This is a genomic window from Streptomyces sp. NBC_00237, assembly GCF_026342435.1.
Lineage (GTDB): Bacteria > Actinomycetota > Actinomycetes > Streptomycetales > Streptomycetaceae > Streptomyces.
The window spans coordinates 3164768-3215132 of the sequence record NZ_JAPEMT010000001.1 but is presented as its reverse complement, the minus strand read 5'-3'; the positions used below and the strand labels follow the sequence as shown (position 1 = coordinate 3215132).

The window sequence follows — 50365 nt, the reverse complement described above, 5'->3', positions numbered from 1 at the left end:
CTATCAGTGCTTTTCCGTCTCCCTGACCACTCATTCCGCGACATACGGAAATAGAGATCCGGGATAGGATCAACGTTATAGAGGCGCTGCCGACACACGGTTCACAAGAAGTGTGAGTACGTGTTGGGGTCAGGCAGGAGTACGACAGTACATGGCACCGGTTGTTGAGGCAAATCGTTTCCGGTGCACCCCTAGGTCCGCCAACTGGCACCTCTCATGCGGAACCGGGACTTCTTATGACTTACGCTGCTGAAGCAGGTATGCCGTCCAGGACAGGTAGTGACGGCACCGCACAAACTCCGCCCCTGGGAGGCCCCCATGACCAGCGTGACGTCCCCTCTTGAAGGTCGCGCCATCGGACTCGCCGCAGTCCCCGACCCCGTGTTCTCCGGAGCGATGGTCGGTCCCGGTACAGCTATTGACCCCGTGCGCGAGCCGTCCGCGGCCGTAGCGCCGGTGGACGGCGTCGTTGTTTCCCTGCACCCGCACGCGTTCGTCGTCGTCGACTCCGAGGGTCACGGCGTACTGACCCACCTCGGCATCGACACCGTGCAGCTGAACGGCGAAGGCTTCGAGCTGCTCGTCAACAAGGGTGACACCGTGACGCGCGGCCAGGAGGTCGTGCGTTGGAACCCGGCCGCCGTCGAGGCCGCCGGCAAGTCGCCGATCTGCCCGGTCGTGGCGCTCGAAGCCACTGCCGACGCCCTCGCGGACGTCCAGGAGAGCGGCGACGTGAAGTCCGGCGACGCCCTCTTCACCTGGAAGTAGAACGTCGGCGCCGTCCGTGATGACGGCGGGTAGTACATCCACCGCGACGGCAGGTCCGTCGCAACTAGCGGAGACGGTGAAATGGAGACAACGCTGCGAGGCGTCGGCGTGAGCCACGGTGTGGCGATCGGCGAAGTTCGGCACATGGGTACGGCGGTCCTGGAGCCGCCGGCCAAGCAGATTCCCGCGGAGGAGGCCGAGCGCGAACAGGGGCGTGCTCGCCAGGCCGTGGAAGCTGTGGCGGCCGACCTCATTGCGCGTGGCAATCTGGCGGGCGGTGAGGCCCAGGCGGTGCTCGAAGCACAGGCACTGATGGCCCAGGACCCCGAGCTGATGGCCGACGTGGACCGTCGGATCGCCGTCGGCAGCACTGCCGAGCGCGGTGTGTACGACGCGTTCGCCGCGTACCGTGCGCTGCTCGCCGGTGCGGGCGAGTACCTGGCCGGTCGCGTGGCCGACCTGGACGACGTGCGGAATCGTATCGTCGCCCGTCTGCTGGGCGTTCCGATGCCGGGTGTCCCGGACAGCGACGAGCCGTACGTGCTGATCGCGCGGGACCTCGCTCCTGCGGACACCGCTCTGCTCGACCCGGCCCTGGTGCTCGGCTTCGTGACCGAAGAGGGCGGGCCGACCAGCCACAGCGCGATCCTCGCGCGTGCGCTGGGTGTGCCTGCCGTGGTGGCGCTGCCGGGCGCCGGTGAGCTGGCCGAGGGCACGGTCGTGGCCGTCGACGGCAGCACGGGCGACATCTTCGTCGAGCCGAGCGCCGAGAAGCGGGCCGAGCTGGAGGCCGCCGCGGCCGCGCGCAAGGCGGCGCTGTCCGCGTCGACCGGGCCCGGTGCGACGTCCGACGGGCACAAGGTGCCGCTGCTCGCCAACATCGGTGGACCGGCGGACGTGCCGGCTGCGGTGGAGGCGGGTGCGGAGGGCGTCGGCCTGTTCCGGACCGAGTTCCTGTTCCTGGACGACAGCAAGCACGCGCCGTCGGAGGAGTCGCAGGTCGAGGCGTACCGCACGGTGCTGGAGGCATTCCCCGAGGGGCGTGTGGTCGTGCGTGTGCTGGACGCCGGTGCGGACAAGCCGCTCGACTTCCTGACGCCGGCCGAGGAGCCGAACCCGGCTCTCGGCGTGCGCGGTCTGCGTTCGCTGCTGGACCACCCGGAGGTGCTGCGGACGCAGCTGACCGCGCTGGCCAAGGCCGCCGAGGGTCTGCCCGTGTACCTGGAGGTCATGGCGCCGATGGTCGCGGACCGTACGGACGCCAAGGCGTTCGCGGACGCGTGCCGTGAGGCGGGGCTCCAGGCGAAGTTCGGCGCGATGGTGGAGATTCCGTCCGCCGCGCTGCGGGCGCGTTCGATCCTGCAGGAGGTCGAGTTCCTTTCGCTGGGGACGAACGACCTGGCGCAGTACACCTTCGCCGCCGACCGTCAGGTCGGTGCGGTGTCGCGTCTGCAGGACCCGTGGCAGCCCGCGCTTCTCGACCTGGTGGCCGCTTCGGCCGATGCCGCCAAGGCCGAGGGCAAGAGCTGTGGTGTGTGTGGCGAGGCTGCGGCCGACCCGCTGCTGGCCTGTGTGCTGACCGGTCTGGGTGTCACCTCCCTTTCCATGGGCGCGAAGGCCATTCCGTACGTGCGCGCGACGCTGGCGAAGTACACGCTGGCGCAGTGCGAGCGGGCGGCTGCCGCGGCGCGTGCCGTGGACACCGCCGAGGAGGCCCGCGTGGCCGCGCAGGCGGTGCTGTCCGGGGAGTGACCCGACAGCGGTGACGCGGGGTTGAGGTCCGTGGGGCTGCCGGTTCGTACCGGTGGCCCCACGGACCTTTTCTACGGGTGGCGGTTGGTGTGGGGGTCGTCCAGGGCATATCCCGCGCAGTAGTCGACGCCGGGTTCCGGGGAAACGGGTTCGCCCGTCATGGCGTCCGTGCAGTAGGCGCTGAAGACTTCGGCCTCGGTCAGGGCGGTCAGGCCGCCCCGGTCGAGCCGCCAGCCGTGGACGCGGTCGGATTCACCGTCGCGCGTGGTGCGCAGGACGACTCCGCCGGGGCTTTCGAGTGCGATTCCCGCGGCGAGGACCGTCACGAATTCGGCTCCCTCGTCGTCGCTGAGTTCGGGGATGCCGTCCGGTCCTGCTTCGGCGTGCAGGACCGAGAGGAGTTGTTCACTCTCTGCCGGGACGCTGCACACCAGGTGGTGGGTGCCTCGGCCGGCGCCCTTGAGCAGGGCGACGAGGAGGTGCGAGGAGCGTTCGAAGGCTTCGCGGCCGATGTCCTCGCCGCAGTCGGCGCAGTTGCCGAGGTCGGCCAGGAGGAGGGTCGCGCAGTCCCAGGTGGCCTGGCGGAGCGCTTCGTCCACGAGGACGGGGATGAGCCTGTCGAGGGGTTCGCCCGTGTAGGGGACGCAGACGCCGCGGGCTGCTGCGTGCGCGGTGAAGCGGGCGCGGGTCTCCGGGCGGTCGGGGTCGAGCCTCGTCGTCGTACAGAAGTCCGCGAATTCTTCCGGGTCGAAGAGCGTGACCGTGGTGTGGATGCCTTCGGCGGACAGGGTCTTCAGCAGGTGGTCGACCTGCCGGAGGTATGCCTTGTGGTCGTCGAAGGTGAAGGTGCGGTACGCCCTCATGGCTTCGAAGTCCTCGGCGTCGGTCAACAGGCCCACGGTGCTGGGGACTTCGCGCCGCAGGATGCGGCGCGTGGACGTGGTGGACCGGGCGGACCTGGTGGGTCGGTTTTGGTTCTTGGCGTGCTCCATTGCTCCCCCTGAGCTCGGTCGATCATTGCTCACTCACAGTAACCGGGGGCACTGACAATGGCTTTCGGTGAGGCGGCCGCGGGGCGGATGGCCTCGGACTTCGCGGGGGTGCTGGGCGAGTCCGAGGCCACGTACGGGCGGTGAACCGGAGGGTTCCGCTTCTCGTCAGCGGCGGGTGCGGGCGAGGTTCTCGTAGAAGTGGAGGAGCTCGATGTTGTCGACCGAGCCGGGGTTGACCGCCTTGGCGAGGGGGGTGCCGCCGAGGAGGCGCTTGACGGGCACCTCGATGCGCTTGCCGGTGAGGGTGTGCGGGATGGCGGGGACTTCGATGACCTCGTCGGGGACGTGGCGCGGGGAGAGGGAGGTACGGATGGTGGTCTTGATGCGGGTGAGCAGGTCCTCGTCCAGGACGGCGCCTTCGGCGAGGTGGACGAAGAGGGGCATCCAGTAGCCGCCGTCGGGCTCTTCGAGGCCGATGACGAGGGATTCGCGGATTTCCGGCAGGCGTTCTACGGCCTCGTAGATGTCGGCGGAACCCATGCGGACGCCGCCTCGGTTGAGGGTGGAGTCCGAGCGGCCGTGGATGATCACGGAGTGATGCTCGGTGATGGTGATCCAGTCGCCGTGCCGCCAGACGCCGGGGTAGGTGTCGAAGTAGCTGTCGTGGTAGCGGGAGCCGTCGGGGTCGTTCCAGAAGTGGATCGGCATGGACGGCATGGGGTTGGTGACGACGAGTTCGCCGACTTCGCCAGTGAGGGGCTTGCCATGGGGGTCCCATGCCTGGAGGTCGGTGCCGAGGCAGGCGGCCTGGAGTTCGCCGATGTGCACCGGGAGGGTGGGGACGGCTCCGGCGAAGCAGCTGCAGACGTCCGTGCCGCCGCTGACGGAGGCGATCCAGAGGTCGTGGTCCTGTGCGGCGAATTCGTCGTGGAGCCAGCGGAAGCCGTCGGGCGGGAGCGGGGAGCCGGTGGTGGCGACGCACTTGACGCGGGTGAGGTCGTGGTCGGCGGCGGGGTGGACGCCCGCCTTCCGGCAGGCCATGACGTAGGCGGCGGACGTGCCGAAGAGGGTGGCGCCGGTCCTTTCGGCGACGGCCCACTGGGCTCCGGTGTCGGGGAAGCCGGGGCTGCCGTCGTAGAGAACGATCGTGGTGCCGGTGAGCAGGCCGGAGACGAGGAAGTTCCACATCATCCAGCCGGTGGAGGTGTACCAGAAGAAGCGGTCGTCGGGGCCGAGGTCGCAGTGCAGGCCGAGCTGCTTGAAGTGTTCGAGCAGGATGCCGCCCTGGGACTGGACGATCGCCTTGGGGAGTCCGGTGGTGCCGGAGGAGTAGAGGACCCACAGAGGGTGGTCGAAGGGAACTTGCTCGAAGACCGGCTCGTTGTCACTCTCAGTGAGGGAAGACCATGTGAGCGTGCCGGAGGGAGCAGGGGTGTCGAGCAGGGGGATGTGGACGACCGCGCGGAGGGTGGGGAGTTCGCGGCGGAGTTCGGCGACGGTTTCGGTGCGGTCGTGGGTCTTGCCGCCGTAGCGGTAGCCGTCGACGGCGAAGAGGACGACGGGTTCGACCTGCTGGAAGCGGTCGAGGACGCTGCGGGCGCCGAAGTCGGGGGCGCAGGAGGTCCATACGGCGCCGACGGCGGCGGTGGCGAGGAGGGCGGTGACGGCTTGGGGGATGTTGGGAAGGTAGCCGCTGACGCGGTCGCCGGGCTGGACGCCGAGGTTGCGGAGTTCGGCCGCCAGGGAGCCGACCTGACGGCGCAGCTCGGCCCAGCTGACGGGCCGGGGGGTCTGGGACTCGTCGACGTGCAGCAGGGCGGGGTCGTCGGCGCGGGCCGGGTCCTCGGCGGTGCGCAGGGCGTGCTCGGCGTAGTTGAGGGTGGCGCCGGGGAACCACTGGGCGCCCGGCATGGTGCGGTCGCCGATGACGGTCTCGTACGGGGTGGAGAAGCGGATGTCGAACCAGTCGGCGACGGCCTTCCAGAACGTGTCGAGTTCGGTGACCGACCAGCGGTGGAGGGCGTCGTAGCCGCCTTCGGCGGGAGCGCCGTGGTGGTCGGCGGCCCATGCCTGGAAGCGGGTGACCGCGGCCTCGGCGATGCGGTCGGGACCCGGCTGCCAGAGGGGCTCGGGCTGGGAGGCGGTGTGCGTCGCTGAGGTCATGGGTGGCTCCCGGGTTCTGCGGTTCTGCTCTGCTGCGGGTGGGCTGGGCAGTCGGTCGAGTGGGGTCGGTGGGGACGATGCCATGTGATCGACTTCCGCACCAGGGTGGGGCGGGGCGAGGTCGTGGTGCGGGTGCGGAGCGAGGGGGGCGCGGGGCGGGTGAACGGGAGTTGAACGGGGCCCGATGAGGCGACGGCGAGTGGGAGGGTGAGGGGCATGGACGGTCGTGACCTGATGCGCTCGGTACGGATGATCGGTTCGGCGCGGGGGCTGAGGGCCCTGCGGCACGCGTGGCGGGGGCGGCGGGTGGATGCGTGGGCGCTGCCGGTGAGAGGGGTGGAGCGGGCGCGGATGCCGGGGCTCGCGCTGGACGCGCGGGCGTTGCCGGGGGGTGGGGTCGTCCGGTTCGCGCGGTCCGAGCTGCGGATTCTGGTCGCGGCGGGTGGGGCGGTGTTCTGGGGGTGGGACGGGGCCGGGCCGGAGCCCTCGTACGCGTTGGCGGGGTTGTGCCCCGATCCGGACGGGCGGGTGGTGCTGGAGCCGGACACCGGGGGTGGGTGGCGGGTGGTGTCGGAGCGGGTGACGGTGGCGGTGTCGCGGCACGGCGGGATCGAGGTGAGGACGCCGGGTGGGGTGGTGTTGAGGAGGGAGTTGCCGCCGAGGTGGTGGGAGGGGGTTCCTCGGGGCGGGGCCGGGGGTCCTGAGGAGGTGGTGGTGCACAGATGGGTGCAGAGGGCGGAGGTGGGGGCGGATGCGCGGTTCTTCGGGTTGGGGGGAAGGAGTGGGGGGCCGAGGCTGCGCGACGGGACGTACCGGTTGTGGAACACCGATCCGGGTGGGCGGTTCGGGCCGGGGGACGATCCGCTGTATCTGACGATGCCGGTGCAGTTCGTGGTGGCGGACGCGGGGACGCATCTGGCGTTCTACGACAACTCGTGGGACGGGCAGGTCGTGTTGCGGGAGGGCGAGGAGGGGGGTGGCTCGGGCCACGACCGGGCGGGGTGCAGCGAAGTGCGGATGACGGGCGGGCCCCTGCGGTGCTGGGTGGTGGTGGGGACGCCCGCGCGGGTGCTGCACGGGTGGACCGCGCTCACCGGGCGGCCCGCGCTGCCTCCGTCGTGGGCGCTGGGGCCGCAGCACGCGCGGTGGGGGTTCGGGAGCGCGGCGGAGGTGCGGCGGGTGGTCGCCGGGTACCGGGAGCGGGGGCTGCCGTTGGCCGCCGTACATCTGGACATCGATCACTACGACCGGCACCGGGTGTTCACCGTGGACCGGGAGGCGTTTCCTGATCTTCCGGGGCTGGCGCGGGAGTTGCGGGAGGGCGGGGTGCGGTTGGTCTCGATCGTGGACCCGGCGGTGAGGGCCGAGACGGGGAACGCCGTGTACGACTCCGGGGTCGCGGCCGGGGCGTTCGTGAAGGACGCGCGGGGGCGGGAGGTGCGGGGCGAGGTGTGGCCCGGGGAGTGCGTGTTTCCGGACTTCACCGATCCGGGGGTGCGCGCGTGGTGGGGGGAGTGGTACGCGGAGCGGCTGGCGCAGGGGTTCTCCGGGGTGTGGCACGACATGAACGAACCGGTGGTGTTCTCTCCGTTCGGGGACGCGACGCTGCCCCGGTCGGCGCGGCATGCCCTGGAGGGGCGGGGCGGCGATCACCGGGAAGCGCACAACGTGTACGCGCTGGAGATGGCGCGGGCCGGGTACGAGGGGTTGCGGCGGTTGCGGCCGCAGGAGCGGCCGTTCTTGTTCTCCCGGTCCGGGTGGGCGGGGATGCAGCGGTACGGGGGGACCTGGTCGGGGGATGTGAGCAGTGGGTGGCCGGGGTTGCGGGCCTCGCTGTCGCTGGTGCTGGGGCTGGGGTTGTGCGGAGTTCCGTACGCGGGTCCGGATGTGGGTGGGTTTGACGGGCGGCCGGACGAAGAGCTGTATCTGCGGTGGTTCCAGTTGGGGGCGTATCTGCCGTTGTTCCGGACGCATTCGGCGATTGACGCGGGGCGGCGGGAGCCCTGGGAGTTCGGGCCGCGGGTGCTGGAGGCGGCGCGGGTGGCACTCGTGGAGCGGGAGCGGCTCGGGCCGTACTTCATGACGCTGGCGCATCTGGCGCGGCTCACCGGTGCGCCGTACGTGCGGCCGGTGTGGTGGGGGGCGCCCGGGGACCGGGCGTTGCGGGACTGTGAGGACGCCTTCTTGCTGGGGGACGCGTTGTTGGTGGCTCCCGTGCTGGAGCCGGGGGCGGATCAAAGAGCCGTGCGGCTGCCGAGGGGGCGGTGGTACGACACCGTGACGGGCGAGGCGCATGAGGGACCGGGGCAGGTGTTGGTGGATGCGCCCGGAGTCGGTGGGATGGGTGGTGCGGGTGGGGCGCGGATCGCGGTGCTCGCGCGGGCCGGGGCGGTGATTCCCGTACGGGGCGAAGGGGGTGAGCTGGTGTTGGAGGTGTGGGCTCCGGCGGTGGGGCGCACGGGGAGCGGGCTGTTGGTGCGGGACGTGGGCGAGGGGTGGGGGGAGCCGAGGGTGGAGCGGTTCACGTCGCGGGTGCGGGAGGGGCGGGTCGGGGTCGAGCGGGAGGGAGGTGGGGAGGTCGGGGTCCCGGTGCGGGTGCGGGGGCTCTAGGAGGAAGCCGGGCGGGGAGGCTCAGGCGGAGTGGCGGTACTTGCCCGTGAACCAGGAGTGGGCGGCTTGGGTGTGGAGGGGGAAGGCCAGCGGGGCGGGGCCGTGGAGGAGGTGCCAGCCGGTGGTTTCCGGGGTGGGGGCCGGGGGCGGGAGTTCCGTCAGGTCGCGGGTGGGGAGAAGACCGAAGAGGAGGAGGTGGTCGGTCGGGGAGCTCAGGGCATCGGCGAGGCGGACGTCGGAGGGCGGGGCCGCGATGCCGGTTTCCTCGTGGAGTTCGCGGACGACCGCCCGGCGCCAGTCCTCGCCGTGGTCGATGAAGCCGCCGGGGAGGGCCACGTCGCCGCGTCCCGGGTCGATGGTGCGGGTGATGACGACGAGGCCCGTGCCCTGTTCGGAACGTACGGGGAGCAACGCGACTGCCACGGGGAGCGGGTTGCGGTACGCCGTCCGACCGCATGCGGCGCAGTTGCGGGGCCAGGTCGCGGTGTCCGCGTAGGGGGTACCGCAGTGGGAGCAGTGGGAGTGGGTCACGCGCCGACTGTAGGGCGTCACGGGGTTTCCGGGGCAGTCCCCGAGTGGTAGAGCGGGCGCATGAGACGACGCTTCGGTTCCGCACTCGGTGGCTTCGGTGCCACCGCCCTCGCGCTTCTGTCCGTTGCTGCCGGCCCCTCCCCCGCCCCGCCGGAGGCCAGGGCTCCGGCGGCGTTCGTATCGCTGCGGTCCGTCGATCCGACGATCCTTCAGGACATGCGGTACGCCACCTCCCACAACTTCCTGGGCGAGCGGGTGCGCGGGTATCGGCAGCCCGTCTGTCTGCTGACCAGACCTGCCGCCGAGGCACTGCGCACGGCCCAGCGGGGGCTGCTGCGCCAGGGGTTCTCGCTCAAGGTGTACGACTGCTACCGGCCGCAGCGCGCCGTCGACCACTTCGTACGGTGGGCGAAGGACCTCGACGACACGGCCATGAAGCGGGAGTTCTATCCCAGGGTCGACAAGTCGAGGCTGTTCGCGGACGGGTACATCGCTGAGAAGTCGGGGCACAGCAGGGGCAGCACGGTCGATCTGACGATCGTGAGGCTGCCCGCCCGGGCCACGCGCCCGTACGTGCCCGGGGAGCGGCTGGTGCCGTGCTTCGCGTCACAGCGTGAGCGTTTCCCGGACAACTCCGTCGACATGGGGACCGGTTACGACTGCTTCGACACGCTGTCGCACACGGACGACCCGCGCGTCACGGGCGTACAGAAGGCGAACCGGAAGATGTTGAAGGACGCCCTCTCGGCGCAGGGTTTCGCCAACCTGCCCGAGGAGTGGTGGCACTTCACGCACAAGCCCGAGCTCTTCCCCGGCACCTTCTTCGACTTCCCGGTGTCGAAGCGGCCCCTGGACAACCGCTGACGACACGAGAGCGGGCTGCCAGGACCACCCCCGTCGGCCCCGGCGACCCGCTCTCTCTCCTACCGGACGTCGAATCGCGGTGTCCGGTTCTCCGTATCCGCACCCGGTTCCGGTACTTCCGCGCCCGGTTCCGTTCTGCCCGCACCCGGTTACGTTCCGCCCGCGCCCGGTTCCGCGTTTCCCGTGCTGCGCATACCGTGCCGTCATGCAGCAGACAACCGAGCACGCCTTCGGCTCGTACGAAGAGTTCTGGCCCTATTACGTCGCCATGCACTCCCGCGCCGCCACCCGCTGGGTCCACCTCACCGGCACGCTCACGGGCCTCGCCGTCTCCGTGTACGGCCTGGCCCGCGGACGGCGGCGGTACGCGCTGGCGCTGCCGCTCATCGGGTACGGGACGGCCTGGCCCGCCCACTTCCTGATCGAGAAGAACAACCCGGCCACCTTCGGCCACCCCGCCTGGTCCCTGCGCGGCGACGCACAGATGATCGGCATGATGCTGGCGGGGCGTGACGCCGAGCTCGCCGAGACCGCGCAGAAGTGGCTCGCCGAAAACCGCTGAGGACCTGCTGAGAAACTGCCGAGGAACTGCTGGACCGTCCAACAGCCGTTGCTGTCCGGCTTCTTGACGCTCCATCATGGCCGGTGAACACTTCCCGGTGTCAGTCGGCGTCGCCGTACCACCGGCCCCGGCGTGTGCGGTGCTCCGCCGCGCCGCGCCCTCCCCCACCGGCGGCCCCGACCGGCCCGGCGGCACGCTCGGCACGGACCTCGGGTGGGGGAACGGGAACCCCCTGCCTCCGGATCCGCGGCACCGCCGCCGGGTACGCGCCCTGAACCTCAAGGACCCGGGGTCAGACCCGGGCGACGCCGAGGAGCCGCCGTTCATGACCAACTGGAGCAACTGGGAGATCTTCCGCGGTGAGTTGATCGGCACCGCGATCCTCATCCTCTTCGGCGCGGGCGTGTGCGCCGCCGTCACCCTGCGGTTCTCCAAGGCGAGGGCCTCGGGCTGGGTGGTCATCGCGTTCGGCTGGGGGTTCGGCGTGCTGGCCGGGGCGTACACCGCGGCGCCGCTGTCCGGCGGGCACCTCAACCCGGCGGTGACCCTCGGCATCGCCATCGACAGCGGCAAGTGGGACCAGACCTGGGTGTACGTGCTCGGGCAGATGGCCGGTGCGATGATCGGCGCCGTGCTCGCCTGGCTGGTCTACTACGCGCAGTTCGGCGCCAACAGGGACACGGCGGAGGCCACTCCCACCCTGGGCATCTTCTCGACCATCCCGGAGATCCGGAACCCGGTCGCCAACGTCATGACCGAGGCCATCGCGACGTTCGCGCTGGTCCTGCCCGTCCTGGCGTTCGGCGGGACCAAGGGACTCGGTCTGTCCGGAACGCAGACGCTGATCGTCGCGTTCCTGGTCGTCGGCATCGGTCTGTCCCTGGGCGGGCCGACGGGGTACGCCATCAACCCGGCCCGTGACCTCGGCCCCCGGCTCGTCCACGCCCTCCTGCCGATTCCCCACAAGGGGACGTCCGACTGGGGCTACGCGTGGGTGCCGATCCTGGGGCCGCTCGTCGGTGGTGCGCTGGGCGGGCTCGTCCACCACCTGGCCTTCTGACCCACCTCCAGCCTTCTGATTGAGCGAGGGGACCTCATGACCGACAGCAGCGAGAAGTTCGTCGCGGCGATCGACCAGGGCACCACGTCCAGCCGCTGCATCATCTTCGACCACGGCGGGGCGATCGTCGCCGTCGACCAGCGCGAGCACCGCCAGATCTTCCCGAAGCCGGGCTGGGTGGAGCACGACGCCACCGAGATCTGGTCGAAGGTCCAGGCGGTCGTCGCGGGAGCGCTCGCCAAGGCCGGTATGCGCGCCGACCAGTTGAGCGCGCTCGGCATCACCAACCAGCGCGAGACGACGGTGCTCTGGGACCGGGCGACCGGCAAGCCCGTGCACAACGCGATCGTCTGGCAGGACACCCGTACCTCCGCCCTGTGCACCGAACTGGGCGGCCCGGACGGACAGGACCGGTTCCGGGACAAGACCGGGCTGCCGCTGGCCAGTTACTTCTCCGGGCCGAAGGCCGCCTGGCTGCTCGACAACGTACCCGGGCTGCGGACCCGGGCCGAGCGGGGCGAGATAGCCTTCGGCACGATCGACTCGTGGCTGATCTGGAACCTCACGGGCGGCACGCGGGGCGGTGTCCACGTCACGGACGTCACCAACGCGGGCCGCACGATGCTGATGAACCTCCAGACCCTCCAGTGGGACCCGGAGATCCTCTCCGCGATGCGGGTGCCCGAGGCCGTGCTGCCGGAGATCAAATCGTCCGCCGAGGTGTACGGGAGGGCCGTCGGCCAGCTCGCGGGCGTCCCGGTGGCCTCCGCGCTCGGTGACCAGCAGGCGGCGGTGTTCGGGCAGGCGTGCTACGACACGGGGACGGCCAAGAACACGTACGGGACGGGCAGCTTCCTGCTCCTCAACACCGGGAACCGGCCGGTCCCGTCGAAGAACGGGCTGCTCACGACCATGGGGTACAAGATCGGGAGCGACGCGCCGGTCTACTGCCTGGAGGGCTCGATCGCGATCACGGGCGCGCTGGTGCAGTGGTTCCGCGACCAGCTCGGCATCATCCGCAGCGCGGACGAGATCGAGCCGCTCGCCGCAAGCGTGGCGGACAACGGCGGGGCGTACATCGTCCCGGCCTTCTCCGGCCTGTACGCGCCCTACTGGCGTGCGGACGCGCGCGGGGTGGTCACCGGGCTGACCCGGTACGTCACCAAGGCGCACCTGGCGCGGGCGGTGCTGGAGGCGACGAGCTGGCAGACGCGTGAGGTCGTCGACGCGATGTACCAGGACTCGGGCGTACGGATCACCACGCTGAAGGTCGACGGCGGGATGACCGGGAACAATCTGCTGATGCAGCATCAGGCGGACGTCCTGGACGTGCCGGTGATCAGGCCGAAGGTGTCGGAGACGACGTGCCTGGGCGCCGCGTACGCCGCCGGTCTCGCGACCGGGGTGTGGTCGGACCTGGACGAGCTGAAGGCGCACTGGCAGCGCGATGTGGAGTGGACGCCCCGCATGGGTGCGCCGGAGCGCGACCGCGAGTACCGGAACTGGCGCAAGGCGGTGGAGCGCAGCTTCGGCTGGCAGGAGGACGGGCAGGAGTAACCGGGTCTACGATCGTCCTCGCGTCGCGTTGTGCCGTACACGCCGGCGAGGCACCGCGACGCGCGGGAGGGGCAACGGCCGCGGTCCGCACCTCAGTCGGCGGGGGTGCGGGCCGCTTCGCGGACCGCCTTCCCTCTGGTGCGCGTACGGTCCTTGCGCGGTGCGCGCACGTCACCGCGAGCTGCCGCCCGCTATGAGGTGGCGGCGGAGGCGGCCGCCCTGCGGCGGTCCGCCGACACCTCCAGGGCGTGTTCCACGACACTGATCAGCACGTCCTTCGCCGACTCCCTGTCCCGGGCGTCGCACAGCATCACCGGCACCCCCGGGTCGAGGTCGAGGGCCGCCGCGACGCTCTCGGCGGGGTGCTGGGGCGCTCCGTCGAAGCAGTTGACCGCGACGGTGAACGGAATCTCCCGGCGCTCGAAGTAGTCGACCGCCGCGAAGCAGTCCTCCAGGCGGCGGGTGTCCGCGAGCACCACGGCTCCGAGGGCGCCCTGCGCCAGTTCGTCCCACAGGAACCAGAAGCGGTCCTGTCCCGGTGTCCCGAACAGGTAGAGCACGAGGTCCTCGCGCAGGGTGATGCGGCCGAAGTCCATGGCGACGGTGGTGGTCGTCTTGGACTCGACGCCGTGGGTGTCGTCCACGGGCCGCCCCGCCTCGCTGAGGGTCTCCTCGGTGCGCAGGGGTCGGATCTCGCTGACCGCGCCGACCAGGGTGGTCTTGCCCACCCCGAATCCGCCGGCGACGAGAATCTTGAGCGTCACCGGCTCCACGGGCCGCTGCTTGCGGCTGGAACGCCCGAAGACCATGTGTGGGTTCTCCCGATCTTGCTGTGACTCGTACTCGCTGTGGCTCAGAGCGCTCGGTGTGCTCGGTGTACCCGGTGTGCTCTGAGGCGGCTCAGAGTGCTCTGAGGCCGTCGATCACTTCGCGCAGCAGGCTCTCGTCCGGCAGCTCCGCAGGCTCCACCGGGCGGGTGACGTGGACGAGTTGCTCCTCGACCAGGTCACCGACCAGGACGCGTACGACGCCGACCGGCAGGTCGAGGGTGGCGGCCAGTTCGGCGATCGACTGCGGACTCTCCTGGCACAGCTGCACGATCTCGACGTGCTCCGGGGCGAGCGTGTGATCGCCGTCCGGGTCGTCGGCCGAGGGTTCCGGGATGACGATCGCGATCAGGTCGAGCCGGTGCCGGGTGGCACTGCTGGTGCGTCCCCGGGTCATGGCGTACGGGCGTACGACGGGACCGGCGTCGGCGTCGAAGAAGTGCGCGTCCTGCTGCCGTGCGCCGGGTACCGCGCGCCCGCGGGCGGCGGCCTCGCGCTCCTGGGCCCGGTGGACGCCGGGGGCCTGGGTGCCCGGGCCCCGCCTGCCCGCGTCCGGCCTGCCCGCGTCCTGGGTGCCTGCGTCGTTCATCCCGGCTCCGCTCACCCGTTGGCGGGCAGGCCGGTCCGGGGGGCGGTCCCCAGGTGGGCGCCGACGCGCTTGACCATGAGCGTCATCTCGTACGCGACCTGGCCGACGTCGGAGTCGGCGTCGGAGAGGACGGCGAGGCAGCTGCCGTCGCCCGCCGCCGTGACGAACAGGAACGCGTCGTCCAGCTCCACGACGGTCTGGCGGACCCTCCCGGCCTCGAAGTGGCTGCCGACGCCCTTGGCGAGGCTGTGGAAGCCGGAGGCGACGGCGGCAAGGTGCTCGCCGTCCTCCCGGGTGAGGCTCTGGGAAGCGCCGGTGGGCAGTCCGTCGCTGGACAGGACCAGGGCTTTGCGGATGGCCCGGACCCGGTCGACGAGGTCGTCCAGGAGCCAGTTGAGCTCGCCGGAACCCCGGCCCGAGGCATTGTGTGCTGCGGCGTTCGGTGCGGTCATCGACCGTCTCCCTCTGCTGTCGTTCCTGTTGCTGTCTCGGGCTGGTCGGGTGTGATCGGTTCCGGCACCGGCGATCGCGTCACCGGCGCGGGTGCCACCCGTCCGGCCGGTTCGGCCTCGTTCTGGCGGCGGCCGCGCTGCCAGCCGCGCTGGAGCGAGGCCATCCGGCTGCGCACTTCCTCGGCGTCGCGCTCCGGCTCGGGTTCGGCGGCCGGGTGGGCGTTCTCGGCGGTGCGGGGCGCCTCGGCCTCCTTCTTCAGCTGGGGGGCGAGGCTGGCCTGGCGCACCCGGCGCGGAAGGGCGCCGGGGGCGGTCTCCTCGGGGGCGGCGTCCGCCCCGACCGGGCCCGATGGCTGCTCGGTGCGCGGTCCGACACGGCGGCCGTGTTCGGCGACCAGGGAAGGCTTGCGGCGGGGCAGCGGCACGGGCGCGTCCGGGCGGACCGAAGCGGTGCCGTCCTCGGAGGCGTCGGGGGCCTGTTGGTGCTGCACCCGGGCGGCGTCGGCGACCCGGGTGCGGGGGGTGCCGCGCAGGGGGACGGGGCCGCCCTTGCGTCCGCCGCCGCTCTTGGGGAGGTCCGCAGCGCCGCGGAGGTCGGTCGAACCACGGAGGTCGGTCGAACCACGGAGATCGCCCGTACTGCGGCCGCGCGGCTTGTTCGGGCCGCCACGGGACTTGTCGGGGCCGCCGCGGGGCTTGTCCGGACCGCCGCGCGACGTGTCCAGGCCACGGGCCCGGAAGATCCCGCCGCGTTCGCTCTCGGTGTCCTCCAGGTCGCCGAGGAGGCCGCCGGGGGAGGAGCCGAGGGACGGTGCGGGTTCCAGGCCCAGGGTGCCGAGCGGGGCCTCCAGTTCGACGGGGCCGTCGAGCACGGGCTGTCCGGGGCGGGCCCCGGGGACGCGGCCGACCGAGGTGAGGTTCTGGCGGCGGCCCGCACCCGTGGGGGCGGGTTCGTCGGCGCGGGCACGGTCAGGCGCGCGTTCGACGCTGAACCCGGCGCCCTCCGTGTCGGGGGCCTCGGTGAGGAGGGCCGCCGGGATGAACACGACCGCGGTGGTGCCTCCGTACGGGGACTGCTGGAGGGAGACCCGGACGTTCTGCCGCTGGGCGAGGCGGCTGACCACGAACAGGCCGAGCCGGTCGGTGTCGGACAGTTCGAACTCGGGGGTCTCCGCGAGCCGGAGGTTCGCGTCGAGGAGGAGGTCGGCGGCCATGCCGAGGCCGCGGTCGTGGATCTCCAGGGTGAAGCCGTTGGCGACGCGCTCGCCGAGCACCTGTACGGCGGTGTGCGGGGGCGAGAACACCGTGGCGTTCTCCAGGAGTTCGGCGATGAGGTGGGTGAGGTCGGCGACGGCGGGCCCGCCGACGCCGATCCTCGGCAGCCGTCGTACCTCGATGCGCTCGTAGTCCTCGACCTCGGCGACGGCCGCCCGTACGACGTCCATCAGCTGTACGGGCTTGCGCCACTGCCGGGACGGGGCGGCCCCGGAGAGGATCACCAGGCCCTCGGCGTGGCGGCGCATGCGCGTGGTGAGGTGGTCGAGGCGGAACAGGTCGGCGAGTTCGTCGGTGTCCTCGGTGCGGCGCTCCATGGTGTCCAGGAGGGTCAGCTGGCGGTGCAGCAGGACCTGGTTGCGGCGGGCGAGGTTGACGAAGACCTCGGAGACGCCGCGCCGCATGTCGGCCTGGCGTACGGCGGATTCGACGGCGGCCCGCTGGAGCGTGTTGAGAGCAAGGCCGACCTGGCCCATCTCGTCCTTCTCGTACGACAGGCGCGGAGCCTCGGTCTCGATGTCGACGGTCTCGCCCGCGGCGAGGCGGCGCATGACGGCGGGCAGGCGTACGCCGGATGCCTCGTGGGCCTCTTTGCGGAGCCGGTTGAGGTCGCGGACCAGGGAGCGGCCGATGCGTACGGAGACCACGACGGAGATGATCAGGGCGAGGAAGCCGAGGACGCCTGCCGCGCCCGCTTTGAGGAGCACGTCGAAGGCGACCGGCTCGACCCGGTCCTGGTAGTTGTCGCTGGCCTCGCTGGCACGGCGGGCGAGGCTCTCCAGGACGGGCGGTGCGGCGTCGTCCCAGGACTGGCCGCTGACGGCGGTGGGCCGCTTGGTGGCGCCCTGCTGGAGGAGCTTCTTCTCGGCGATGCGCAGGGGGGCCGTGTCGGGGCCCTCCCACAGGGCGTCGTACGCCTGGCGCTCGGAGGCGGGGAGCTGCTCCAGGCTGGTGGTGTAGAGGATGTCGCGGCCCGCGATCAGCCCGGTGAGCGTGCGCGTCTCTTCCGGGGTGATCTGCCCGGCGACGAGTGCGGAGGCGACCAGGGCGTCCTCGCGGGCGAGGAGTTCGCGGGCGCGGGTGGTGCCGACGAGGGCGCGGCCCTGCTTGTCCATCTCGACGTCGCGCACGATGTGCAGGTTCGCCAGGAAGGTGTGGCTGGGGTCGACCAGCATGTTGAACCGGGTGAGGGCGTCCTTGCGGCTGATCGTGCTGTCGTCGACCGACCGGCGCAGGGCGGTGAGGGTGTCGAACGCGGTGAGGACGGAGGTCAGGCGTTTGGCCGACGGTTCGTCCAGGTCGTCCATGACTTTGGGGTTCTTGGCGCTCTTGCGGATGACGGAGAGGGCCGCGTCGGTGGCCGTGCGCTGCTTGCTCAGGCGGGTGAGCGTGTCGGAGCCGCGTTCGTCGGCGAGGTACACGAGGGTCTGCCGACGCTCCGCCTGGATGACCTGGACGGCGTCCTCGACCGGTGCGCCGATCTTCTCCACGACGTAGGCGACTTCGAGGAGTTCGCTCGCCTCGCGTCCGGTCAGGACGGTGGCGAAGCCCCAGAGGGCGGTGAGGGAGATGAGCGGCACCAGCAGCAACGCCACGATCTTCCGGCGGATGGACTTCCCGCGAAAGCGCATGGCCTCCCCCAGCTCAACCCCGCGCGGCGGGGTGGTGTTCCGTCTCGTCGGGCACTCCGGTCGGCCCGTTCCCTGCCGTTCGTCAACGCGAAGCGTCAACAAACGGCGTGAGCCTACTACTGCCTCATGGGCAACTCGAAGACACGTCCGGTCGATTTTCGGCCGCCGCACCGAACCCCGATCATGACTTGTCCGGGAATCAAGGGAGTTGAATACCGTGCCTGTGGCACAGGACACCCACCGGAACACATCACTCCGCACATGCCGGGATGGCTGGAAGTGTTCGTTCCGTGTCCGTACGGCGGGAATCTTTCGGACCGGTTACTCGTCCTTGTGTACGGAGACCTTGTGTACGGGGACCTTGTGTACGGGGAGACGAACGAGAGCGGGAGGCGACTGGGCGGGGGCGGCTGCGTGAAGCAGCACAAGCCGGGCAGGCACTCCTGAAGGCTCGTGTTCCGGGCCTGAGTTGAGCGGTGGGGAGTGGGGGCATGAAGACGCAGGAGCGTCCGGCGGCGGAAGCGGACCGGGAGGGGCCTCGGCCGTTGTGGGTCGAGGAGCCCGCCGTGCGGTGGCGACTGCCCGATCCGGTGCGCACGTCGGCGGTGCGGGCGGTGATCATAGTGGCGTTGACGCTGATGCAGGCGATGACCGCCTTCCTGTGCACGCTGGCGGGCTCCTGGCTGGCGTTCCCGATGGTGCTGAGCACCGTGGCGAGCACGGTGGCCTCGACCTGGGGCGTGCTGGACGTGTGGATCACCCGCCAGGTGTGGAACCAGCGCATGGGCGTGGTGTCCGTCCCCAGCAGTACGGCACGGCAGTTGCGGCGGGAGCGCCGCAGGGCACGGCGTGCGGCGCGCAGGAGCGAGCGAATACAGGACCGGGGGCAGGAGCGGGACACCGGCCCGGGGCGGCAGCGGGGTTCGGGGCGGCTTTCGGAGGCATGAACCTGCCTGCGCAGCCCCGCATCCGGCCGCGTAGCTCCGCATCAGGCTCGCGACAGGGCTGCGTGGAGGGAGCGGCGTGGCCCGCCGCTCCCCCGCACCGTCCCTACGCGGGCTGCGCCTCGTCCGCCGGTGTCCTGCGGAACATCCGGGTCGCGGTGATCTCGCCGTGGATGGTCTCGCCCTCGGTGCTCTGCTGCGGCAGCCCCGGGCGCAGGTGCTCCTCGACGCTGATGTACTTCAGGCCCGCCCTGAGGTCGGCGTCGTTGCGCAGCCGGATCACGAGCGGGAACTCGGCGAGGGCGGTCGTGTCGAACAGACCGGTCGTGTACAGCAGTTGCACGCCGAGCGCGTCCGAGACGGCCCGCTGGAGCTCCAGCAGATACGTGGCGTTGGCGCGCCCGATCGGGTTGTCGAGGAAGAGCGTGCCCGCGTGCCGGTGCTTGTCGCGGCCCCGGTCGTTGCTGCGCAGCGCGGCCATCGTGCAGTACAGGGCGATGGCGGCGGTGAGGAGCTGGCCGCCGGAGAAGACGTCGCCCATCTGCCCGACCGGCACCCGCTCGGCGCGCAGCACCGCGTCCGGCTTGAGGATCTCCACCGCGATGCCCTTGGGCTCCAGCGCGGCCTGCACACCGCGCAGCAGCAGCGACATCCCGTCGCGTCGCATGTCGGAGTTCTTCTTCACGGCGGCCCGGGTCGCCTCGTCGACGACCTCGCCGAGCCGCTCGACGAGGGTGGCTTGGTCGGGCTCCTCGAAGCGGATGCGCAGGAACTCCTGCCCCGACCACTCCCCCAGCCCCTCGGGCAGCTGCGAGAGCCGCTGCGCCGAACGCAGGGTGGCGAGTGCGGACTCCACGAGTCCGCGCAGCCGGTCCACGATGCTGTCGCGGTTGCGCTCCAGCTGGGCCAGCTCGTCGGTGAGGACGCGCAGCCGGGGCGCGAAGGCCGCCTCCCACGCCGCCGCGTGCTCGGGCAGCGCCGCCGCGGGCAGTTCGCGGATCTGCTGGCGGGCGGGCGTGCGTACCTGCTCGTAGCGGGTGGCGTTGGCGTGCCGTACCAGGACGTCGCTCGCCTCGCGCACGGCGGCCTCGGCGGTGGAGAGGTCGCCCGCGCAGCCGCGCAGGGAGCGCCGGGCCTCGGCCGCCGAGTGGCGGGCCTCCTCCAGGGTGCCGGGGTAGGGCTCGGGGTTCTCCTGGCCGTCCTCGTCCTGGTGGTGGTCGCGCAGCAGGTCCCGCAGGAGCGCGGCCGTCTCGTCGAAGCCGCCTGCGGCGTCCTCGGCACCGCGGTGCGCGTGCAGCAGTTCGCCGTACGCCGCGCGCGCGGTCTCCAACGCGTGGGTGCGGGCGGCCAGTTCGGTGGTGGCGGTGCGCAGCAGGGTCTGCGCGTGCTCGGCGTCGGACGGTACGAGCTCCTCGGCCAGCTCCGTGTGCGACGCGCCGTCCTCGGGGGCCAGGCGTTCGGCCTCGCCGCGCAGACGGCCGAGCTGCTCGCTCGCGGTGGACGCCCGGGTCTCCAGGGTCTGCACGAGGGATTCGGCGCGGGCGGCGGCGGCCTGCCGGGAGGGTCCGTCGGCTCCGTCGTTGCTCTCCAGGAGCTGGCCCGCCCGGTTGCGGACCTTGTTGGTGAGGCGGTTGAGCTCGGCGAGGGCGGCGCTCTCGTCGCTCTCCGCGCGGGCCTGTTCGGCGCGCAGGTCCGCGCCGACGCCGACCTTCTCGTACAGCTGGGAGGCGGCACGGTACGCCTCGCGCAGCGCGGGCAGCGCCACACGCGGGGCGTCCGGGTCGGGCTCGGGAAGCGTCTCGGGCGCGCCCGCGATCTCGGCGCGCTCGGCGCGCAGGGTGCGGGAGGTGCGGTGGGCGTCGTCGGCGGTGCGCTGGGCGGTGCGGCGGTCCTCGTCGGCGGCCTTGGCGCGCTCCAGGAGGGTGGCGGCGCGAGCCTCCGACTCGGCTGCCTCGTCGGCGAGTTCGCGCAGCTTGAGCTGCCATCCGGCGCGCTCGCGCAGCCGGTGGGCGAGTCCGGCGAGGGCGTCGGCGACCCGGCGGGCGCGCTGGGCGGCTTCCTGCCGTTCGTCGCGTACGCGGGCCGCTTCGGCGGCGGACTCCTCGGCTTCGGCCCGTACCGTACGGGCTTCCGCGAGGACGGCCTCGGCGGCTGCGGCGGCCTCCCGGGCGGTGGCGGCGGCCTCGGCGAGTTCGGCGAGCATGCCGGGCGGGCAGTCCTCGCGCCAGGAGCCGAGCCGGGCGGCCAGGGTGCGGTCGCCGGTCAGCCGGGCGGCGAGCGTACGGATCTCCTCGTCGCGGGCGGTGGCCCGCGCGCGCAGTGCCTGCCGCTCCTCGTCGGCGGCGTGCTCGTCGTGCATCGCCGGGTTCGGCGGTACGAGGAAGACCGCGCCCGGGTCGCCTTCGGGGCCGCTGGTGCCGGGGACCGGTGCGAGCAGCGCGGACGCGGTGCCGACGGCAACGGCGGAGCGGGGCAGCAGCGCCGCGCCGGAGAGCACTTCCCGCGCGCGGGAGTGCGAGGCGGGGTCGGTGATGACGACGCCGTCGACGAGTTCGGGCCGGGCGGCGAGGACGGCCGCGTGGTCGGCGGGGTCGACGGCCTGGGCGAGGTAGCGCCAGCCGGGCAGGGCCGGGATGCCGTGCTCGCCGAGGTACTCGACGGTCGCCAGGACGTCGGGGCTGGGCGGCAGGAGGCCGCCGTCGCCGAGCGCGCCCAGGATGCGGGAGTCGTCGGCGGCTGCCGTACGGAGTTCGAAGAGCTGGCGTTCGGCGGCGGTGACGCCCCGGTCCAGGAGGGCGAGGAGGTCCTCGGCGTTGCGGTCCAGCTCCTCGACGGTGAGGTGCCCTTCGGCGGTGGGACGGGGGGTGCGGCGGGTGCGGGTGGCCGTGGCGGTGGCGGCGTGCTGGACGCCGCCGGAGGCGGAACGCTGGGCTCCGAGGGCGGGGCCCGCGTCCGTGCGGGTGCCGTCGTCGGAACCCTCTTCGTCGCCGCTGCGCGGCTGCGGGAAGCCGGACGCGGATGCGGAGGCGGCGCCTCCGGACGGCAGGCTGAGCAGCTCGGCGAGGCGCTCCTCCGCCGCGATGGAGGCGGCGGCGCGGTGCTCGGCCTCGTACGCGGCCGACGCGGCCCGGGCCGCGTCGGCCGCGCGGGCGGCGGCGAGTTCGGCGCGGGTGTCCTCGGCGACGGCCTCGCGGGCCCGGTCCGCCGTCGTACGGGCCGCCTCGCGGGCGACGTCCCAGGCGGCGACGGCGGTCTTCTCGGCGTCGGTGGCGGCCAGTGCGGCGCGGGCCGGGTCGGCGTCGGGGGCGGTGTCGTCGAGCCAGCCCGCCCGTACCGCGTCGGCGGTCTCCTGCTCGACCTCGGTGAGGCGCTGGCGCAGGTGGCCGATCTCGCTGCGGGCGCGCTGCGCCTCGGTGGCGGCGACGGTGGCGTCGCGGTGGGCGGCCTCGCCCGCCTCCTGGAGGGCGGCGGAGCGTTCCTCCTGCTCGGCGGCGACGCGCTCGCCGTCCTCGGCGGCGCTGTGGAGCGCTCGTACGAGATCGACGGCGGCGCTCGCGCGAGCGGCCAGCGCGGGGGCCGCGTCGCGCTCGGCGTCGCGGATGGCGACGGCGACGCGGGCGGAGCGGTCGGCGGCGGCGCGGTGTCGCAGCACGGCTTCGGCGGCCTGCCAGGCGGAGTGCAGGGTGCGGGCGTCGGCGAGTTCGCGGCGCTGGGCGGCGGCGCTCTTCTCGGCGGCGGCGAGCGACAACGAGGCGTGCCGGTAGGCGAGTTCGGCGGAGATGAGGGCGCTGTGGCCGCGTGCGCTCTCGGCCTCGGTGACGGTGTGCGCGGCGGACGCGACCTGCTGGGCGAGTTCCGCCGTGCGTCCGCGTTCCTCGGCGGCGCGGGCGGAGAGGCGGCGGGAGAGGGTGCGGGTGCGGCGTTCGGCGCCGCTGTGGATGTCGCGGGCACGCGCGCGCGTGCCCGCGGCCTCGACGATGCGGCCCAGGAGGTCGACGGAGCCCGCGGTGAAGTCGCGTTCGGCCATCAGCTCGGCACGGCGGCCGAGCTTGTTGCCGAAGCCGTGGACGAGGTCGGCGAGGCCGTCGGTGTCGCGGGTGTCGGTGACGGCGCGCAGCAGCAGGTCGGTGAAGTCGGAGTCCTTCTTGACCGCGAAGAGGCCGGCGGCCTCGCCCTCGTCGGCGTTCATCTCGCGCTGGTAGCGGAAGAGTTCGGGGTCGAGGCCGAGCTCGGTGAGGTGCTCGTTCCAGCGGTCGTGGATCTCTTCCCAGTGGATGTCGAGGTGGGGGTACGCCTTGCCCGCCTCGGTGATCGCGTCGCGGAAGCCCTTCATGGTGCGGCGGCGGCCCTGCGCGCCCGACGCGCCCTCGGCGGGGCGCCGTACGGCGGTGGACTCGGCGACCGGCAGGGAGTCCAGGCTGAGGCCGGGCCCGGGGCGGAAGGAGTACCACGCCTCGGCGAACTTGCGGGGGTCGTTGGAGACCTGGCGTCCGCGCCACTCGCTGACCTTGCCGACGACGACGCACTCGCCGTTGAGGGTGTGCTGCCACTCCAGGGCGACGTGCCCGCAGTCGTCGGCGAGCAGGAACTTGCGGAGCACGCCGGAGCTGGCGCCGCCCAGGGTGTTGCGGTGGCCGGGGAGCATCACCGAGAAGATCAGCTTGAGGAGGACGGACTTGCCGCCGCCGTTCTCCAGGAAGAGCACGCCCGCGGGGGCGGGGCGGCGCGGCGGGCCGACCGGCTCCTCCTCGAAGAACTCCGCCTGGGCGGGCGCGGGATTCGGCACGGGCGCGCCGACTCCGCGCAGGTCGAGGACGGTGTCGGCGTAGCGCGCTCCGGCGGGGCCGATGGAGTACAGGCGGACCCGGGACAACTCGTACATGGCGGCTCAGTCTCTTCTACGTCTGCGGTCGTCTCGGCGGAACTGGTCGAACTCTTGGAACTGGCGGAACTGGCGGAACTGGTCGAACTGGCGGAACTACGCGTGGAAGGGCAGGCCCGCGTCGGCGGGCAGGTCGAGGTCGTCGGTGTCGGCGGCCGGCACGAGGCTGGCGGTGCCGTCGGTGACGGGGACGACGCCCAGTTCCAGGAGTTCGGCCATGGCGGCGGCGCCCGCCATGTCGCGGACCTGGAGCTGGTAGCGGGCGGTGGTGCGGTAGGAGCCGCCCGCCTCGTCGCCGGTGCGCTGGAGGAAGCCGGAGTCGGTGAGGAAGGCCATGGCCTTGCCGACGATGCCGGTGGTGGAACCGGCGAGGCGGCGGGCGTCCTTGGTGGCGCCGGTGGCGCTGCGGCGGGAGTAGACGCGCCAGGCGGATTCGAGGCCGGGGGCGTCGGTGGCGGGGTCGGTGTTCTCCCCGGTTTCTTCCGCGCGCTCTTCGAGGCGGCGGCATGCCTGGCGGACGAAGGCGTCGACGCCGTTGACGGTGAGACGGCCGATGTAGCCGTCGTCGGCGAGGTCCTCGGGGCGCGGGAAGGACATGGCGGCGACGGCCAGATGGGCGAGGCCGTGCAGGAAACGGTCGGCGGACTCGGCGGAGGCGCGGCGGGCGTAGTCGCCCATGCGGACGGCGAAGACGGAGTCCTCGTCGGCGGAGACGGCCATTCCGGCGCGGGTCGACACTTCGAGGACGACGAGGCCGAGGCCGGTGGCGACCGCGTCGGCGAGGCGCGCGAAGGGGGCTTCCTCGCGGTAGCGGCGCAGGAGGTCGGCGTATTCGGCGTCGCGGGACGGGAGCAGCTTGGGCTGGAGGCCGAAGGAGACGAGGCGGGCGGCGTCGGAGGCGTCGGCGGGGGTCACCGCGGCGGGGGCTGCGGGAGCCTCGACGGCGTCGCCGCTCCACGCGGGGTCTTCTGCGTGGGGGTCGCTCACGGGTGGTGCTCCTTGGCTTTGGTGGGGGTTACGGGGGTGGGGCGGGGGCCCTCGTGGGTGCGGGGGCCCTCGTGGGTGCGGGGGGCCGGGGGTGGGACGGGGCGGTGTCGGGGCGGGCGGGGGCCGAGGGGGCTGCGGCGCGAGGTGTCGGCCGGGGTCATGACGCCTCCGCGCGGCCCGTGGCCATTCCGGCGGTGTCGAGGAGGGCGGTGCCCACGATCAGGTCGGCGCCGCCGAAGTCGGGGTCGTCGAGCTGGGTGCCGTCGTCGACGGCGAAGAGGAGGCGTTCTTCGCCCTGGCGGTAGGCCGTGCCGACGGGCGGGCTCGCGGCGTGCACCGCCAGCAGGGCGACGAGGTAGGCCAGGTCGTGGCCGCCCGTGCGGCGGGCCTCGGCGAGGAGGCCCGAGAGACGGCGGGGGGCGTCGTGCGGGAGGTCGAGGAGCTGCATCGCGTCGGCGAGCTGCTCCTCGCTGAAGCGGCTGTCGTCCGGGGTGGCGATGAGGTCGGGCTCGGGCATCTCCGCGCCCAGGTGCTCGCGCTCCACGGAAGGGGTGAGGAGTATGTCGACGAGGTCGCCCACGCGCACCGAGGTGGGCGTGCGCAGGCCCGTGCCGTGCGCGAAGAAGGCGTCCGTGACGCGGATCGCACGCTCCAGGGGCAGCGGCAGCAGCGGAGCGACCAGTTGGCCGTACAGGTCGAGCCCGGAGTGCGCGGACAGCGGCGCGAACGCCTGGCGGTCCTGCTCGGCGCGGAACAGCGGTCCGGCCTCCAGCAGCCTCGACTGGAGCTGGGTGTGGCGGCGGATGCAGTCCTTGACGATGTCGACGAGCTCGGCGGCACGGCGCTTCTGCTCGGGATCCTCGGACTCGTCGCGGGCCTTGCGGATGTTGGTGAGGATCGCGTTCTCGTGCCGGTAGCGGTCGGCGACGTGGTCGAGGGCCTCGGCGATCATGTCCGGTACGGCGTTGAGCCAGTCGACCGCGCGGACGTTGCGCCGGGTGGCCTCCAGGGTGCGGCGGAGCGTCTCGGCGTACTGGACGGTGCGGTAGCGGGCCTGCTCGGCGGCGAGCTGGGCGTCGGCGAGGCGGCCCCGGTTGATCAGGACCTCCAGCTTGACCTCGGCGGCGATCTGGGCGCTGGTGACGTCCGTGTCGAGGGCGCCGACCAGGACGTTGACGGCTTCGTCGGTGGTGCGCAGGAACACCCCGCCGCCGTATCCGGCGACCTCCTCGACGAGTTTGAAGTCGTAGTCGCGGCGGGTGTAGACGCCGTCGGCGGAGAAGGTGCCGTAGACGGCGCGGAAGCCCCGGTCGACGCTGCCGACGTTGACCAGGTTTTCCAGGACCCAGCGGGCCACGCGCTCGTGCTCGGCGGCCGGGCGGCGGGGGGCCTGGGCGGCGACGCGGGGCAGCAGCCGGGAGACGATCTGCTCGTGGTCGGCCCCGGTGTCGAAGTCCATGTTGAGCGTGATCAGGTCGATCGCGGAGAGGGCGACCTCGGCCATCGCGTAGACCGTGTACTCGCCCGCCAGGTTGGCCTTGCGCACGTCGAGGTCGTGCAGCGGCGCGGTGCACGCGAGCGCGCGCAGTCGCCGCGCGAGCCCTTCGTCGGCGGCCGGGCCCGGGGCGGGGCGCGGCCCCGCGCTGAGCTGGGGCGGAACGAATTCCGTGGTGGTATCCGTCGAGGCAGGCGAAGTCACGTGGCACAGATTAGGTCCTCACACTGACAACGGTCGAAACGGCCCAGATGGGACCGCCTGCGACACCTGTCCGACGGGCGCGCGACCGACCCTGGCGCGGACCGCTCAGACCCCCCGGTCGCCGCTCCCGACGAGGTTCGCCTGCGCGCCGTCGAGATGCTGCGCGAGCAACCGCTCGGCGCGGACGCTGTCACCGAGGTCGAGCGCGCCCACGGTCATCCGGTCGCTGGTGCGGCCCAGCAGCGGGCGGTCGTCCGCCAGGCTTCCCACTCCGGTGTCCGCCGACGCAGTGCCCCCAACTCCCTTGATGGGTACGGAACGCCGCGAGGGCGGTGGGCTCCGGATTCGCTCCGGGCGCACCGCCCTCGCCGCCGTACGGCCCGCCGTGGTGCGGGCCTTCGCTCACACCGCCGTCGCGTCGGGCCCTATCCGGCTCCGTACGGCGGTCTGCACCTCGGCCTCTTCGGCCGGATCGGCGGCCAGTCGCCGCAGCCGGTCGGCGACCCGCGCGTCGGCGGTCTCCGCGTGCCGGGCGGCGACTTCCCGCGTCGTCTCCTCGCAGTCCCACAGGCACTCGACGGCGAAGCCGGAGGCGAAGGACGGATCGGTGGCGGCCAGGGCGCCTGCCGCGCGCTGCCGCAAGTGGGAGGAGGCGGTCTCTCGGTAGATGTGGCGCAGTACGGGGGCGGCGGCACAGATGCCGAGCCGTCCGGCTCCGTCGACCAGGGTCCACAGCACGGGGGCGTCGGGTCCTTCGGACCGCACGGCCTCGCGCAGGGCGCCGAGGACGAGGGGGGCGTCCTGTGCGCCGCCCCGGCAGGACAGCACGCCCGCGGCGGAGGCTCCCAGGGCGTCCGGCCGGTGCACCCAGCCGCGGGCCCGGTCCACCGCCTCGGGGCCGCACATCCGCTCGAAGGCGGCGACGGCGGCTTCGGCGACGGTCCGCGAGGGGCTCACGGCGGCCGCTTCGATCAGGTCGAGCACGGCGGGGTCCCGCGCCTGGGCCAGGTAGTGCAGTGCGGTGCAGCGCGCCCCGTCGGAGCCCTCGCGCGCCGCCCTGAGGATCGTTGAACGATCCTCGGGTCCGGCGACCGCGGTCAGGCACCGGGCGGCGGGCACGTGCAGCACGGCCCCGCGCTCCAGGCCCTGTTGGGCCCACTCGAAGACGGCTTCGACACCCCACTCGGGGCGAGGCCCGGCAGGGCGCATCTGGCGCTGCCATCGGTCGAAGGACCCCTGTTCCTGTGCCGCGCGGACCCGGCCGCCGACGGCCTCGCGCGGATCCTCGGCCCACAGGCGCCAGGGCCGGGGCTCGAAGGCGTCACGGACGGCAGCGGCGAGTTCCGCGTCGCCCTCGGGCGTCGCGGCGAACCGGGCGAGCACGGGGCCCGCCAGCGAGCGCAGCCCGCTGTCGTCGTCGCGCAGGGCGAGCTCGTCGAGCGCCCAGGTCCAGTTGGCACCTGTCCTGGCGTACGTACGAAGGAGCGCCAGGGCGTCGTCCCTGCCGTACGAGGCGAGGTGCCCCAGGACGGCGAGCGCGAGCCCGGTGCGGTTCTCCTCCGTGTCGAGGACGTCCTCGACGTCGAAGAGGTGGCGCTCGATCTCGTCGAGGCTGCCGTCGAGGTCGAGGTAGAGACGGGCGTAGTAGAGCGAGCGGTTCTCGACCTGCCAGTCGTGGCGGGGGTCGCTCAGCACGCAGTGGTTGAGGGCCGCGAGGGCTTCCGGGCGGGGTGCGGCGAGCGCGTGCAGCGTGCCGTCACCCCTGCCCCTTTGCAGGAGGCCGAGCAGGGTGCCGCTCGGCGCTATGACTGGTTCGAACATGGGAAAGGGCCTCACATCAAGCTGTCGACGCAACCGGGGAAACGTGCCGTTCCTACGCGGTGCGCCAACATGCCCGGCCGCCCGTCACAGTCTTTCGCTTGGTGATGACCATCTTCCTCTGCCTCTCGATCGGTGGCCCCGAGTGGGCCCGTTCCACATATCCGTAATGCGGCGACTTCCCCCCGCACCTGGTGTTTGTGAATCCGTCGTCATGATGGCCCAGCGATTTCGCCACCGCGACCACATTTACGACGTCCCCCGGGACTCCCTCACCAGGAACCGCTCACTGCGCGCCGAACAGCTCCAGCAGGTCCTTCTTGTCGAACATCCGGGCGGTGTCGACCGCGGAGGGCGTTCCCGCCGCCGGATCGGCCCCGCCCGCGACGAGTACCCGTACGACGGCGTCCTCACCCTTGAAGACGGCCCCGGCGAGCGGTGTCTGCCCCCGGTCGTTCGCCCGGTTCGCGTCCGCCCCACGGGCCAGCAGGGCCTCCACCGCACCGGCGTGCCCGTGGTACGCGGCGAGCATCACCAGCGTCTGGCCGTTCTCGTTGGTGAGGTTCGGCGAAACGCCCGCGTCGACGTAGGCGGCGAGCGCCTCGGCGTCGCCCTGCCGGGCGAGGTCGAAGATCTTGCCCGCCAGCTCGACGACCTCGGGGTCCACTGCTTCGCTCATCGCGGACTGCCTGCCTTTCACATGCGGTGACCTGGGACGCACGGCAGGAGAGCCGTACGAGTGAATCGACAGGGTACTGCCCCCGTCGCGACATGACCCGGACTCCTTACGGCAAAGATCACTACGAGGGCGGCGGGCTCGGCCGGTCCAGTGAAAAAGACGAAAATTAACCCGATCGCACGATTTGCGGCATAGATACTTTCTGTGAGCCTGGAAGAACTCATGGTGACTGTCCCCACCAACCAGGAGAATCCTCATGATCCTGTCCATCTCCGGTGTCGTGCTGCTCGGCATCATCGTCTTCCTGTTCTTCCGGAAGGACGGACTCAAGGCGTCGCACGCCCTGGTCTGCGCACTCTTCGGCTTCTACCTCGCGGGAACAGCCATCGCCCCGAGCATCAAGGCCGGAGGAGCGAGCCTCGCCAGCCTCTTGGGCGGGATCAAGTTCTGACCCCGCGTCCATCCACTCTTCCCACTCCAGGAGTCCGACGTGGCCCGGCGTCCCCTCCCCCGCATTCTGAGCAGCAGCAGTGCCTCGGTGGCCCGCAGCCGCGAGCTGGCGCGCACTGCCGCCGACAGCGCCACGGACGTGCTCCATCCGCTCATCACGATCAGCCGCGGCCTGCGCAAGCTCGCCGCGGCAGGTCGGGCCAGGTGGTCGGCGACCCCGAAGGACAAGCGCGGTCCCGCGCTGTTCCTGGCGGGCGCCGTCGTCCTCGTGGTCGCGCTCATCCCGTACGGGCCGCTGCTCGCCCTGATCACGGTGATGGCCGCGGCCGCCTGGAAGGGGCACGAACGCGCCCCCGTGCAGACGGGCCCCGCCCCGGAGCAGACAGAGCGCCTCCAGTCCCTCTACGAGGCTCTCGTGCCGTACTTCTCCGTCCCCGAGGACCCCGACCCGCTCTTCGCGCACGGCGGGGAGTGGGACACGTCCTTCAGTGAGTACGCGTTCGACGACAGCGGCCGCCCGTCCCGGCTGCTGATCCGCTACCCCGCCTACTTCCCGGACGGCGAGGCCCCCTCCAGGGCCCGTATCGAGCAGTTGCTCAGTGCGAAGTCCGGGCGCGGCCGCGAGTACCGCTTCGACTGGGACGAGGAGGGCAACCAGCTCGTCATGACGGTGCTGGACGCGCTCCCCACGACGATCGCCGCCCAGCGCTTCGTCACCGCCCCCGGCGAGACCGTCCTCGGCTTCACGGACGCCGACGCCGTTCCGCGCACCGTCCCCGTCCAGGCCGGCGACGACGCGTACGACGCCACCCCGGTGATCTGGCGGACGGGCCCCCGCTCCACCGAGCCCCATCTGCTGGTCGTCGGCCAGCCCGGCAGCGGCACCACCACACTGCTGCGCTCGATCGTCCTCCAGGCGCTGCAGGACGGCGACGTGCTGATCGCGGAGGGCACCGGCACCGGCGAGTACGCCTGCTTCACCGGACGCACCGGAGTGCTAGCCGTCGAGTGCGGTCTGTCCGGTGCGCTGGCCGGTCTGGAGTGGGCCGCCGCAGAAACGGAGCGGCGGCTGGTCTCCGCCAACCGGGCCCGGCAGGCGGGGCAGCCCACCCCGGACGACACCCGGCGCCCCCTGTGGATCGTGCTGGACCGCCCCAGCGTCTTCGGGCACCTGGCCGCCGCCGACGGCCGCACCGACCCGCAGCAGCTCCTCCAGGTGCCCCTGCGGCACGGCAGGGCGGCGAACGTCACCGTGGTGGTGGCGGAGCAGTTCGACACCTGGGACACCCTGAGCGAGTCGGTGCGCGCGCACACGCGCGCCCGCGCGGTGCTCGGGCCCGCCGTCCCCGAGGAGGTGGCGTGCGTCCTGGGCGCTCCCCCGCACACCACGCCCACCCCCGGCGTCCCGCCGGGGCGCGGTTACGCCCGGCTGGGCGCGGGGCAGGTGATGCGGCTCCAGGTGCCCGTCACCCCCGACCCGTACGACGACGCCACCGGCGAGGCGCACCGGCAGGCCGTGCTGGAGCTGCTGCCCGAGCGCTGCGTGCCGGTCGACGAGCAGCTCAGCGACGAGCAGCCCAGCCAGGACCCGGTGTCCGCGGAAGGCTGACAGCCGTACGACAGTGCCCCCGCGCACCTCTTCCGAGGTGCGCGGGGGCACTGTCGTACGCGGGAGGGGTTACGCCACCGAGGTGCGCGGCGTCTCCGTGCCCGAGCTCGCCCCCGACTCCACCAGCCGCGCGGCGGCGGCGAGGCGCGCGGCGGCCTCCTCCGCCACCGGGCCGCCCACGGTGAAGGGCAGCCGCACGTACCCCTCGAAGGCCCCGTCGACGCCGAACCGGGGCCCCGACGGCACCCGTACACCGACCCGCTCCCCCACCGCCGCGATCCGCGACCCGGACAGCCCGCCCGTGCGCACCCACAGCGTGAGCCCGCCGTCCGGCACGTGGAACTCCCAGTCCGGCAGCTCCCGGCGCACGGCGGCCACCAGGGCGTCCCGGTTCTCCCTGGCCTGGGCGCGGCGCACCGAGACGGCCTGCTCCCAGCCGCCGGTGCTCATCAGCCAGTTGATGGCGAGCTGCTCCAGGACCGGGGTGCCGAGGTCGGCGTACGCGCGTGCCGCCACCAGGCTGCGGATCACCTCGGGGGCGGCCCGCACCCAGCCGATGCGCATGCCCGCCCAGAACGCCTTGCTGGCGGAGCCGACGGTGATCACGGTGGAGCCCGCCGGGTCGAAGGAGCACACCGGGCGTGGCATCGCGTACTCGTCGTCGAGGTGGAGCTCGGACATGGTCTCGTCGGCGACCAGGACGGTGCCCGCCGAACGGGCCGCCTCCACCAGGGCGCGGCGCTGGTCCTCGTCGGCGAGGGCGCCCGTGGGGTTGTGGAAGTCGGCGACGACGTACGCCAGCCGGGGCGCCGCGTCGCGCAGCACCTGGCGCCAGCGCGGGAGGTCCCATCCGGTGAGCCCCTCCGCCATGGCGACGGGCACCAGACGGGCGCCCGCCTCGCGCATCAGCTGAAGGATGTTGGCGTACGAGGGCGACTCGACGGCGATGCGCTCGCCGCGCCCGGCGAACAGGTGGCAGATGGCGTCCATGGCGCCCATCGCACCGGTGGTGACCATGATCTGCTCGGGCATGGTGGGGATGCCGCGCGCGGTGTACCGGTCGGCGAGCATCTGCCGCAGTGCGGGCAGCCCGGCCGGGTAGTCGCCGTGCGTGTGCGCGTACGGCGGGAGTTCCTCCAGCGCGCCCTGCACCGCGCGGGTGAGCCACGGCTCGGGGGCGGGGAGCGCCGCCGTGCCGAGGTCGATGACGGAGCCGAGGGACTCGGGCGGCAGGGGTTCGAGGCCGCGCGCCGGCAGCGGATTGCCCGCCGGGACAGCCGTCCAGCTGCCCGCGCCCCTGCGGGACTCCAGGAAGCCCTCGGCGCGCAGCGCCTCGTACGCGGCGGCGACGGTCGTACGGCTCACCGCGAGGGCCACCGCGAGTTCGCGTTCGGCAGGCAGCCGGGCGGCGACCGGCACCCGGCCCTCCAGGACCAGCAGCCGCACGCCGTCGGCGAGCGCCCGGTAGGCGGGCGGCTTGCGGACGCCGGGGCCGGTCGGGCGGGACTGGGAGTTGAGCTGGCGGGCGAGCTGGGCCGCCCCCACTGCCGAAGTCCACTGCGCCATGAAATCAGTCCACCTTCCCCGGATTGGCCATGGATGGCTCGTCCTTACGGGCCACAGAGTGTCATGCATCGGTCCACCACCACTACCCAAGGGGCGCTCCATGTCCGGGTCATCGCGGTCAACCACCCAACTCTTCCGGCGGCTGGCGCAGCTGTACGTGGGGCTGGCGCTGTACGGAGCGAGTTCGGCGGTGCTGGTGCGCGGGGGCCTCGGCCTGGAGCCCTGGGGCGTGCTGCACCAGGGCCTCGCGGAGCGCACCGGTCTCACCATCGGGGTGGTCTCGATCATCGTCGGGGCGGCGGTGCTCCTGCTGTGGATACCGATCCGGCAGCGCCCGGGGCTCGGCACGGTCTCCAACGTGGTGGTCATCGGCATCGCCATGGACGGCACCCTGGCGCTGGTGCCGGAGGTGCACTCCCTGACCGGGCGCATCGCGGTGATGCTCGGCGGCATCGTCCTCAACGGCGTCGCCACGGGCCTGTACATCGCCGCCCGCTTCGGCCCCGGTCCCCGCGACGGCCTCATGACGGGCCTGCACAAGGTGACCGGAGGGTCGATCCGGCTGGTCCGTACGGCGATCGAGATCGCGGTCGTCGTCACGGGATTCCTGCTCGGCGGCACCATCGGGGCGGGCACCGTCGTGTACGCCCTCGCGATCGGCCCCCTCGCACAGTTCTTCCTGCGCCTGTTCGCCGTGCCGGAGCAGAAGCCGGATGAGCCGGTCGCCGACGCGCGGCGGGACCGCGCGATACTGCCCGGGTGAACGACGCATTCCGGCACAGCTACCTCGGCCATCCCGGGCCGATCATCCCGTTCGCCCACCGGGGCGGCGCCGCCGACGGCCTGGAGAACACCGCCACGGCCTTCCGCCGGGCCGCCAAGGAGGGCTACCGGTACTTCGAGACGGACGTCCACGCGACCGCCGACGGGCGCCTGGTGGCCTTCCACGACCCGACCCTGGACCGCGTCACCGACGCCCGGGGCACGATCGCGGAGCTGCCCTGGAGCCGCGTGCGGGAGGCACGGGTCGCGGGCACCGAGCCGCTGCCCCTCTTCGAGGACCTCCTCGAAGAGTTCCCCGACGCCCGCTGGAACGTCGACATCAAGGCGGAGCCCGCCCTGCTGCCCCTGGTCGACCTGGTGCGCCGTACGAACTCCTGGGACCGGATCTGCGTCGGCTCCTTCAGCGAGCGCCGCGTCGCCCGCGCCCAGCTCCTCGCGGGCCCCCGCCTGGCGACGTCGTACGGCGTCCGGGGAGTACTGGCGCTGCGCCTGCGCTCGCTGGGCGTCCCGGCGCCCCTGCGGCTCGGTGCGGTGTGCGCACAGGTGCCCGAGGCGCAGAACGGCGTACGGGTGGTGGACCGCCGCTTCGTGGCGACGGCGCACTCCCTGGGGCTTCAGGTGCACGTGTGGACGATCAACGATCCCGCGCGGATGGAAGCCCTTGTGGATCTCGGCGTGGATGGCATCATGACGGACCGGATCGCTACGCTGCGGTCGGTGCTGACCGGGCGGGGGGCCTGGGCCTGACCCGCCCCCTCGTGCCCGTACGCGCGTCGGCACGGGGTCAGAACGGGGACAGCACGTGGGGACGGGAACGACGCGGCAACCGACCGGTCCGGACGCGGAGCGCAGACGCGAGCAACGGGGCTGGTACTTCTACGACTTCGCCTGCTCGGTCTACTCGACGAGCGTGATCGCCGTTTTCCTCGGCCCGTACCTGACGACGGTCGCCAAGGCGGCGGCGGACGCCGGGGGATACGTGCACCCCCTGGGCGTCCCGGTGCGGGCGGGTTCCCTGTTCGCCTACGCGGTGTCCGCCTCGGTGATCCTCGCGGTCCTGGTGATGCCCTTCGTCGGTGCGATCGCCGACCGCACGGGCCGCAAGAAGCCTCTGCTGGCGGCCTCCGCCTATCTGGGGGCGGCCGCGACGACGGGGATGTTCTTCCTGGACGGCGACCGCTATCTGCTGGGCGCACTCCTGCTGATCGTGGCCAACGCCGCGCTGTCCGTGTCGATGTCGCTGTACAACGCCTATCTGCCGCAGATCGCCGAACCACACGAGCGCGACCACGTCTCCTCACGGGGGTGGGCCTTCGGGTACACCTCCGGTGCTCTGGTCCTCGTACTGAACCTGGTGCTGTACACCGCGCACGACAGTTTCGGCGTGGACGAGACGACGGCGGTGCGGATCTGTCTCGCCTCCGCAGGTGTCTGGTGGGGCGCGTTCGCGCTGGTGCCGCTGCGGCGGCTGCGGGACCGCAGGGTGGCCACCGACGGGACCCGGCTCACCATGGGCCAGGGCTGGCGCCAGCTGATCGCCACGCTGAAGGACATGCGCCGCCATCCGCTGACGCTGTCGTTCCTGCTGGCCTATCTGGTCTACAACGACGGCGTCCAGACGGTGATCTCGCAGGCGTCCGTCTACGGCTCCGAGGAGCTGGGACTCGACCAGACGACGCTCATCACGGCCATCCTGCTGGTGCAGGTGCTCGCGGTCCTCGGCGCGCTGGGGATGGGGCGTCTGGCCCAGCGCTACGGAGCCAAGCGGACCATTCTCGGTTCGCTCGTCGCGTGGACGGCGACGATCGGCGTGGGGTACTTCCTCCCGGCCGGCGCGCCCGTCTGGTTCTTCGTCCTGGCGGCGGCGATCGGTCTGGTTCTCGGCGGCAGTCAAGCCCTGTCCCGGTCGCTGTTCTCGCACCTGGTGCCGCGCGGCAAGGAGGCCGAGTACTTCTCCGCGTACGAGATGAGCGACCGGGGAATGAGCTGGCTGGGGCCGCTGGTGTTCGGTCTGGCCTTCCAGCTCACGGGCAGTTACCGGGACGCGATCGTGTCCCTGGTGGTGTTCTTCGTGGTGGGGTTCGTCCTGCTCGCGCGGGTACCCGTGAGGCAGGCCGTCGAGGCGGCGGGGAACCCCGTTCCGGAAAGAATTTAGACCTTGAAGTAAAAGGCCGGTAGTGTACGCCTTTGGCCTGCCAGGCGGACCGTTACTGCGAACCTTCGCAGGAAAAAGACTGGGTGACATCTGCTGTCAGATGTGACAAAGCGGTCACTGGTGGGTACAACAAGGGGCGGCACGACGGGCGACGCACTGACCCGCAACGGGAATCTTTACCGCCGACCGGACGTTGACCGGATGACGACGACAGCGACACCTACCTGTCCTGTGGGCGACAAGCCCGGGAGGCACGATTCATGAGTGAGCGAGCTCTCCGCGGTACGCGGCTCGTGGTTACGAGCTACGAGACGGACCGCGGCATCGATCTGGCCCCGCGCCAGGCGGTGGAGTACGCATGTGAGAAGGGCCATCGCTTTGAGATGCCCTTCTCCGTGGAAGCGGAAATTCCGCCGGAGTGGGAGTGCAAGGTCTGCGGGACCCAGGCACTCCTGGTGGACGGCGATGGGCCGGAGGAGAAGAAGGGCAAGCCCGCGCGAACGCACTGGGACATGCTCATGGAGCGGCGCACCCGCGAGGAACTCGAAGAGGTCCTGGCCGAAAGGCTCGCGGTACTGCGTTCCGGCGCCATGAACATCGCGGTGCATCCGCGGGACAGCCGCAAGTCCGCCTGACACCCGTACGCGGGTCGAGGGCACGAGAGAAGTACAGCGCAAGAGCCGAGGGGCTCCGCCACACACTGTGTGGCGGAGCCCCTCGGCTCTTGTCGTGCGTACCTCTCGCGTACCTCTTGTCGTGCGTACGTGGCTCTCGTCGTACATACGTGGATCAGGGCGTCAGCGGCGTCCGGGGGCCGTCCTCGCGGCGCGGCGGGTACGGCTGCCGCGACGGCGTGTCGTCGCGGACGACCTCGCCCTGGACGACCTTGCCGTCGGGGCGGTGCATCCGGGCCTGCTGGAACACGTCGCCGAGGCTGCCGGGCTGCTGCACGGCGTCCATGCGCTTCTGGAGGGACTTCTCCGCGAACCGGCCGAGCGCCTTGCGCACGGACGGCACCAGGACCAGCAGGCCCAGCACGTCGGAGATCAGGCCGGGCAGGATCAGGAGCAGCCCGCCCAGCATCACGAAGCCGTTGCCTGAGCCCTTCTTGCCCTGCGCGTCGGCCGCCGGGTCGTACGCCCCGCCGGACTGCTGCTGGCGCTGGATCGTCTCGCTGAGGTTCTGGAACGCGCGGCGGCCCGCCCGCTTGATCACGGCGCCGCCGAGCACGACGGCCCCGACCAGCAGCAGGAAGACGGTGAGCCCGCCCGCCGCGCCGGCCACGAGGGTCAGCAGCCAGATCTCCAGCACCAGCCAGGCGGCGATGCCAAGGGGCACGAAGGTGCGGGCGCGGGAGCGCTTGCGGGGGGTCGTCGTAGCGGTCGGGGGCGGAGTGCCGGTCGTCATGCCTCCAGTGTGCCTGGCAGGCCGCCTGAACGGCGTAAAGAGCGCGTGAGCGCCCGGGGAGGACGGCCCCCCGGGCAGGGCCTCACAGCGGCTTGCGGCCGAGCAGCTTGTTGGCGCGCGTGCCGACGCCCCAGGCGGTGACCCGCCACAGCGCCTCGACGAGGATGTCGTTGCTCATCTTCGACTCGCCGATCTCCCGCTCCACGAAGGTGATCGGCACCTCGACCACGTGGAAGCCGGACTCGACGGCGCGGCGCGCCAGGTCGACCTGGAAGCAGTAGCCCTGCGAGGCGACCTCGTCGAGGCCCAGGCCCTCCAGGGTCTCCGCGCGGAAGGCGCGGTAGCCGCCGGTGACGTCGCGCAGCGGCACGCCCAGCAGCATCCGCGAGTAGAGGCTGCCGCCCCGGGAGATGAACTCGCGGGACTTGGGCCAGTTGACGATCCGCCCGCCCGGCACCCAGCGCGAGCCGAGCACCAGGTCGGCGCCCTTGAGGGCGGTCAGCAGCCGGGGCAGTTCCTCGGGCTGGTGCGAGCCGTCGGCGTCCATCTCGACGAGGACGCCGTAGCCGTTGTCGATGCCCCAGCGGAAACCGGCCATGTAGGCCGCGCCGAGGCCCTCCTTGCCCTTGCGGTGCATGACGTGCACCTGATCATCGACGGCCGCGATCTCGTCGGCGATCTTTCCGGTGCCGTCGGGGCTGTTGTCGTCGGCGACCAGGACGTGCGCTTCGGGAACCGACTCCCGGACCCGCGCGACGATCGGCTTGATGTTCTCGGCCTCGTTGTAGGTCGGGATGATCACCAAAGCACTGCCGAGCGGGCCGTAACGCTTCTGACCGCCGTCGTTCACTGCTTCCCCTTTAATGTCCGAACACAGAGGACCCACCATAGCGAGCGGGCACGGCGAAGGGGCCGAGGGTCCGGCCCCTTCGGCCGGGTCGGTCTGCGGGGCGGTCTTCGCACCCGTCTGCGGGAGGGGGCTGCGGATGGGGGCCCGGCGTCCTTCGGGCCGACCAGGTGGCCGCCGGCTGCGGACATCCTCGCCGTTGTCTACTGAACGCCGGGGCCCTACCCGGGTCGCACCGTCCGACGGAAAAAACCTTCCCTCGCCCCCGAGGCGCGGGCGCTGAACCTGGTTCCCGGGCGGGGCGCCGGTGCGGCGTCCCGTCCATGACCCAGCGGCGTTCGACGACTGCGTGGAGGATTTCCGGCCGGACGTCTCGTGGTGGACCCGGCCGAACCTACCCGCCGGTGGCCGCTTCCTGTCAACACCTGCGCGACCTGCGACGATCCTTCAAATCACCAGGTCAGTGCCGACGGAGCGAAGAACCGCCCGGCGGCGGGCGGCGCACCGATCGGCGGTACGCCGCCCGCCGCCCGTCATGCGTTCGGCCGTACGAACACGGTGTGCCCGGCGACGACCGTACGCAGGCAGACCGGGAGCGGTGCGCCGGGCGTGAGGTCCGGCAGTCCGGGCGTGCCGGAGCGGGGGTCGGTGGACCAGCGGGCGACCCGGTCGTCGGGGGCCTGCACCACCAGTTCACCGGTCTGCCAGATCGCGTAGTCGGCGGGTGCGCCCGGGACCAGGACGCCCGCGTCGTCGCGGCCGACGGCGCGCCAGCCGCCGCGCGTGTGGGCGGTGAACCCGGCACGGACGGACACCCGGTGCTCGGGGGTGCGGTGGAAGGCCGCGGCCCGGACGGTGCCCCACGGGTCGAGGGGGGTGACCGGGCTGTCGGAGCCGAAGGCCAGCGGCACACCGGCCCTGAGCAGGGCCGCGTACGGATTGAGGGTGCGGGCCCGCTCGACGCCCAGGCGCTGCGCGTACATCCCGCTGTCGCCGCCCCAGGCGGCGTCGAAGGCGGGCTGGACCGAGGCGGTGAGGCCGAGTTCGGCAAAGGCCGCGATCGTCTGCGGGGTCATCATCTCGGCGTGCTCGACCCGGTGGCGGGCCGCCCGCACCCGGGCCAGGCCGACCTTCTCGGCGGCGGCGCGCACCCCGGCGACGACGGCGCTCAGCGCGGCGTCCCCGATGGCGTGGAAGCCCGCCTGGAGGCCCTCTTCGGTGCAGGCCGCGACGTGGGCGGCGATGGCGGCGGCGTCGTGGTGGGCGGTGCCGGTGTGCGGGGCGTCGGCGTACGGCTGGTGCAGGCACGCGGTGTGCGAGCCGAGGGAGCCGTCGACGAAGAGGTCCCCGGCCGCGCCGACGGCGCCGAGTTCGCGGACGCGCTGGGCGTCCTTCGCATGCGCGACCTGTTCGGCCCAGTACCCGAAGACGCGCGGTCCCGGTACGTCGGCGGCCAGCTTCAGCAGGCCGATGAGGTCGTCCTCGGAGGAGATCTCGGGTCCCGCGCACTCGTGGACGGTGCCGATGCCGAGCGAGGCCGCGTGTGCGAGGGCGGCGCGCTGGGCGTCGGCGCGCTGGGCCGGGCTGATCGCCCCGTGCGCGGCGGCCCGCACCGCGTGGTGGGCGGCTGCGGTGAGCGGCTCGTCGGGGTGGTAGCCGGTCAGGCCGGTGATGGTGGGGACGAGGTCCAGCAGGGCGGTGCTGACGACTGCCGAGTGGACGTCGATACGGGGCAGGTAGAGCGGTCGCCCGCCGGTCGCGGCGTCGAGTTCGGCGCGCGAGGGGTGGCGCTGCTCGGGCCACCGGGAGGCGTCCCAGCCGCCGCCGAGGAGGACCTCGCCGACCGGCCGCCCGGCGGCGTACGAACGTACGAGAGCGAGCGCCTCGTCGAGAGTGCGGGCGGCGGACAGGTCCAGGCCGGTGAGGGCGAGGCCGGTCGACGTCGTGTGCACGTGTGCGTCCGTGAACGCCGGGGTGACGAGCGCGCCTTCTAGGTCGAGCACCTCGTCGACGCCGCTCGCGAAGGCGTCGGCGGCCCCCTCGGAGCCCACCCAGGCGACGTGTCCGCGCTCGACGACCATCGCGGTGGCGAAGGGGTCGGCGGGACTGTGGACCTCGCCGCCGCGCAGCAGCACGGTGCGGTCGGAGGGGGCGGCGGGGCCGGCCGGAGGGGAGGGGGCGGTGCGCTCGGTCATGGGGACCAGTCTCGCGCAGCACGCGGGCCGCCCTCGACGCGGGTGGGGCGGGCGGGGTCGGACGCGGAGCGGGACGGGGGCCGGGCGCGGGGCCGGGCCGCGTCAGACGCGGGGCGGGCGGGCTTCGTACGGGGTGGAGAGGACGACGGTCGTACGGGTGGAGACACCGGCCAGGGTACGGATGCGGGAGAGCAGGTGCTCCAGCTCCAGCGGGGTGGCGACGCGCACCTTGAGGATGTAGTTCTCGTCGCCCGCGACGCTGTGGCACGCCTCGATCTCGTCGACGCCCGCGAGCCGTTCCGCGATGTCGTCGGGGGCGCTGGGGTCGAAGGGCGCCACCGAGATGAACGCGGTGAGCGGCAGCCCGACCGCCTCGGGGTCCACGACCGCGGCGTACCCGCGGATCACCCCGCGCTGCTCCAGTCTGCGGACGCGCTGGTGCACGGCCGAGGTGGACAGGCCGGTGGCCTTGCCCAGGTCGGTGTAGCTCATCCGCCCGTCCTTGACGAGCAGGTCCACGATCTGACGATCCAACTCCTCCATGGACCGAGAACCTACAGGGCCCGGGGCCCCTGTGACACATGAGCGCCGTGCGTCTTGCCTGGTGGAACGGAGGGAGCCCCGGTGCGCCCGTGCGAGGGCGGGCACCGGTGCGGGCCGCCACGTGCGCGTGCGCGGGCCGCCACGTGCGCGTGCCGTGCGGGTGCGCGGGGCGTGCACAGCGCACCTGCGAGCGGCATGTGACCAAGGCCACACCCTTCACCCCGTGTCCTTCTCCTTAGTGCGGTTATCGCGCAGGCGCGCAGGGAAGTGCTTGGTGTGGTCGAGGCCGCGGCGCCTTGTCGGCCCACCTCTAGGGGGAGTGTCTCCATGCAGAACTCGAAGCCCAGCACATCGGAGCCCGCCGAAAGCACGGCACTCGCGGAACTCGTCTCCTTCGACGACTCCGAGGGGACCGGCGGCGACGCGTACGACACCTTCGAGATGTACCGGGTGGTCTGCCCGGACTGCGCGCAGCCGATCGCGCTGCTCGCCGACGAGGACGTCCTGCCGGAGCACGCCAAGTGCCCCACCCCGTGGAACCCCTTCGGCCTGACCGCCTGCGCCGGTACGGGCCGCCCCGCCGCCGACGCCAAGCCCGCAGACGAGACCCTGGAGGTGGTGGAGCAGGACACCGCGCTGCTCCTGACCCTCCCCCAGGGCCTGGACTGGCGGACGCAGCCCTTCTCGCACGTCGGCGGTCCGGGGTCGCGTCCACTGAGGGTGCCGCGCCAGCGGGCCGCGTAACTACCCCTCCCGGTACCCGGCCTCCCTCCAGTACGTCCCGCGCACCATGGCGTCCAGCGACGCCCGGTGCATGATCAGCGCGTCCGGGTCCCCGGGGACCCGGACCTCGCCGAAGTGCACCTGCCGGTAGGCGATGCGGAGCATCACCACGGCGTGCCGCAGGGCGGCGTACAGGGTGTGGAACTCCATGTGCCGGGGAGTGTGACCGGTGAGCGCCGCGTACCGCTGTTCGATCGCGTCGCGGCGCAGGAAGTCCGGCAGTCCGTCCTGCCCGAAGGAGACGGTCAGGTCCTGGAAGAAGCGGTGCAGGTAGACGCTCCAGCCGAGGTCGAGTTCGCGGGGCCCGTAGGCGGCCATCTCCCAGTCGAGCACGGCGGCGGGCTCGAAGCCGTCGTAGACGATGTTGCCGATGCGGGCGTCGCCCCAGCACAGCACCGGTTCGCCCTCGTCGTCGGGCCAGTGGTCCTCCAGCCAGCGGAACGCCTCCTCGATGAGGGGCGAGCGCGGAAGTCCGTCGACGACCCACTCGTAGTACGTCTGCTGGCCCGTCACATGCCGCCGCAGCGGACTGCCTTCGACGTCGGGCAGCAGGAACTCCGCCTCCTTGGGCGGGAACTGGTCGTGCAGCCGGGCGACGACACCGACGCTCGCGGCCTCCAGTGCGGCGCGCTCGTCGTCGCTCGCCGCGTACAGCCAGTTGCCTTCGTACGTGTACGGCATGACGTCGGGCGGCACCCGGCCCTCGGCGCGGGCCATCACGAAGAAGGGCGCTCCGAGCGGGGCCGGGTCCTCCTCCAGCCAGAGCACGTGCGGCACGGGCAGGTCGGTGTGGGTGGCGACGAGGCTCATGACGCGGTGCTGGCGGGCCATGTCGTACACGGGGAAGACGGTGTACGCGGCCGGGTCGGCGGCCAGCCGCAGGGCGCAGGCGGTGACGGGGGCCTCGGGGTGGTCGAGGTCGAAGAGCAGGGTCTCGCTGGACATGCCGTTGGAGTCGGGCACGCGGACGCCGGTGACACGTGCCCCCGGGAGGCGGGGGGCCAGCCAGGCGGTGAGGCGGCGGCCGAGTTCTCCGGGGTCGCGGGTGGTGGTGCGGGGACGGGGGGCGGTGGCCATGTCCGTGCTCCTCTGCTCGCGGGGGCTGCTGCCGGGGCGGTCGCCGGGGCTCACGGCGCGGTGGAGTCGTAGCCGGTGAAGCCGCTCGGGTCGTGGCGGCCGAAGCTGCCGTGCTCGAAGATCCCGTAGCCGGTCCGCCCGTCGAGGGTGAAGCGGGCGGCGTGGTCGATGACTCCGTACGCGGCCATGGGGTGGGCGGCGGGGTCGGAGAGGTCGTAGGCGCGGCGGTCGATCCAGCCTCGGCCCTGCCAGCTGCCGTGCTGCCAGTCGGTGGCGGGCGGGTAGCCCGCTCCGACGGCGAGGGGCGAGGAGGCGAGGATCTCGACGCCGAGTTCGAGGGGCTTGCGGGAGGGGTCGGTGAGATGGACGACGGCGCGTTCGGGGTGGCGGGTACCGGAACGGTAGGTGATGTCGGTGTGGGGCCAGCCGAGTTGGGTGTCGCGTCCGTCGTTGCGAACGAGGAGGGCCTCGTTGAGGGTGCGGTGCCCTGCGGCGTCCTCCTGGGCGATCACCATGACGAAGCGGTCGTCGAAGCGGGCCGGTATCCAGAGCCAGTGGAAGCCTTCGGGGCGGTGTTCCTCGGCGGCGCGCCCGCCCTCCTCGCCCGGGAGGGGCCGCACGCCCCAGCTGCGGTCGCGGGTGCCGGTCCAGTGGGCGGGGTCGAGGCGGATCTCCTCGCCGCCGACGTGAAGGACTCCGGCGCAGTGCCCCGCCTGGACGAAGCGGCGGCCTTCGAGCATGAGGCGGTCGCCCCGGTACTGGACGTGGTGGGGCTCCCACACGGCCGGGAAGTCGGCGGTCCAACTGATCGCGTACGAGAGGGAGTCGGGGTCGGCGGGGTCGGGGTCACAGGTGAGGGTGAAGCGGCGCAGGGGTTCGTCGACGGTGATGCGCAGCGGGCCGACGGAGAGGTTCATGCGGTCGTCGGTGAGGGCGTCGGAGGCGCGGACGGCGTGCAGGGTGTCGCCGACGCGGAGGGTGGCGTAGGCGTCGATGACGCCGGTGTTGGGGTAGACGCCGAGGCCGACGACGAGGAGGGTGCGGCCGGTGTGGTCGATGAGGTGGAAGATGCAGCGGTCGTAGGCGTTGCGGTCGCCGGTCGCGACGTGCTTCATCGAGAGGGGGGCCTGGTGGATGGGGTACTCGTCGAGGGGGATGGGGCGGTCCTGCGGCACGGGTCCTCCTGGCGGAGCGCGGGTGGGGCGGCGCGGGTGGAGGGTGCGGTGTGGCGTGGTGATGGTCCCGGCCGCTGGATCTGACGGTACGTCAGGAAGGTTGGGCGGGGCCAGGGTTGGAGTGGGGCCGGGGTTGGGCGGGTGCCCGTGCCGGTTGGGTGGGGCTGGGGTTCAGGCCGCCTTCGGCGGGGATGCCCCTGTCCCGCCCCTTCGCCTAAAGCGCTGGCCGCGCGGCCGTCCCGTATCCGTGCAGGTGCGTTGTGGCTGGTCGCGCAGTTCCCCGCGCCCCTCACTACCAGCCCGTGCCGGGGGCGAGGGGCGTAGCCCCGGGCGGGAACAGCGACCACTCGCCCCACCCGCACCGTGCCCGAGCGGTCAGCGGGACTCCGGGCCCGCCAAGTGGCGGGCGATGACCATGCGTTGGATCTGGTTGGTGCCCTCCACGATCTGGAGGACCTTCGCCTCGCGCATGTACCGCTCGACCGGGAAGTCGACGGTGTAGCCGTACCCGCCGAGGACCTGCACGGCGTCCGTCGCGACCTTCATCGCGGTGTCGGTGCAGAAGAGCTTCGCCATCGCCGCCTCGCGCGAGAAGGGGCGGCCGGCGTCGCGCAGCCGGGCCGCCGCCAGGTAGAGCGCGCGCCCCGCCTCGATCTGCGTGGCCATGTCCGCGAGCATGAAGCGCAGGCCCTGGAAGTCCGCGATCGGGCGGCCGAACTGCTCGCGGCCCGTGGCGTAGGAGAGCGCTTCGGCCAGGGCCGCCTGGGCGACGCCGATCGCGCAGGCGGCGATACCGAGGCGGCCGGAGTCGAGCGCCGAGAGGGCGATGGCGAAGCCCTGGCCCTCCTCGCCGATGCGGCGCGCGTCGGGGACCCGTACGCCGTCGAAGTGGAGCTGCGCGGTGGGCGAGCCCTTCATGCCCATCTTCTTCTCGGGGGCGGCCGCCGAGAGGCCCGGAGCGTCGCCGGGGACGAGGAAGGCGGTGATGCCGCGCGGACCCTCGACGCCCGTGCGGGCGAGGACGGTGTAGAAGTCGGCGACGCCGCCGTGGGTGATCCACGCCTTGGTGCCGGTGATCACCCAGTCGTCGCCGTCGCGGACGGCCTTGGTGCGCAGGGACGCCGCGTCGGAGCCCGAGGCGGGCTCGGAGAGGCAGTACGCGCCCAGGAGGCCGCCGCCGAGCATGGCGGGCAGGTGGGCGGCCTTCTGCTCCTTGGTGCCGTATCCGGCGAGCCCGTGGCAGGAGAGGCTGTGCACGCTGACGCCGAGCCCCACGGTCAGGCGGGCCGCCGCGAGCTCCTCCAGGACCTGGAGGTAGACCTCGTACGACTGGTCGCCGCCGCCGTGCTCGGAGTCGTACGGCAGGCCGAGCAGTCCGGACTCCGACAGGAGCGCGAAGACCTCGCGGGGAAAGTGACCGGCGTCCTCCTCCTCCGCCGCCCGGGGGGCGATCTCCCGCTGGATCATGTCGCGTACGAGCGCGAGCAGGTCGCGGGACTCCTCGGTGGGCAGCTGTCGTTCCACCGGCTGGGGGGCGCGGTCGGCCATTGCGGCGCTCTCCTTGCATCTCGGGCCCTGTCGGGCGCGGCAGCGGGCGCCCGCGCAGGGTGTGGCGGCGCCGCCGAGGTGACTCACGTCCCAGCCTGAAGCACCGCTCCGGGTTACGGAAGCGGACTGTCCGGGACTGTGGCGGCTGAGTATGCCCGATCGCACCCGTTCCGTCACCGGTCGAAAAGCCGCAGGCCGGGCAGGGCGTCGGGGTGTTACGCGACCGTGTCGTCCAGGGATGGGGCGGGGCACTGCGGCACCAGGGAGGCGATCGTCTCCAGGGTGGCACGCAGGAGCCCTACGAGGAGCTCGCGCACCTCTTCCTGAGAGGGCACGTCCGTGTGCGGCGAGGGGGGATCGCTGATCCAGTCCAGGGTGATGCCCTCCACTGCGGTCATCCAGCCGAGCAGTGCCAGGCGTGCCGTCGCGGGGACGTCCGTGCGCCCGTACGCGCCCTTCGCGAGGGTGGCCAGGAGTCGCGCCCGTACGGAGTCGCGGATCGCCTGCACCTGTACGTCGGAACCGACGCCTCCGGTGACGATCGTGCGGTACGCGGCCCGGTGGTTGCGGGCGTAGTGCAGATAGCCGTCGACGGTGTGCTGGACCCTTTGCGCGCGCGGGAGTTCGGGGTGGCTCGCGGCGCGGGCGACGAGGTCGGCGACGGACTCCTCGACGACGGCCAGGTAGTAGCCGCGCTTGTTGGCGAAGTAGTAGTAGATCAACCCCTTGGCGACGCCCGCGTGGCGTGCGATGTCGTCCATGGACAGGGCGTCGTACGAGGTGTGGGCGAACAATTTCCGCCCGGTTGCGATGAGTTCGGCCCTGCGCGCCTGGGATTTCCGGGCCGTTCCGCGCTGTTGACTCTTATTCAAATTACGCCCTAGTCTCCCAGTCCGGAAGGATCGCCGCCGCAGTATTCCACGGCCCTGCTCCCCTTCCGCCGCTGATGCACGGCATGACTGACGCACCGCATGCACGTCCCCTGCGCAATCTCTGCGACGTACGGGAGGACCCAGTGAGCGCAGCAGCCAGGAAGCCGAAGGATCCCGAGGGGCGGACGCAGCTCCCGGAGGGCAGAACGGGGTGGCGCAGGAGCGCCGTGGTGGCCGTTCCCGCGGTGATCGCGGTCGGCGCGATGGCGGTGATGATGGGGCAGGGGGCGCTGGCCGCGTCGTTCGCTGTGTCGGGCACCAGCTTCCAGGTCTCCTCGGGAAAGCTGACCAGCAGCGGTCTCTCGTCGTACGTGCAGACCGACAGGTCCGTGGACGGCACGGGGCATCCGGTCGCCCTGCTCGGCATCGGGGACGCCCGGCTCTCCGACATCTGTCAGTCGGCGCAGGTCAGGACCCCGGTCGGCACGGTGGTCTTCAAGCTGACGGCAGGTGGCGAGGCGGGCGAGGTCACCGCCAGCAGCCTGGTCATCGACGGTGAGGACCTGACCGGCGACGCCCGCTTCGGTACGGCGGAGATCGGCCGGGACGCCTCCACGCTGGACGCCGTGCGGGACGTGCGGGGCGAGCGGGGCGCGTTCGGGCTCCAGGCGGGGAACATCGAGGTCGCGGGAGTGCGCTCGCACGCCTGGTCGGCGACCGGGGGGAACTTCCGGCTGAAGGGGCTCAAGCTGACGGTGAGCCTGGACGGCAAGCAGTGCTTCTGAGCGGGCGGGGCGGCCGGCTGGACGCACGTCTGCCCTGGCCCGGGCACCGGCGACGGTTCCGGGCCTGGCGGCGGCGCAGGCCCTTCTGGGCGGGGTTCCTGCTGGTGCTCGCGGGAACCGAGCTGCTGCTCGTGCCGCTGTCGCCGCTGCCGGTCCTGGTGAGTCTCGGGCTCGGCGGCATCGCGGCGATCGGCATCGGTCTCGCCCTGGCCGCGGCGGGGCTCTTCCTGTGGTGCCTGCCGCACACCCGCCACTACGTGAGCGTCAACGCGCTGATCCTGTCGGTGCTGTCGTTCGCGGCGACCAACCTGGGCGGGTTCCTTCTGGGAACCCTCCTCGGCATCGCGGGCAGCGCCATGGGGTTCGGCTGGAGGCCCCTCGCGGAGCCCGCGGAGGGCAGCCGTACGCGTGATGACAGTGCCCGTGCCGACCGTGCGGGGGCGGCCGACGGTCCGCGTACCCCGCCCCGGGTGCGCGACCACCGAGGCCCTCGCACCCTCGCGGTCGCCCTGCCCGTCGTCCTCCTGGCCACGGTCGCAGCGCCCGCGCACCGGGCGCACGCGGCACCCGGCCCCCTCGCACCACGGGTACCGCCGACCGTCACCACGACGCGCTTCGCGCCCGAGGGCTTCCTGATCGCCGGTGTGACGGAGGTGCGCACCGCCGACGGGCCGCTGAAGGTCATGGTGCTGAGGATGAGGGCGGCGTCCCTCACCGACTACCGGCTGAAGACCCGCGACGGCCGTGACGAGCTCGCGCTGGGGGCCGACAAGCTGGACCTCAGCGGCAACGTCACCCTGTACCTCACCAAGTTCAGCGGGTGCCTGGAGGGGCTGCTCTGCCTGACCTTCACCCCGGACGGGCTGCCGGTGCCCCCCGTGGTGCCTCCGTTCGTCTTCATGACGGACGTCAGCGCCGAGCAGGCCATGGTCACCTCGGACGTCATCGTGACGGACGGGCTGACCCTCGGAGCGTCCTGAATCAGGGGACCCTACGGCGTCACATCAGGCCCGCACCCGTGACGAACATCGCCACGACGACGACCAGGGTCCAGCCGAGCACGTGCTCCAGGAGCTTCGGCCCGTTCTGGTCGTCGGGGCCGCCGGTACGGGCGTGCAGGCGGGCGGACAGGGCGGCGGAGGCGGCAGTCATCGGGTTCTCGCAGTACGGAGGAGGAGTGGGGCGCGGTCGGCCTCACCGAGGTGTCCGCGCCCGTCCACAGTGCCAGCGGGACCGGCCCCGGAACAGATGACGTACGTCACCGGGCCGGGGCCGGAAGGCCGTGTCAGCGGACGCCGACCGCCTCAAGGGCCCTGCGCTGCACGGGGGTCGGGTCCAGCGGCCAGTACAGGTAGCAGACGCCCCCTGTGGCGGACGCCACGGTGCCGTTCGCGCCGTACCGCTTGGTGCGCAGCCAGACGTTCTCGAACTCGCGCCGCCGGTAGACGCGGCGCACGGCGTCGTTCGTGGGGGCCGCCGGGTCGTTCGCGACCACGTCTCCCGCTGCGGTGAAGCCGACGACGGTCATCAGATGGCCGGACGTGCCGTATCCGGCGCCCGTGAGCTCCTTGTCCAGGAAGGACTGCGACGTCATGGCCGGGATGCCCGCGCGGATCAGGTTCTCCAGATCGTTCAGCGATCCCAGGCGGGTGACCACCGCGTTCAGGTCCCGGTACGTGGCCGCGTACGCGGCGTTGAAGGGCCAGTTCCCGCAGCCCGCGTACTGGTGGTCGTACGTCTGCCGGGCCGCGTGGCACACCTGGGGGTCGGCGTACGCGGGATTCACCCAGGCCAGGTCCTCGGCGGTCGGGCCGCGGCCCCAGTGCTCCAGGACCATCGTCGTGGAGGTGGGGCTGCACCACGCCTCTCCCCCGTTGTCGTACTCCGGGTACTGGCCGACGTGGATCTCCTGCGAGTGGCGCGGCACCTTCAGCTCCCCCGCGCGCACGGGAACCGACGCGGGGACCGTGAACCGGTCCGGCACGGCGGAGGACATCGCTCCGAGCCGCCAGAGGGTGGGCGTGGCGTCGCTGCCGGGCAGCCGGTACAGGATCACCCGCAGCTGGTAGCCGATCAGCCGGGCCCCGGACGCCGGGTCGCCGATCCCGACGGTGTCCGTGGAGACGCTGCTGCGCCCGTCGCCCTGGGCGTCCACGGAGGTCCGGCGGATCTCGGTCTCGCCGGAGGCCCAGCGGCCCAGGACGTACCAGGGAGTGCGCGAGCCGTTCTCGTACGCCCCGCAGAGTTCGACGGCGAGCCAGGTGCCGGGCGGGGTGTCGGCGTTCCAGGACGGGACGATCTCGGTCGCCGGGACCCGGCAGCGGTGCAGCGGCGAGGTCCACACCGCGTACTCGTAGCTCCCGGTCCGCCCGGTGTGCGGGTCGCGGTAGGTCGTCACGCCGTCCGGGGTGCGGATCGCCAGCCCGGGGCGGCGGCCGTCGGAGGGGTGGGTGCCGGGGCCGGTGCCGGAGCGCCAGTCGTCGCGGGTGGTCCAGAAGCGGTTGTCCACGCTGTTGAGGGTGCCCATGGGGGTCATGCTGCCCACGGGGCGCCGTGACTCCCCCGGGGCGGGGCCGGACCCCGCGGCAGAGGCGGCACCGGGAAGCGCGGGAACGGCGGCGGCCGCGAGGACGGCGGCGAGGACGGCCCGGCGCGGGGTGGCGCGCGCGCCGGGAGGCGGGACGGGGACCGCGCCGGGGATCGGGCCGATGGACGGATCTGGGGCAGGGCCGGGACGCGGTTCGGGTCGGGGCATGGGCGAGGACTCCCAGTCGGTCGGGCGGACGGGCGGGCAAGCGGTCGGGCGGGCAAGCGGACGGATGCGCACTCGGACACCGCTCCCGTACCCGGCCGCGCCCCATACTGCGACCGCCCACCCCCTGACCTGCGGCGGCGCGCGGGACCTGCCACTCGTAGGGTGACCAGAGTGAACAGCATCGCCCCGCTCGCCGCCCGGCTCCGCGCGCTCCCCCCGTCCCTCGGCCCCGTCCGGCTGATCGCCGTCGACGGGCACGCGGGCTCCGGCAAGAGCACCTTCGCCGCGCGCCTCTCCGACGCGCTCGGCGGCGCTCCCGTACTGCACCTCGACGATCTGGCCAGCCACGACGCCCTCTTCGACTGGACGGAGCGGCTGCGGGTCCAGGTGGCGGAGCCCCTCGCCCGGGGCACGCACGCCCGGTACGCGCCGTACGACTGGACGCGCCGCCGCTTCGGCCCCGAGCGGTACGACCTGCCGCCCGCGCCCGTCGTCCTCGTGGAGGGCGTGGGGGCCGGGCGCAAGGCCCTGCGACCGCTGCTCGCGCACCTTCTCTGGATGGACCTGGACGCCGAACGGTCCTGGAAACGCGGACGGGAGCGGGACGGAGCGGCGCAGTCCGCGTTCTGGGACGGGTGGATGAGGGCCGAGGAACGACATTTTTCGGCGGACCCGTCCCGTCCGTTCGCCGACACCCTGGTACGGCAGATTCCCCAGGGGTACGAGTGGCGTGAGGGGACTCCCGCGACCGCGTGAGCGAACCGGCCCGTCACGCACCGTGACTGCCTGCCCCGGCCTCGCAGAACGGCCGGAAAACCGCCCCCGTGAGTGCCCCAACTCCGCTTGACCCGGGGGGCGTACAGGTCTTACGTTCTCAATGTGCGGCTTTCCGGAGTCGCCCGCAGACACGAAGCCCCCGGTTGTTCCCCCGTGATCGGGGGCTTCGTTCTGCCCTCTCCCACCCAACTCGGGTGTCTTCGGCGCCACTTCGCTCACCCAGGGTCACCGTCTGTGCGGCCCTCGCGCCACCCTTATTCAGCTGCCCCCTGCCCAGGTACGATGCCCTTCGGTGCGGTCAATTCCCGTCCGGGACACAGTGGTTCGGGCATACGCCAACGACAAAGGGTCACCGGCACACGCCCGGCGCACATCACGGGGGGCACGGTCTGTGGG

42 protein-coding genes are annotated in these 50365 nt (G+C 72.5%); 18 read left to right on the top strand and 24 right to left on the bottom strand.

Annotation, left to right across the window (positions count from 1 at the left end; translation table 11 throughout):
* The first annotated feature begins 318 nt into the window (after window positions 1–318).
* Both OG897_RS14560 and ptsP read left to right on the top strand, forming a co-directional pair.
* On the top strand, window positions 319–768 hold the full coding sequence (locus tag OG897_RS14560) for a PTS glucose transporter subunit IIA (protein ID WP_266656435.1): 450 nt from the start codon (window positions 319–321) through the stop codon (window positions 766–768).
* Between the two features lie 81 nt (window positions 769–849).
* The gene (ptsP, locus tag OG897_RS14555; RefSeq protein ID WP_266656433.1) at window positions 850–2520 is read left to right on the top strand and encodes a phosphoenolpyruvate--protein phosphotransferase; all 1671 of its coding nucleotides are present in this window, start codon (window positions 850–852) and stop codon (window positions 2518–2520) included.
* A 71-nt stretch (window positions 2521–2591) separates the two neighbouring features.
* Here the strand turns inward: ptsP and OG897_RS14550 are convergent, their stop codons facing one another.
* Window positions 2592–3512, bottom strand: coding sequence for a hypothetical protein (locus tag OG897_RS14550; protein WP_266656431.1), 921 nt, complete (start codon window positions 3510–3512; stop codon window positions 2592–2594).
* 165 nt (window positions 3513–3677) lie between these two features.
* Window positions 3678–5675 (bottom strand): acetoacetate--CoA ligase, encoded by a 1998-nt coding sequence (locus OG897_RS14545; RefSeq protein WP_266656429.1) that lies wholly within the window; start codon window positions 5673–5675, stop codon window positions 3678–3680.
* A 216-nt stretch (window positions 5676–5891) separates the two neighbouring features.
* Here OG897_RS14545 and OG897_RS14540 point away from each other — a divergent pair, with 216 nt between their 5' ends.
* On the top strand, window positions 5892–8285 hold the full coding sequence (locus OG897_RS14540) for a TIM-barrel domain-containing protein (protein ID WP_266656427.1): 2394 nt from the start codon (window positions 5892–5894) through the stop codon (window positions 8283–8285).
* Between the two features lie 21 nt (window positions 8286–8306).
* On the opposite strand, the gene OG897_RS14535 is transcribed toward OG897_RS14540, so the two are convergent.
* Window positions 8307–8837 (bottom strand): NUDIX domain-containing protein, encoded by a 531-nt coding sequence (locus OG897_RS14535; RefSeq protein ID WP_323188042.1) that lies wholly within the window; start codon window positions 8835–8837, stop codon window positions 8307–8309.
* Window positions 8838–8876: 39 nt separating this feature from the next.
* On the opposite strand from OG897_RS14535, the gene OG897_RS14530 reads away from it, so the two are divergent.
* From OG897_RS14530 to glpK, 4 genes are all read left to right on the top strand, one after another.
* Entirely contained in the window at window positions 8877–9680 is an 804-nt protein-coding gene (locus OG897_RS14530; protein WP_266656423.1) for a M15 family metallopeptidase, read from the top strand.
* Between the two features lie 205 nt (window positions 9681–9885).
* The gene (locus OG897_RS14525; protein WP_266656421.1) at window positions 9886–10242 is read left to right on the top strand and encodes a DUF962 domain-containing protein; all 357 of its coding nucleotides are present in this window, start codon (window positions 9886–9888) and stop codon (window positions 10240–10242) included.
* A gap of 325 nt (window positions 10243–10567) precedes the next feature.
* Window positions 10568–11302 carry an MIP/aquaporin family protein gene (locus tag OG897_RS14520; RefSeq protein ID WP_266656827.1) on the top strand — a complete coding sequence of 245 codons (735 nt, stop codon included), beginning with the start codon at window positions 10568–10570 and terminating at the stop codon, window positions 11300–11302.
* A 36-nt stretch (window positions 11303–11338) separates the two neighbouring features.
* Window positions 11339–12859 carry a glycerol kinase GlpK gene (gene glpK, locus OG897_RS14515; RefSeq protein WP_266656419.1) on the top strand — a complete coding sequence of 507 codons (1521 nt, stop codon included), beginning with the start codon at window positions 11339–11341 and terminating at the stop codon, window positions 12857–12859.
* A gap of 191 nt (window positions 12860–13050) precedes the next feature.
* Here the strand turns inward: glpK and OG897_RS14510 are convergent, their stop codons facing one another.
* From OG897_RS14510 to OG897_RS14495, 4 genes are all read right to left on the bottom strand, one after another.
* Entirely contained in the window at window positions 13051–13668 is a 618-nt protein-coding gene (locus OG897_RS14510; protein ID WP_266656417.1) for an ATP/GTP-binding protein, read from the bottom strand.
* Window positions 13669–13759: 91 nt separating this feature from the next.
* Window positions 13760–14275 (bottom strand): DUF742 domain-containing protein, encoded by a 516-nt coding sequence (locus OG897_RS14505; protein WP_266656415.1) that lies wholly within the window; start codon window positions 14273–14275, stop codon window positions 13760–13762.
* Between the two features lie 11 nt (window positions 14276–14286).
* Window positions 14287–14727, bottom strand: a complete 441-nt coding sequence (locus tag OG897_RS14500) for a roadblock/LC7 domain-containing protein (RefSeq protein ID WP_266656413.1) — start codon at window positions 14725–14727, stop codon at window positions 14287–14289.
* Window positions 14724–17633 carry a nitrate- and nitrite sensing domain-containing protein gene (locus tag OG897_RS14495; RefSeq protein WP_266656411.1) on the bottom strand — a complete coding sequence of 970 codons (2910 nt, stop codon included), beginning with the start codon at window positions 17631–17633 and terminating at the stop codon, window positions 14724–14726. The genes OG897_RS14500 and OG897_RS14495 overlap by 4 nt, the downstream gene beginning before the upstream one ends.
* A 491-nt stretch (window positions 17634–18124) precedes the next feature.
* Between OG897_RS14495 and OG897_RS14490 the strand changes: the two genes are divergently transcribed.
* The gene (locus OG897_RS14490) at window positions 18125–18580 is read left to right on the top strand and encodes a hypothetical protein (protein WP_266656409.1); all 456 of its coding nucleotides are present in this window, start codon (window positions 18125–18127) and stop codon (window positions 18578–18580) included.
* Window positions 18581–18683: 103 nt separating this feature from the next.
* Here OG897_RS14490 and OG897_RS14485 read toward each other — a convergent pair whose 3' ends face one another.
* The 6 genes from OG897_RS14485 to OG897_RS14460 form a co-directional block, all read right to left on the bottom strand.
* The gene (locus OG897_RS14485; RefSeq protein WP_266656407.1) at window positions 18684–23459 is read right to left on the bottom strand and encodes a hypothetical protein; all 4776 of its coding nucleotides are present in this window, start codon (window positions 23457–23459) and stop codon (window positions 18684–18686) included.
* A 96-nt stretch (window positions 23460–23555) separates the two neighbouring features.
* Complete coding sequence (locus tag OG897_RS14480) at window positions 23556–24374, bottom strand: hypothetical protein (RefSeq protein WP_266656825.1); 819 nt, start codon at window positions 24372–24374, stop codon at window positions 23556–23558.
* 229 nt (window positions 24375–24603) lie between these two features.
* Entirely contained in the window at window positions 24604–26145 is a 1542-nt protein-coding gene (locus OG897_RS14475; RefSeq protein WP_266656405.1) for a hypothetical protein, read from the bottom strand.
* A 105-nt stretch (window positions 26146–26250) separates the two neighbouring features.
* Entirely contained in the window at window positions 26251–26415 is a 165-nt protein-coding gene (locus tag OG897_RS14470) for a hypothetical protein (RefSeq protein WP_266656403.1), read from the bottom strand.
* 132 nt (window positions 26416–26547) lie between these two features.
* Window positions 26548–27966, bottom strand: coding sequence for a HEAT repeat domain-containing protein (locus tag OG897_RS14465; RefSeq protein WP_266656401.1), 1419 nt, complete (start codon window positions 27964–27966; stop codon window positions 26548–26550).
* A gap of 283 nt (window positions 27967–28249) precedes the next feature.
* Entirely contained in the window at window positions 28250–28642 is a 393-nt protein-coding gene (locus tag OG897_RS14460) for an ankyrin repeat domain-containing protein (protein ID WP_266656399.1), read from the bottom strand.
* 256 nt (window positions 28643–28898) lie between these two features.
* Between OG897_RS14460 and OG897_RS14455 the strand changes: the two genes are divergently transcribed.
* Together OG897_RS14455 and OG897_RS14450 are read left to right on the top strand one after the other, a co-directional pair.
* Complete coding sequence (locus tag OG897_RS14455) at window positions 28899–29093, top strand: hypothetical protein (protein WP_018534760.1); 195 nt, start codon at window positions 28899–28901, stop codon at window positions 29091–29093.
* A gap of 39 nt (window positions 29094–29132) precedes the next feature.
* Entirely contained in the window at window positions 29133–30701 is a 1569-nt protein-coding gene (locus OG897_RS14450) for a hypothetical protein (protein ID WP_266656395.1), read from the top strand.
* Window positions 30702–30770: 69 nt separating this feature from the next.
* On the opposite strand, the gene OG897_RS14445 is transcribed toward OG897_RS14450, so the two are convergent.
* Window positions 30771–32267, bottom strand: a complete 1497-nt coding sequence (locus OG897_RS14445) for a PLP-dependent aminotransferase family protein (protein ID WP_266656394.1) — start codon at window positions 32265–32267, stop codon at window positions 30771–30773.
* A gap of 100 nt (window positions 32268–32367) precedes the next feature.
* Here OG897_RS14445 and OG897_RS14440 point away from each other — a divergent pair, with 100 nt between their 5' ends.
* From OG897_RS14440 to OG897_RS14425, 4 genes are all read left to right on the top strand, one after another.
* Window positions 32368–33030 (top strand): YitT family protein, encoded by a 663-nt coding sequence (locus OG897_RS14440; protein ID WP_266656393.1) that lies wholly within the window; start codon window positions 32368–32370, stop codon window positions 33028–33030.
* Window positions 33027–33797 (top strand): glycerophosphodiester phosphodiesterase, encoded by a 771-nt coding sequence (locus OG897_RS14435; RefSeq protein ID WP_266656391.1) that lies wholly within the window; start codon window positions 33027–33029, stop codon window positions 33795–33797. Before OG897_RS14440 ends, OG897_RS14435 begins: the two co-directional genes overlap by 4 nt.
* A 55-nt stretch (window positions 33798–33852) precedes the next feature.
* Entirely contained in the window at window positions 33853–35205 is a 1353-nt protein-coding gene (locus OG897_RS14430) for an MFS transporter (protein WP_266656389.1), read from the top strand.
* 260 nt (window positions 35206–35465) lie between these two features.
* On the top strand, window positions 35466–35840 hold the full coding sequence (locus tag OG897_RS14425; RefSeq protein WP_142215978.1) for an RNA polymerase-binding protein RbpA: 375 nt from the start codon (window positions 35466–35468) through the stop codon (window positions 35838–35840).
* A gap of 154 nt (window positions 35841–35994) precedes the next feature.
* On the opposite strand, the gene fxsA is transcribed toward OG897_RS14425, so the two are convergent.
* The 4 genes from fxsA to OG897_RS14405 all read right to left on the bottom strand — a co-directional run bounded on the left by fxsA (window position 35995) and on the right by OG897_RS14405 (window position 40197).
* Window positions 35995–36612, bottom strand: coding sequence for an FxsA family membrane protein (gene fxsA, locus OG897_RS14420; RefSeq protein ID WP_266656387.1), 618 nt, complete (start codon window positions 36610–36612; stop codon window positions 35995–35997).
* Window positions 36613–36694: 82 nt separating this feature from the next.
* Window positions 36695–37462 (bottom strand): polyprenol monophosphomannose synthase, encoded by a 768-nt coding sequence (locus OG897_RS14415; protein WP_266656385.1) that lies wholly within the window; start codon window positions 37460–37462, stop codon window positions 36695–36697.
* A gap of 530 nt (window positions 37463–37992) precedes the next feature.
* Window positions 37993–39654: an amidohydrolase gene (locus tag OG897_RS14410; RefSeq protein WP_266656383.1), complete on the bottom strand. Its 1662-nt coding sequence runs from the start codon at window positions 39652–39654 to the stop codon at window positions 37993–37995.
* 102 nt (window positions 39655–39756) lie between these two features.
* On the bottom strand, window positions 39757–40197 hold the full coding sequence (locus OG897_RS14405) for an Lrp/AsnC family transcriptional regulator (RefSeq protein WP_266656381.1): 441 nt from the start codon (window positions 40195–40197) through the stop codon (window positions 39757–39759).
* A 327-nt stretch (window positions 40198–40524) separates the two neighbouring features.
* On the opposite strand from OG897_RS14405, the gene OG897_RS14400 reads away from it, so the two are divergent.
* Window positions 40525–40941 (top strand): hypothetical protein, encoded by a 417-nt coding sequence (locus OG897_RS14400; RefSeq protein ID WP_266656379.1) that lies wholly within the window; start codon window positions 40525–40527, stop codon window positions 40939–40941.
* On the opposite strand, the gene OG897_RS14395 is transcribed toward OG897_RS14400, so the two are convergent.
* From OG897_RS14395 to OG897_RS14380, 4 genes are all read right to left on the bottom strand, one after another.
* Window positions 40942–42057 carry a phosphotransferase family protein gene (locus OG897_RS14395; RefSeq protein ID WP_266656377.1) on the bottom strand — a complete coding sequence of 372 codons (1116 nt, stop codon included), beginning with the start codon at window positions 42055–42057 and terminating at the stop codon, window positions 40942–40944.
* A gap of 50 nt (window positions 42058–42107) precedes the next feature.
* Entirely contained in the window at window positions 42108–43232 is a 1125-nt protein-coding gene (locus OG897_RS14390; RefSeq protein ID WP_266656375.1) for a hypothetical protein, read from the bottom strand.
* A 375-nt stretch (window positions 43233–43607) separates the two neighbouring features.
* Window positions 43608–44780: an acyl-CoA dehydrogenase family protein gene (locus OG897_RS14385; protein WP_266656373.1), complete on the bottom strand. Its 1173-nt coding sequence runs from the start codon at window positions 44778–44780 to the stop codon at window positions 43608–43610.
* 215 nt (window positions 44781–44995) lie between these two features.
* Window positions 44996–45652 (bottom strand): TetR/AcrR family transcriptional regulator, encoded by a 657-nt coding sequence (locus OG897_RS14380; RefSeq protein ID WP_266656371.1) that lies wholly within the window; start codon window positions 45650–45652, stop codon window positions 44996–44998.
* Between the two features lie 143 nt (window positions 45653–45795).
* Here OG897_RS14380 and OG897_RS14375 point away from each other — a divergent pair, with 143 nt between their 5' ends.
* Both OG897_RS14375 and OG897_RS14370 read left to right on the top strand, forming a co-directional pair.
* A complete protein-coding gene (locus OG897_RS14375; protein ID WP_266656369.1) occupies window positions 45796–46437 on the top strand; it encodes a DUF6230 family protein in 642 nt (213 codons plus the stop codon).
* Window positions 46428–47417, top strand: coding sequence for a DUF6114 domain-containing protein (locus OG897_RS14370; RefSeq protein ID WP_266656367.1), 990 nt, complete (start codon window positions 46428–46430; stop codon window positions 47415–47417). The genes OG897_RS14375 and OG897_RS14370 overlap by 10 nt, the downstream gene beginning before the upstream one ends.
* Before the next feature lie 19 nt (window positions 47418–47436).
* On the opposite strand, the gene OG897_RS14365 is transcribed toward OG897_RS14370, so the two are convergent.
* Window positions 47437–47589, bottom strand: coding sequence for an SCO1431 family membrane protein (locus tag OG897_RS14365; RefSeq protein ID WP_266656365.1), 153 nt, complete (start codon window positions 47587–47589; stop codon window positions 47437–47439).
* Window positions 47590–47722: 133 nt separating this feature from the next.
* Window positions 47723–49192 carry a peptidase C39 family protein gene (locus tag OG897_RS14360; RefSeq protein WP_266656363.1) on the bottom strand — a complete coding sequence of 490 codons (1470 nt, stop codon included), beginning with the start codon at window positions 49190–49192 and terminating at the stop codon, window positions 47723–47725.
* A 171-nt stretch (window positions 49193–49363) separates the two neighbouring features.
* On the opposite strand from OG897_RS14360, the gene OG897_RS14355 reads away from it, so the two are divergent.
* Window positions 49364–49948, top strand: coding sequence for a uridine kinase (locus OG897_RS14355; protein WP_266656361.1), 585 nt, complete (start codon window positions 49364–49366; stop codon window positions 49946–49948).
* Window positions 49949–50365: the final 417 nt, after the last annotated feature.

Coding starts and splice junctions, on each gene's coding strand:
- ptsP (WP_266656433.1), top strand. CDS start 850: ATGGAGACAACGCTGCGAGGCGTCGGCGTGAGCCACGGTGTGGCGATC.
- OG897_RS14505 (WP_266656415.1), bottom strand. CDS start 14,275: ATGAACGACGCAGGCACCCAGGACGCGGGCAGGCCGGACGCGGGCAGG.
- OG897_RS14545 (WP_266656429.1), bottom strand. CDS start 5,675: ATGACCTCAGCGACGCACACCGCCTCCCAGCCCGAGCCCCTCTGGCAG.
- OG897_RS14465 (WP_266656401.1), bottom strand. CDS start 27,966: ATGTTCGAACCAGTCATAGCGCCGAGCGGCACCCTGCTCGGCCTCCTG.
- OG897_RS14540 (WP_266656427.1), top strand. CDS start 5,892: ATGGACGGTCGTGACCTGATGCGCTCGGTACGGATGATCGGTTCGGCG.
- OG897_RS14425 (WP_142215978.1), top strand. CDS start 35,466: ATGAGTGAGCGAGCTCTCCGCGGTACGCGGCTCGTGGTTACGAGCTAC.
- OG897_RS14500 (WP_266656413.1), bottom strand. CDS start 14,727: ATGACCGCACCGAACGCCGCAGCACACAATGCCTCGGGCCGGGGTTCC.
- OG897_RS14440 (WP_266656393.1), top strand. CDS start 32,368: ATGTCCGGGTCATCGCGGTCAACCACCCAACTCTTCCGGCGGCTGGCG.
- OG897_RS14400 (WP_266656379.1), top strand. CDS start 40,525: ATGCAGAACTCGAAGCCCAGCACATCGGAGCCCGCCGAAAGCACGGCA.
- OG897_RS14560 (WP_266656435.1), top strand. CDS start 319: ATGACCAGCGTGACGTCCCCTCTTGAAGGTCGCGCCATCGGACTCGCC.
- OG897_RS14485 (WP_266656407.1), bottom strand. CDS start 23,459: ATGTACGAGTTGTCCCGGGTCCGCCTGTACTCCATCGGCCCCGCCGGA.
- OG897_RS14385 (WP_266656373.1), bottom strand. CDS start 44,780: ATGGCCGACCGCGCCCCCCAGCCGGTGGAACGACAGCTGCCCACCGAG.
- OG897_RS14495 (WP_266656411.1), bottom strand. CDS start 17,633: ATGCGCTTTCGCGGGAAGTCCATCCGCCGGAAGATCGTGGCGTTGCTG.
- OG897_RS14550 (WP_266656431.1), bottom strand. CDS start 3,512: ATGGAGCACGCCAAGAACCAAAACCGACCCACCAGGTCCGCCCGGTCC.
- OG897_RS14395 (WP_266656377.1), bottom strand. CDS start 42,057: ATGGCCACCGCCCCCCGTCCCCGCACCACCACCCGCGACCCCGGAGAA.
- OG897_RS14455 (WP_018534760.1), top strand. CDS start 28,899: ATGATCCTGTCCATCTCCGGTGTCGTGCTGCTCGGCATCATCGTCTTC.
- OG897_RS14460 (WP_266656399.1), bottom strand. CDS start 28,642: ATGAGCGAAGCAGTGGACCCCGAGGTCGTCGAGCTGGCGGGCAAGATC.
- OG897_RS14410 (WP_266656383.1), bottom strand. CDS start 39,654: ATGACCGAGCGCACCGCCCCCTCCCCTCCGGCCGGCCCCGCCGCCCCC.
- OG897_RS14490 (WP_266656409.1), top strand. CDS start 18,125: ATGAAGACGCAGGAGCGTCCGGCGGCGGAAGCGGACCGGGAGGGGCCT.
- OG897_RS14520 (WP_266656827.1), top strand. CDS start 10,568: ATGACCAACTGGAGCAACTGGGAGATCTTCCGCGGTGAGTTGATCGGC.
- OG897_RS14405 (WP_266656381.1), bottom strand. CDS start 40,197: ATGGAGGAGTTGGATCGTCAGATCGTGGACCTGCTCGTCAAGGACGGG.
- OG897_RS14445 (WP_266656394.1), bottom strand. CDS start 32,267: ATGGCGCAGTGGACTTCGGCAGTGGGGGCGGCCCAGCTCGCCCGCCAG.
- OG897_RS14360 (WP_266656363.1), bottom strand. CDS start 49,192: ATGCCCCGACCCGAACCGCGTCCCGGCCCTGCCCCAGATCCGTCCATC.
- OG897_RS14525 (WP_266656421.1), top strand. CDS start 9,886: ATGCAGCAGACAACCGAGCACGCCTTCGGCTCGTACGAAGAGTTCTGG.
- OG897_RS14510 (WP_266656417.1), bottom strand. CDS start 13,668: ATGGTCTTCGGGCGTTCCAGCCGCAAGCAGCGGCCCGTGGAGCCGGTG.
- glpK (WP_266656419.1), top strand. CDS start 11,339: ATGACCGACAGCAGCGAGAAGTTCGTCGCGGCGATCGACCAGGGCACC.
- OG897_RS14365 (WP_266656365.1), bottom strand. CDS start 47,589: ATGACTGCCGCCTCCGCCGCCCTGTCCGCCCGCCTGCACGCCCGTACC.
- fxsA (WP_266656387.1), bottom strand. CDS start 36,612: ATGACGACCGGCACTCCGCCCCCGACCGCTACGACGACCCCCCGCAAG.
- OG897_RS14530 (WP_266656423.1), top strand. CDS start 8,877: ATGAGACGACGCTTCGGTTCCGCACTCGGTGGCTTCGGTGCCACCGCC.